Origin of the sequence: Pseudomonas sp. 18.1.10 (assembly GCF_024655625.1) — a bacterium.
GTDB lineage: Bacteria > Pseudomonadota > Gammaproteobacteria > Pseudomonadales > Pseudomonadaceae > Aquipseudomonas.
Window position 1 is genome coordinate 1 of record NZ_JANLGL010000011.1, and the last position, 56,864, is coordinate 56,864.

Annotated in this window: 53 protein-coding genes (1 of these 53 running past the window's edge); 39 read left to right on the forward strand and 14 right to left on the reverse strand. The window is 61.1% G+C overall.

Translation table 11 applies throughout. The annotated features are described in order from the left end of the window. The first annotated feature begins 251 nt into the window (after window positions 1-251). The 19 genes from iscR (at window position 252) to NUV89_RS03515 (ending at window position 17,222) form a co-directional block, all read left to right on the forward strand. A complete protein-coding gene (gene iscR / locus NUV89_RS03425) occupies window positions 252-743 on the forward strand; it encodes a Fe-S cluster assembly transcriptional regulator IscR (protein WP_122763850.1) in 492 nt (163 codons plus the stop codon). A gap of 50 nt (window positions 744-793) precedes the next feature. Then, window positions 794-2,008, forward strand: coding sequence for an IscS subfamily cysteine desulfurase (locus tag NUV89_RS03430; protein ID WP_257780297.1), 1,215 nt, complete (start codon window positions 794-796; stop codon window positions 2,006-2,008). A 99-nt stretch (window positions 2,009-2,107) separates the two neighbouring features. Then, a complete protein-coding gene (gene iscU, locus NUV89_RS03435; RefSeq protein WP_010565229.1) occupies window positions 2,108-2,494 on the forward strand; it encodes a Fe-S cluster assembly scaffold IscU in 387 nt (128 codons plus the stop codon). A gap of 28 nt (window positions 2,495-2,522) precedes the next feature. Continuing rightward, entirely contained in the window at window positions 2,523-2,846 is a 324-nt protein-coding gene (gene iscA / locus NUV89_RS03440) for an iron-sulfur cluster assembly protein IscA (RefSeq protein WP_003175963.1), read from the forward strand. A gap of 8 nt (window positions 2,847-2,854) precedes the next feature. Then, window positions 2,855-3,376, forward strand: a complete 522-nt coding sequence (hscB, locus tag NUV89_RS03445; protein WP_257780298.1) for a co-chaperone HscB — start codon at window positions 2,855-2,857, stop codon at window positions 3,374-3,376. A gap of 53 nt (window positions 3,377-3,429) precedes the next feature. Beyond that, a complete protein-coding gene (gene hscA / locus NUV89_RS03450) occupies window positions 3,430-5,292 on the forward strand; it encodes a Fe-S protein assembly chaperone HscA (RefSeq protein WP_257780299.1) in 1,863 nt (620 codons plus the stop codon). 3 nt (window positions 5,293-5,295) lie between these two features. Next, window positions 5,296-5,637 carry an ISC system 2Fe-2S type ferredoxin gene (gene fdx, locus NUV89_RS03455; RefSeq protein WP_017736823.1) on the forward strand — a complete coding sequence of 114 codons (342 nt, stop codon included), beginning with the start codon at window positions 5,296-5,298 and terminating at the stop codon, window positions 5,635-5,637. 14 nt (window positions 5,638-5,651) lie between these two features. Next, on the forward strand, window positions 5,652-5,852 hold the full coding sequence (iscX, locus tag NUV89_RS03460; protein ID WP_257780300.1) for a Fe-S cluster assembly protein IscX: 201 nt from the start codon (window positions 5,652-5,654) through the stop codon (window positions 5,850-5,852). A gap of 92 nt (window positions 5,853-5,944) precedes the next feature. Continuing rightward, window positions 5,945-6,370: a nucleoside-diphosphate kinase gene (ndk, locus tag NUV89_RS03465; protein ID WP_003175956.1), complete on the forward strand. Its 426-nt coding sequence runs from the start codon at window positions 5,945-5,947 to the stop codon at window positions 6,368-6,370. Window positions 6,371-6,399: 29 nt separating this feature from the next. Next, the gene (rlmN, locus tag NUV89_RS03470) at window positions 6,400-7,548 is read left to right on the forward strand and encodes a 23S rRNA (adenine(2503)-C(2))-methyltransferase RlmN (protein ID WP_017736821.1); all 1,149 of its coding nucleotides are present in this window, start codon (window positions 6,400-6,402) and stop codon (window positions 7,546-7,548) included. A 12-nt stretch (window positions 7,549-7,560) separates the two neighbouring features. Next, window positions 7,561-8,319 carry a type IV pilus biogenesis/stability protein PilW gene (gene pilW, locus NUV89_RS03475; RefSeq protein ID WP_257780301.1) on the forward strand — a complete coding sequence of 253 codons (759 nt, stop codon included), beginning with the start codon at window positions 7,561-7,563 and terminating at the stop codon, window positions 8,317-8,319. After that, entirely contained in the window at window positions 8,319-9,317 is a 999-nt protein-coding gene (locus NUV89_RS03480) for a RodZ family helix-turn-helix domain-containing protein (protein ID WP_257780302.1), read from the forward strand. Before pilW ends, NUV89_RS03480 begins: the two co-directional genes overlap by 1 nt. A 2-nt stretch (window positions 9,318-9,319) precedes the next feature. Continuing rightward, entirely contained in the window at window positions 9,320-10,429 is a 1,110-nt protein-coding gene (ispG, locus tag NUV89_RS03485) for a flavodoxin-dependent (E)-4-hydroxy-3-methylbut-2-enyl-diphosphate synthase (protein ID WP_017736818.1), read from the forward strand. Window positions 10,430-10,452: 23 nt separating this feature from the next. Next, on the forward strand, window positions 10,453-11,742 hold the full coding sequence (gene hisS / locus NUV89_RS03490; protein ID WP_257780303.1) for a histidine--tRNA ligase: 1,290 nt from the start codon (window positions 10,453-10,455) through the stop codon (window positions 11,740-11,742). Window positions 11,743-11,783: 41 nt separating this feature from the next. Next, window positions 11,784-12,425, forward strand: a complete 642-nt coding sequence (locus NUV89_RS03495; protein ID WP_257780304.1) for a tetratricopeptide repeat protein — start codon at window positions 11,784-11,786, stop codon at window positions 12,423-12,425. Beyond that, on the forward strand, window positions 12,418-13,569 hold the full coding sequence (bamB, locus tag NUV89_RS03500; RefSeq protein WP_257780305.1) for an outer membrane protein assembly factor BamB: 1,152 nt from the start codon (window positions 12,418-12,420) through the stop codon (window positions 13,567-13,569). The genes NUV89_RS03495 and bamB overlap by 8 nt, the downstream gene beginning before the upstream one ends. A 134-nt stretch (window positions 13,570-13,703) precedes the next feature. Then, window positions 13,704-15,173: a ribosome biogenesis GTPase Der gene (gene der / locus NUV89_RS03505; protein ID WP_124525057.1), complete on the forward strand. Its 1,470-nt coding sequence runs from the start codon at window positions 13,704-13,706 to the stop codon at window positions 15,171-15,173. Between the two features lie 121 nt (window positions 15,174-15,294). After that, window positions 15,295-16,443: a pyridoxal phosphate-dependent aminotransferase gene (locus tag NUV89_RS03510; RefSeq protein ID WP_257780306.1), complete on the forward strand. Its 1,149-nt coding sequence runs from the start codon at window positions 15,295-15,297 to the stop codon at window positions 16,441-16,443. Next, on the forward strand, window positions 16,431-17,222 hold the full coding sequence (locus NUV89_RS03515) for an amidohydrolase (protein ID WP_257780307.1): 792 nt from the start codon (window positions 16,431-16,433) through the stop codon (window positions 17,220-17,222). Before NUV89_RS03510 ends, NUV89_RS03515 begins: the two co-directional genes overlap by 13 nt. 169 nt (window positions 17,223-17,391) lie before the next feature. Here NUV89_RS03515 and leuA read toward each other — a convergent pair whose 3' ends face one another. The 4 genes from leuA to NUV89_RS03535 all read right to left on the reverse strand — a co-directional run bounded on the left by leuA (window position 17,392) and on the right by NUV89_RS03535 (window position 22,519). Then, on the reverse strand, window positions 17,392-19,071 hold the full coding sequence (gene leuA / locus NUV89_RS03520; protein ID WP_017736812.1) for a 2-isopropylmalate synthase: 1,680 nt from the start codon (window positions 19,069-19,071) through the stop codon (window positions 17,392-17,394). A gap of 322 nt (window positions 19,072-19,393) precedes the next feature. Then, on the reverse strand, window positions 19,394-20,215 hold the full coding sequence (locus tag NUV89_RS03525) for a M23 family metallopeptidase (protein WP_257780308.1): 822 nt from the start codon (window positions 20,213-20,215) through the stop codon (window positions 19,394-19,396). 3 nt (window positions 20,216-20,218) lie between these two features. Beyond that, complete coding sequence (gene xseA / locus NUV89_RS03530; protein WP_257780309.1) at window positions 20,219-21,598, reverse strand: exodeoxyribonuclease VII large subunit; 1,380 nt, start codon at window positions 21,596-21,598, stop codon at window positions 20,219-20,221. A 30-nt stretch (window positions 21,599-21,628) separates the two neighbouring features. Further along, the gene (locus NUV89_RS03535) at window positions 21,629-22,519 is read right to left on the reverse strand and encodes a LysR family transcriptional regulator (RefSeq protein WP_257780310.1); all 891 of its coding nucleotides are present in this window, start codon (window positions 22,517-22,519) and stop codon (window positions 21,629-21,631) included. 99 nt (window positions 22,520-22,618) lie between these two features. Here NUV89_RS03535 and NUV89_RS03540 point away from each other — a divergent pair, with 99 nt between their 5' ends. The 4 genes from NUV89_RS03540 (at window position 22,619) to guaA (ending at window position 27,328) form a co-directional block, all read left to right on the forward strand. Beyond that, the gene (locus NUV89_RS03540; RefSeq protein WP_257780311.1) at window positions 22,619-23,386 is read left to right on the forward strand and encodes a sulfite exporter TauE/SafE family protein; all 768 of its coding nucleotides are present in this window, start codon (window positions 22,619-22,621) and stop codon (window positions 23,384-23,386) included. A 161-nt stretch (window positions 23,387-23,547) separates the two neighbouring features. Continuing rightward, on the forward strand, window positions 23,548-24,096 hold the full coding sequence (locus tag NUV89_RS03545) for a hypothetical protein (protein ID WP_017736807.1): 549 nt from the start codon (window positions 23,548-23,550) through the stop codon (window positions 24,094-24,096). Between the two features lie 104 nt (window positions 24,097-24,200). Continuing rightward, window positions 24,201-25,670, forward strand: a complete 1,470-nt coding sequence (gene guaB, locus NUV89_RS03550; RefSeq protein WP_017478674.1) for an IMP dehydrogenase — start codon at window positions 24,201-24,203, stop codon at window positions 25,668-25,670. A gap of 80 nt (window positions 25,671-25,750) precedes the next feature. After that, window positions 25,751-27,328, forward strand: coding sequence for a glutamine-hydrolyzing GMP synthase (guaA, locus tag NUV89_RS03555; protein WP_124525050.1), 1,578 nt, complete (start codon window positions 25,751-25,753; stop codon window positions 27,326-27,328). A gap of 67 nt (window positions 27,329-27,395) precedes the next feature. Here guaA and NUV89_RS03560 read toward each other — a convergent pair whose 3' ends face one another. Then, complete coding sequence (locus NUV89_RS03560; protein ID WP_257780312.1) at window positions 27,396-28,166, reverse strand: APH(3')-II family aminoglycoside O-phosphotransferase; 771 nt, start codon at window positions 28,164-28,166, stop codon at window positions 27,396-27,398. Window positions 28,167-28,327: 161 nt separating this feature from the next. On the opposite strand from NUV89_RS03560, the gene NUV89_RS03565 reads away from it, so the two are divergent. Next, window positions 28,328-28,582: a helix-turn-helix domain-containing protein gene (locus NUV89_RS03565; RefSeq protein WP_257780313.1), complete on the forward strand. Its 255-nt coding sequence runs from the start codon at window positions 28,328-28,330 to the stop codon at window positions 28,580-28,582. Then, complete coding sequence (locus tag NUV89_RS03570; RefSeq protein ID WP_257780314.1) at window positions 28,566-29,801, forward strand: type II toxin-antitoxin system HipA family toxin; 1,236 nt, start codon at window positions 28,566-28,568, stop codon at window positions 29,799-29,801. Before NUV89_RS03565 ends, NUV89_RS03570 begins: the two co-directional genes overlap by 17 nt. 16 nt (window positions 29,802-29,817) lie before the next feature. On the opposite strand, the gene treR is transcribed toward NUV89_RS03570, so the two are convergent. Then, on the reverse strand, window positions 29,818-30,522 hold the full coding sequence (gene treR, locus NUV89_RS03575; protein ID WP_257780315.1) for a trehalose operon repressor: 705 nt from the start codon (window positions 30,520-30,522) through the stop codon (window positions 29,818-29,820). Window positions 30,523-30,738: 216 nt separating this feature from the next. Between treR and treP the strand changes: the two genes are divergently transcribed. The 5 genes from treP to NUV89_RS03600 all read left to right on the forward strand — a co-directional run bounded on the left by treP (window position 30,739) and on the right by NUV89_RS03600 (window position 38,226). After that, window positions 30,739-32,181, forward strand: a complete 1,443-nt coding sequence (treP, locus tag NUV89_RS03580) for a PTS system trehalose-specific EIIBC component (RefSeq protein ID WP_257780316.1) — start codon at window positions 30,739-30,741, stop codon at window positions 32,179-32,181. Between the two features lie 117 nt (window positions 32,182-32,298). Beyond that, entirely contained in the window at window positions 32,299-33,945 is a 1,647-nt protein-coding gene (gene treC, locus NUV89_RS03585; protein ID WP_257780317.1) for an alpha,alpha-phosphotrehalase, read from the forward strand. A 69-nt stretch (window positions 33,946-34,014) separates the two neighbouring features. Then, window positions 34,015-35,235, forward strand: coding sequence for a carbohydrate porin (locus NUV89_RS03590; protein ID WP_257780318.1), 1,221 nt, complete (start codon window positions 34,015-34,017; stop codon window positions 35,233-35,235). A gap of 202 nt (window positions 35,236-35,437) precedes the next feature. After that, window positions 35,438-37,951: a phosphoenolpyruvate--protein phosphotransferase gene (ptsP, locus tag NUV89_RS03595; protein WP_257780319.1), complete on the forward strand. Its 2,514-nt coding sequence runs from the start codon at window positions 35,438-35,440 to the stop codon at window positions 37,949-37,951. 2 nt (window positions 37,952-37,953) lie between these two features. Further along, window positions 37,954-38,226 carry a PTS transporter subunit EIIB gene (locus tag NUV89_RS03600; RefSeq protein WP_257780320.1) on the forward strand — a complete coding sequence of 91 codons (273 nt, stop codon included), beginning with the start codon at window positions 37,954-37,956 and terminating at the stop codon, window positions 38,224-38,226. A 140-nt stretch (window positions 38,227-38,366) separates the two neighbouring features. On the opposite strand, the gene mltF is transcribed toward NUV89_RS03600, so the two are convergent. Continuing rightward, entirely contained in the window at window positions 38,367-39,827 is a 1,461-nt protein-coding gene (gene mltF, locus NUV89_RS03605; protein WP_257780321.1) for a membrane-bound lytic murein transglycosylase MltF, read from the reverse strand. A gap of 286 nt (window positions 39,828-40,113) precedes the next feature. Here mltF and purL point away from each other — a divergent pair, with 286 nt between their 5' ends. From purL to NUV89_RS03625, 4 genes are all read left to right on the forward strand, one after another. Next, window positions 40,114-44,010, forward strand: a complete 3,897-nt coding sequence (gene purL / locus NUV89_RS03610; RefSeq protein WP_257780322.1) for a phosphoribosylformylglycinamidine synthase — start codon at window positions 40,114-40,116, stop codon at window positions 44,008-44,010. A 4-nt stretch (window positions 44,011-44,014) separates the two neighbouring features. Further along, on the forward strand, window positions 44,015-44,326 hold the full coding sequence (locus NUV89_RS03615; RefSeq protein WP_257780323.1) for an NGG1p interacting factor NIF3: 312 nt from the start codon (window positions 44,015-44,017) through the stop codon (window positions 44,324-44,326). Between the two features lie 303 nt (window positions 44,327-44,629). After that, a complete protein-coding gene (locus NUV89_RS03620) occupies window positions 44,630-45,241 on the forward strand; it encodes a DUF6036 family nucleotidyltransferase (RefSeq protein ID WP_257780324.1) in 612 nt (203 codons plus the stop codon). A gap of 13 nt (window positions 45,242-45,254) precedes the next feature. Then, a complete protein-coding gene (locus NUV89_RS03625) occupies window positions 45,255-45,731 on the forward strand; it encodes a hypothetical protein (protein WP_257780325.1) in 477 nt (158 codons plus the stop codon). 68 nt (window positions 45,732-45,799) lie between these two features. Here NUV89_RS03625 and nagE read toward each other — a convergent pair whose 3' ends face one another. The 7 genes from nagE to NUV89_RS03660 form a co-directional block, all read right to left on the reverse strand. Then, entirely contained in the window at window positions 45,800-47,506 is a 1,707-nt protein-coding gene (gene nagE / locus NUV89_RS03630; RefSeq protein ID WP_257780326.1) for an N-acetylglucosamine-specific PTS transporter subunit IIBC, read from the reverse strand. A 27-nt stretch (window positions 47,507-47,533) separates the two neighbouring features. After that, entirely contained in the window at window positions 47,534-50,044 is a 2,511-nt protein-coding gene (ptsP, locus tag NUV89_RS03635) for a phosphoenolpyruvate--protein phosphotransferase (protein WP_257780327.1), read from the reverse strand. Window positions 50,045-50,080: 36 nt separating this feature from the next. Beyond that, window positions 50,081-51,091 carry an SIS domain-containing protein gene (locus tag NUV89_RS03640; protein ID WP_257780334.1) on the reverse strand — a complete coding sequence of 337 codons (1,011 nt, stop codon included), beginning with the start codon at window positions 51,089-51,091 and terminating at the stop codon, window positions 50,081-50,083. Next, window positions 51,084-52,190 carry an N-acetylglucosamine-6-phosphate deacetylase gene (gene nagA, locus NUV89_RS03645; protein ID WP_257780328.1) on the reverse strand — a complete coding sequence of 369 codons (1,107 nt, stop codon included), beginning with the start codon at window positions 52,188-52,190 and terminating at the stop codon, window positions 51,084-51,086. Before nagA ends, NUV89_RS03640 begins: the two co-directional genes overlap by 8 nt. Window positions 52,191-52,200: 10 nt before the next feature. Continuing rightward, entirely contained in the window at window positions 52,201-52,959 is a 759-nt protein-coding gene (locus NUV89_RS03650; protein ID WP_257780329.1) for a GntR family transcriptional regulator, read from the reverse strand. A gap of 263 nt (window positions 52,960-53,222) precedes the next feature. Then, on the reverse strand, window positions 53,223-53,726 hold the full coding sequence (locus NUV89_RS03655; protein ID WP_257780330.1) for a murein L,D-transpeptidase family protein: 504 nt from the start codon (window positions 53,724-53,726) through the stop codon (window positions 53,223-53,225). Between the two features lie 39 nt (window positions 53,727-53,765). Further along, a complete protein-coding gene (locus NUV89_RS03660) occupies window positions 53,766-54,314 on the reverse strand; it encodes an NUDIX hydrolase (RefSeq protein ID WP_124525033.1) in 549 nt (182 codons plus the stop codon). Window positions 54,315-54,463: 149 nt separating this feature from the next. Between NUV89_RS03660 and NUV89_RS03665 the strand changes: the two genes are divergently transcribed. The 5 genes from NUV89_RS03665 to purT form a co-directional block, all read left to right on the forward strand. After that, window positions 54,464-55,066, forward strand: coding sequence for a CoA pyrophosphatase (locus tag NUV89_RS03665; RefSeq protein ID WP_017736785.1), 603 nt, complete (start codon window positions 54,464-54,466; stop codon window positions 55,064-55,066). Between the two features lie 35 nt (window positions 55,067-55,101). Further along, complete coding sequence (locus NUV89_RS03670) at window positions 55,102-55,626, forward strand: gamma carbonic anhydrase family protein (protein WP_257780331.1); 525 nt, start codon at window positions 55,102-55,104, stop codon at window positions 55,624-55,626. Continuing rightward, the gene (locus NUV89_RS03675; RefSeq protein ID WP_257780332.1) at window positions 55,623-55,838 is read left to right on the forward strand and encodes a DUF1289 domain-containing protein; all 216 of its coding nucleotides are present in this window, start codon (window positions 55,623-55,625) and stop codon (window positions 55,836-55,838) included. Before NUV89_RS03670 ends, NUV89_RS03675 begins: the two co-directional genes overlap by 4 nt. Window positions 55,839-56,003: 165 nt before the next feature. Beyond that, the gene (locus tag NUV89_RS03680; RefSeq protein ID WP_257780333.1) at window positions 56,004-56,471 is read left to right on the forward strand and encodes a VUT family protein; all 468 of its coding nucleotides are present in this window, start codon (window positions 56,004-56,006) and stop codon (window positions 56,469-56,471) included. A 69-nt stretch (window positions 56,472-56,540) separates the two neighbouring features. Beyond that, window positions 56,541-56,864 carry the 5' portion of a formate-dependent phosphoribosylglycinamide formyltransferase gene (purT, locus tag NUV89_RS03685; RefSeq protein ID WP_017139720.1) on the forward strand. Its footprint extends 858 nt past the window's final position, so 324 of the gene's 1,182 nt are visible here — the first part of the coding sequence; its start codon is at window positions 56,541-56,543; its stop codon lies beyond the right edge, outside the window.

The window sequence follows — 56,864 nt, forward strand, 5'->3', positions numbered from 1 at the left end:
GCGGTGGGTCAGTAATCCAAGAGGTGGCTGGCATACCGCTATCGCAGGCAAGCCAGCTCCCACATTTGATCTCCATTGGTCTTGAGATCGGGCGTTGGCCCTGATCCCGCTGTTCCTCCCCACCCCATCCTGCTATGATTCGCGCGCCCTTTTTACGGGTAATCCTGACTAAAGTACTAGGTCTTATAGTTGACTTAAATACTCGGGAATCGCATACTCGCTCCCATTCTGAAACACCTTGGTACTTGTCCATGAGACTGACTACAAAAGGCCGATACGCGGTGACTGCCATGCTCGACTTGGCTTTGCACGCGCAAACTGGGCCGGTGTCCCTGGCCGATATCTCCGAGCGTCAAGGCATTTCCCTGTCCTACCTTGAGCAACTGTTCGCCAAGCTGCGCCGCAGCAACCTGGTTTCCAGCGTGCGTGGGCCAGGGGGTGGCTATCAGCTTTCGCGCGATATGCAGGGCATCCAGGTCGCCCAGGTGATCGATGCGGTCAACGAATCCGTCGACGCCACCAAGTGCCAGGGCCTGGGTGATTGCCACGCCGGCGACACCTGCCTCACGCACCACCTGTGGTGTGACTTGAGCCTGCAGATCCATGAGTTTTTGAGTGGTATCAGCTTGGCTGATCTTGTGACTCGCCGTGAGGTGCAAGAAGTAGCCCAGCGTCAGGACCAGCGCCGTTGCAACACCAAGGTGCCGCGTCTGGACAAGATTGAAGCGTCCGCCGTCGAGTGACAGCCGAAGAGCTAACGGCACGCCAGCCAGCCTGATTTAGGAGAAAGTCCATGAAATTGCCGATTTACCTTGATTACTCTGCGACCACCCCGGTTGATCCGCGTGTCGCGCAAAAGATGAGCGAGTGCCTGCTGGTTGACGGAAACTTCGGCAACCCTGCCTCCCGTTCACACGTATTTGGCTGGAAAGCCGAGGAAGCGGTCGAGAACGCTCGTCGCCAGGTCGCTGACCTGGTCAACGCCGATCCGCGCGAAATCGTCTGGACCTCCGGTGCCACCGAATCCGACAACCTGGCAATCAAGGGCGCGGCGCATTTCTACGCGACCAAAGGCAAACACCTGATTACCACCAAGATTGAGCACAAGGCTGTCCTCGACACCATGCGCCAACTGGAGCGTGAAGGTTTCGAGGTCACCTACCTCGAGCCGACCACCGACGGTATCGTCACCCCGGCGATGATCGAAGCCGCGCTGCGTGAAGACACCATCCTGGTTTCCGTGATCCACGTGAACAACGAAATCGGCACCATCAACGACATCGCGGCCATCGGCGAGCTGACCCGTTCCAAGGGCATCCTGCTGCACGTCGACGCTGCTCAGTCCACCGGCAAGGTCGATATCGACCTGTCGAAACTGAAAGTCGACCTGATGTCGTTCTCCGCCCACAAGACCTACGGCCCTAAAGGCATCGGCGCCCTGTACGTGAGCCGCAAGCCGCGCGTGCGCATCGAAGCCACCATGCACGGCGGCGGTCACGAGCGCGGCATGCGTTCGGGCACCCTGGCGACCCACCAGATCGTGGGCATGGGCGAAGCCTTCCGCGTAGCCAAGGAAGACATGGCTGCCGAAAACATTCGTATCAAGGCGCTCAGCGACCGTTTCTACAAGCAGGTCGAGAACCTTGAAGAGCTGTACATCAACGGCAGCATGACCGCCCGTGTACCGCACAACCTGAATTTGAGCTTCAACTACGTCGAAGGCGAGTCGCTAATCATGGCGCTCAAGGACCTGGCGGTTTCGTCCGGTTCGGCCTGCACCTCGGCTTCCCTTGAGCCGTCCTACGTGCTGCGCGCCCTGGGCCGCAACGACGAACTGGCACACAGCTCGATCCGCTTTACGTTCGGCCGTTTCACCACCGAAGAGCAAGTTGACTACGCCGCGCAGAAAATCTGCGAAGCCGTGAACAAGCTGCGCGTCCTGTCGCCACTGTGGGACATGTACAAAGACGGTGTCGATATTTCCAAGATCGAGTGGGCGGCACACTAAATATAGAAGCCGCCACCCCAGCTCTGTAGGCACGTGGCGGAAAACGCAGGCGTGTCTACAGGGTTCCAGAGCGGCCCTGATGAGTGAGGATTCAGTACCATGGCTTACAGCGAAAAGGTCATCGACCACTACGAAAACCCGCGTAACGTCGGCAAGATGGACGCGGAAGACCCAGATGTCGGCACCGGCATGGTCGGCGCTCCGGCGTGCGGCGATGTGATGCGCCTGCAGATCAAGGTCAACGAAGCGGGCGTTATCGAAGACGCCAAGTTCAAGACCTACGGCTGCGGTTCGGCCATCGCCTCCAGCTCCCTGGCGACCGAATGGATGAAAGGCAAGACCCTGGATGAGGCTGTCACCATCAGCAACACCCAGCTGGCCGAAGAACTGGCCCTGCCGCCAGTGAAAATCCACTGCTCCGTACTCGCTGAAGACGCCATCAAGGCGGCCGTTCGCGACTACAAGCAGAAGAAAGGCTTGATCTAAGCATTTGGCGACGAGTAAGGAGTCAACGATGGCTATCAGCATGACAGAAGCGGCTGCGCAGCACATTCGCCGCTCCCTGAATGGGCGCGGTAAAGGTGAGGGGATTCGTCTGGGTGTACGCACCACGGGCTGTTCCGGCCTTGCCTATGTGCTGGAGTTCGTCGACGAGGTGGTTGCGGAAGACCAGGTGTTCGAAAGTCACGGCGAAAAAGTGATCATCGACCCTAAAAGCCTGACCTACCTGGACGGCACCGAACTCGATTTCGTCAAGGAAGGGTTGAACGAAGGCTTCAAGTTCAACAACCCCAACGTGCGCGGTGAATGTGGCTGCGGCGAAAGCTTCAACATCTGAGGCTATTCGTGGGTACTCCTTGTCATTTCGCTTTATTCGAGCTGCAGCCGAGCTTTCGGCTGGACCTTGAGCAGCTTGCCACGCGCTACCGAGAGTTGGCGCGTGGGGTGCATCCAGACCGCTTTGCTGACGCCTCCGAGCGCGAGCAACGTGTTGCTCTGGAGAAGTCGGCCAGCCTCAACGAGGCTTATCAGACCCTGAAAAATCCGCCGAAGCGCGCGCGTTACCTGCTCGCGATGAACGGTGGAGAGCTGCCTTTGGAAGTCACGGTGCATGATCCCGACTTCCTGATGCAGCAGATGCAGTGGCGCGAAGAGCTCGAAGACTTGCAGGACGAAGCCGATCTGGCGGGTGTCGCAGTCTTCAAGCGTCGTCTGAAAAAGGCCCAGGATGAGCTCAACGAAAGCTTCGCAGCCTGTTGGGATGATGCAGCGCAACGTGAACAGGCCGAACGCCTGATGCGGCGCATGCAGTTCCTCGACAAGCTCACCTACGAAGTGCGCCAGCTAGAAGAGCGCCTCGACGATTAACCCCGTGTGCTGCCCGTGATGCACGCCTGATAGACAGATAAGACCTGATTACCATGGCCCTACTGCAAATCGCCGAACCCGGCCAAAGCCCACAACCGCACCAGCGTCGCCTGGCGGTCGGGATTGACCTGGGCACCACCAATTCCCTGGTTGCTGCCTTGCGCAGCGGCTTGTCCGAACCGCTGCCCGACGCCGATGGCCAGGTGATCCTGCCGTCCGCCGTGCGTTATCACGCGGATCGCACCGAAGTCGGCGAGTCGGCCAAATTGGCCGCGTCCACCGATCCCCTGAATACCGTGCTGTCGGTCAAGCGCTTGATGGGTCGTGGATTGTCCGACGTCAAGCAATTGGGCGACCAGCTGCCGTACCGCTTTGTCGGCGGCGAATCCCATATGCCGTTCATCGACACCGTGCAGGGCCCGAAAAGCCCGGTGGAAGTGTCGGCCGATATCCTCAAGGTGCTGCGCCAGCGCGCGGAATCCACCTTGGGCGGCGAACTGGTGGGGGCGGTGATTACCGTTCCAGCCTATTTCGATGATGCCCAGCGCCAAGCCACCAAGGATGCGGCGAAACTTGCCGGCCTCAACGTGCTGCGCCTGCTCAACGAACCGACGGCTGCTGCAGTGGCCTACGGTCTGGACCAGCATGCCGAAGGCCTGGTCGCCATCTACGATTTGGGCGGCGGCACCTTTGATATTTCGATCCTGCGCCTGACCGGCGGTGTGTTTGAAGTGTTGGCCACCGGCGGCGACAGCGCCTTGGGTGGCGATGACTTCGACCACGCCATCGCTGGCTGGATCATCACCAGTGCCGGTCTGTCCGCCGACCTGGACCCGGGCGCGCAGCGCAACCTGCTGCAAACCGCCTGCGCCGCCAAAGAAGCGCTGACGGATGCTGCATCCGTTGAAGTTTCCTACGGCAACTGGTCGGCCCAGCTGACCCGCGAAGCCTTCGATGTGTTGATCGAGCCGATGGTCGCCCGCAGCCTGAAAGCCTGCCGCCGCGCCGTGCGTGATTCCGGTATCGAGCTGGAAGATGTCGGTGCCGTGGTCATGGTCGGCGGTTCCACCCGCGTGCCACGTGTTCGTGAAGCCGTCGCCGAGGCCTTTGGTCGTGAGCCATTGACCGAAATCGACCCGGATCAAGTGGTCGCCATCGGCGCCGCGATCCAGGCCGACACCCTGGCCGGCAACAAGCGCGATGGTGGCGAACTGCTGCTGCTCGACGTGATTCCGTTGTCCCTGGGCCTGGAAACCATGGGCGGCCTGATGGAGAAGGTGATTCCGCGCAACACCACCATCCCCGTTGCCCGTGCCCAGGACTTCACAACCTACAAAGATGGCCAGACGGCCATGATGATTCATGTGCTGCAAGGCGAGCGGGAGCTTATCAGCGACTGCCGCTCCCTGGCGCGCTTCGAATTGCGCGGCATCCCGGCGATGGTGGCCGGTGCGGCGAAGATTCGCGTGACCTTCCAGGTCGACGCCGATGGCCTGCTCAGCGTTGCGGCGCGTGAGCTGGGGTCGGGCGTTGAAGCGAGCATCCAGGTCAAGCCGTCCTACGGCCTCACCGACGGCGAAATCGCCAAGATGCTCAAGGACTCGTTCCAGTACGCCGGTGACGACAAGGTCGCCCGTGTATTGCGTGAGCAGCAAGTGGATGCCCAGCGCCTGCTCGAAGCCGTGCAGGGCGCCCTTGATGCCGATGGCGAGCGCCTGCTGGATGCTGAAGAGCGCATGGTCATCGACCTGCAGATGCAGGAACTGGCCGAATTGATGAAAGGTACCGATGGTTATGCCATCGAGCAGCAGACCAAGCGTCTGTCGCAAGTGACCGATGCCTTCGCTGCCCGCCGCATGGACCAGACGGTGAAAGCCGCCCTGGCGGGACGCAACCTGAATGAAATCGAGGAATAATTAATGCCGCAGGTCATTTTTCTGCCACACGCCGAGCATTGCCCGGACGGTATGGTCGTGGAGGCTGAGACCGGCAAGTCCATCCTCGAAGTTGCCCATGACAACCACATCGAGATCGAAAGTGCCTGCGGCGGCGTCTGCGCCTGCACTACTTGTCACTGCATCATCCGTGAGGGTTTCAATACCCTGGAAGAAGCCGACGAGCTGGAAGAGGACTTTCTTGATCGCGCATGGGGTTTGGAAGCGCATTCACGCCTAAGCTGTCAGGCCAAGGTCGGGACTGAAGACATCACTGTCGAAATTCCGAAATATTCGCTCAACCATGCCGCTGAAGCGCCGCATTGATTCAAGGAAGTGTCATGAGTCTTAAATGGGTTGATGTGCAAGAGATTGCTATCCTGTTGGCCGACGCCAATCCGGATCTGGATCCTTACTCCCTGAACTTTGTAGCTTTGCGTGACATGGTCATGGCGTTGCCAGGGTTCGAAGATGTGCGTGATCGCGGCGGTGAGAAGGTTCTGGAAGCTATCCAGACTGCCTGGAAAGAAGAACAGGACTGACGCCTCCCTTTACGCAGTTAGGCAATACCCAATAACCCGCGTATAATTCGCGGGTTTAATTTTTCGTAAATTACCGTTTCTGGAGTTACACCATGGCTGTTCAACGTACTTTCTCCATCATCAAGCCTGACGCTGTTGCAAAAAACGTCATCGGCGAGATCACCACTCGTTTCGAAAAAGCCGGCCTGAAGGTTGTAGCTTCGAAACTCAAGCAACTGTCCAAAGCTGAAGCTGAAGGCTTCTACGCTGAGCACAGCGCTCGTGGTTTCTTCGGCGACCTGGTTGCCTTCATGATCTCCGGTCCTGTTGTTGTTCAGGTTCTGGAAGGCGAAAACGCTATCGCTCTGAACCGTGAGCTGATGGGCGCTACCAACCCTAAAGAAGCCGCTGCTGGCACCATCCGTGCTGACTTCGCTGAATCCATCGACGCCAACGCTGTACACGGTTCGGACTCCGAAGCCGCCGCTGCTCGCGAAATCTCGTACTTTTTCGCTGCTACTGAAGTAACCGCTCGCTAAGCATTGGCTTAAAGAGTGAGGGTGAATCCATGACTACATCGACTGTTAAAACCAACCTGCTGGGTCTGACCCAGCCGGAAATGGAGAAATTCTTCGACTCAATCGGGGAGAAGCGTTTCCGTGCCGGTCAGGTAATGAAATGGATTCACCACTTTGGCGTCGACGATTTCGACGCCATGACGAACGTCAGCAAGGCCTTGCGCGACAAGCTCAAGGCTATTGCCGAGGTCCGTGGTCCCGAAGTGGTCAGCGAGGACATCTCCAGCGACGGCACCCGTAAGTGGGTGGTGCGCGTGGCGTCCGGCAGCTGCGTCGAGACCGTGTACATTCCCCAGGGCAAACGCGGCACCTTGTGCGTTTCGTCCCAGGCAGGCTGTGCCCTGGATTGCAGTTTCTGCTCCACCGGCAAGCAAGGCTTCAACAGCAACCTCACCGCCGCCGAAGTCATCGGCCAGGTGTGGATTGCCAACAAATCCTTTGGCAGCGTCCCGGCAACCGTCGACCGTGCCATCACCAACGTGGTGATGATGGGCATGGGTGAGCCGCTGCTGAACTTCGATAACGTCATCGCGGCCATGCACCTGATGATGGACGACCTGGGCTACGGCATCTCCAAGCGCCGCGTGACCCTGTCGACCTCCGGCGTGGTACCGATGATCGATGAGCTGGCCAAGCACATCGACGTCTCCCTGGCGTTGTCGCTGCACGCACCCAATGACGCATTGCGTAACCAATTGGTGCCAATCAACAAGAAGTATCCGCTTAAGATGCTGCTCGAATCTTGCCAGCGTTACATGGCGACCTTGGGCGAAAAACGCGTGTTGACCATTGAGTACACGATGCTCAAGGACATCAACGACAAGGTCGAGCACGCTGTCGAGATGATCGAGTTGCTCAAGAACACCCCGTGCAAGATCAACCTGATCCCGTTCAACCCGTTTCCCCATTCTGGCTACGAGCGGCCGAGCAACAACGCCATCCGCCGTTTCCAGGATCAACTGCACCAGGCCGGCTACAACGTCACCGTCCGCACCACCCGTGGCGAAGACATCGACGCCGCCTGTGGCCAATTGGTCGGGCAGGTGATGGACCGCACCCGCCGCAGTGAGCGTTACATCGCCGGGCGCGAAGCGAATGCCGCCGACGATTTGCCGCTGATTGCTGTGAATCGAATCTGAGAGAGGATCTCTATGCCCTTGCGCCTTGCGCTGCTCTTGCTTGTTACCGGCCTCGCGGCCGGTTGTGTTTCATCGGGCCATGACAGCCCTTTGCAAACCGGTAAAGGCCGTGATGAGGCGCGAGTTGCCTATGTGCAGTTGGGCTTGGGGTACCTGCAACAAGGCATGAGCGAGCAGGCCAAGGTGCCGCTGAAGAAAGCCCTTGAGCTGGACAGCGACGATGCCGACGCCAATGCCGCGCTGGCCCTGGTGTTCCAGGCCCAGGCGGAACCCGAACTGGCGGATCAATACTTCAACAAGGCCCTGGCCTCACGACCTGCGGACCCGCGGCTGCTGAACAATTACGGCAGCTTTCTGTTTGCGCAGAAACGTTATGACCAAGCCTCCTTATATTTCCAGCAAGCCAGCGCCGATACCCTTTATCCTGAGCGTTCCCGTGTCTTCGAGAACCTCGGGGTGACCTCGATGCGCCTCGGCCAGCGCGACAACGCTCGCCAACAGTTGGAAAAAGCCCTGCATTTGAATGGTCGTCAGCCGCGGGCATTGCTCGAAATGGCTGAGTTATCCTTTGATGACAGGCATTATGTGCCGGCACGTGACTATTACGAGCGTTTTAGCCTGCTCAGCGGGCAAAATGCACGTAGTCTATTGCTCGGCGTGCGCCTGGCGACGGTTCATGAAGAACACGACACGGCCGCACGTTTTGGCCAGCAACTCGAACGACTCTATCCCGGTACGCCGGAATATCAGCAATACCTGTCGGAGCAATGATGAAAGCGGCGCACCCGGAAGTTGTAGCAGCTAATCGCGTAAACCCAGGCGACACCTTGCGTCAGGCCCGCGAAAGCAATGGTTGGTCGCTGGCAGAAGTGGCCCTCAAGCTCAATTTGACCACCACGTCCCTGGGCAACCTGGAAGCCGGCGCGTTCGACAAGTTGCCTGGGCATACCTTCGCCCGTGGCTACATCCGCGCCTATGCCAAGTTGCTGGGCATCGACCAGGCCGTCCTGGTCCAGGAGTTCGACCAGTTCACCGGCACCGACTCCCAGGGCAGCAATGTCCACGGCCTGGGCCGTATTGAAGAGCCAGTGCGGGTTTCCCACACGATTTTGCGCATTGTCAGCCTGTTGCTGCTGATCGCCGTGATTGGCGGCGGTTTTGTCTGGTGGCAAGACCAGACCTCCCAGCGCACCAAGGACCTGACCAGCAACGCCATGGAGCACGTCGAAGTCGAAAGCGCCGACGGCACCACGCAGATTCATCCGTTGGACGAGCCGGAAGACCAGGCCGTCGCGCAAGGCCAGGCTGCACCTGAAGCACCGGTCACTGGCGAACAACCGGCACCTGAAGTGGCACCTGCCGCAACCGCTGCCGTGCCAGCGCCAGTCACGCCGGCCGCAGCCGCTCACACCCCGGCTGCCCCCGTTGCCCAGGCCCACACGCCAGCCGCACCGGTACAAGCGCCTGCTCCAGCTACCCCGGCCGCTCCAGCCATTTCCCCGCCGACCACCCCAGCGCTGATCGCCGGCGATGGTCGCGTGCAGATTACCTTCGTCGCTGACTGCTGGACGCAAGTCACCGATGGCAATGGCAAAGTGCTGTTTAGCGGTCTGAAGCGTAAGGGAGATACGCTCGACCAGGGCGGCAAGCCTCCTTTGACGCTGCGTCTGGGCTTTGCCCGTGGCGCGCAAGTGGCCTACAACGGCCAGCCTGTGGACGTGGCGCCGTTCACCAGTGGCGAGACCGCTCGCCTCAAGTTGGGACAATAGTCATGCACGGCGAATCTCCAATCAAACGTCGCGTATCGCGCAAAATCTGGGTCGGCTCCGTGCCGGTGGGTGGCGATGCCCCCATCGCCGTGCAGAGTATGACCAACAGCGACACCAATGACGTGGCCGCCACCGTTGCCCAGATCAACCGTCTGGAAGCGGCCGGCGTCGACATCGTGCGCGTCTCCGTACCGGACATGGACGCCGCCGAAGCCTTCGGCCGCATCAAGCAACTGGTCAAGGTGCCGTTGGTTGCCGACATCCACTTCGACTACAAGATCGCGTTGCGTGTAGCCGAGCTGGGCGTGGATTGCCTGCGGATCAACCCGGGCAACATCGGTCGCGAAGACCGTGTGCGCGCCGTGGTCGACGCTGCCCGTGATCGTGGCATTCCGATCCGCATCGGCGTCAACGCCGGTTCCCTGGAAAAAGACCTGCAAAAGAAATACGGCGAGCCCACCCCGGCGGCGCTGGTTGAGTCCGCGCTGCGCCACGTTGAACACCTTGAGCGCCTGAATTTCCAGGACTTCAAGGTCAGCGTAAAGGCCTCCGACGTATTCATGGCGGTGGAAGCCTACCGCCTGCTGGCCAAGGAAATCGTGCAACCGCTGCACCTGGGTATTACCGAAGCCGGCGGTTTACGCTCAGGCACAGTGAAATCTGCGGTGGGTCTCGGTATGCTGCTCGCCGAAGGGATTGGCGATACTATCCGCATCTCGCTGGCAGCTGACCCGGTAGAGGAAGTGAAAGTCGGCTACGACATTCTCAAATCCCTGCGTTTGCGTTCCCGTGGTATCAATTTCATTGCCTGCCCGAGCTGCTCGCGGCAGAACTTCGACGTGGTGAAAACCATGAACGACCTGGAATTGCGCCTTGAAGACCTGCTGGTGCCGCTGGATGTTGCGGTGATCGGCTGCGTGGTCAACGGGCCGGGCGAAGCCAAGGAAGCCCACGTGGGCTTGACCGGCGGTACGCCGAACCTGATCTACATCGACGGCAAGCCGGCGCAGAAGTTAACGAATGACAATCTGGTGGATGAGCTCGAAAGACTGATCCGCCAGAAAGCGGCCGAAAAGGTCGCGGCTGACGCAGCGCTGATCGCGCGCGGCTGATTGAACGAATTTAAGGATTTGATGTGAGCAAGTCTCTGCAAGCCATTCGCGGCATGAACGACATCCTGCCGGAGCAGACGCCGCTGTGGCGCTACTTCGAAAGCACCGTCGCGCGCCTGCTGGATAACTACGGTTACAAGCAGATCCGCATGCCGATCGTCGAGTTCACCGAGCTGTTCAAGCGCTCCATCGGTGAAGTGACCGACATCGTCGAAAAAGAAATGTACACCTTTGAAGACCGCAACGGCGACTCCCTGACCCTGCGTCCGGAAGGCACTGCCGCATGCGTGCGCGCCGTGCTGGAGCATGGTCTCACCGGTGCTGGCCAGCCGCAGAAGTTGTGGTACATCGGCCCGATGTTCCGCCACGAGCGTCCCCAGAAAGGCCGTTATCGCCAGTTCCACCAGATCGGCCTGGAAGTCTTCAACATCGACGGCCCGGACATCGACGCCGAGCTGATCGTGCTGACCTGGCGCCTGTGGGGCCTGCTGGGCATCCGCGACGCCGTCAAGCTTGAACTCAACAGCCTGGGCACCAGCGAATCCCGGGGCCGCTACAAAGTGGCCCTGGTCGAATACCTGTCGGCCCACCTGGACAAGCTGGACGAAGACAGCCAGCGCCGTCTGAAAACCAACCCGTTGCGCGTCCTCGACACCAAGAACGCCGATACCCAAGCCGTGCTGGTCGACGCGCCAAAAATGGCCGACTACCTGGACGACGAATCGCGCATTCACTTCGAGGGCCTCAAGGCTCGCCTGGAGGCTGCCGGTATCCCGTTCGTGATCAACACCAAGCTGGTGCGTGGCCTCGATTACTACAGCAAGACCGTGTTCGAGTGGGTCACCGACAAGCTCGGCGCCCAGGGCACCGTGTGTGCCGGTGGTCGTTACGACGGCCTGGTCGAGCAGATGGGCGGCAAGCCGACCACGGGCGTGGGCTTTGCCATGGGCATCGAGCGGCTGATCCTGCTGCTGGAAACCCTGGAAAAAGTCCCGGAAGAAATCTCCCGTCAGGTGGATGTGTACCTCTGCGCCTTTGGCGAGGCCGCCGAACTGGCTGCCCTGGCCTTGAGCGAAAAGGTCCGCGACCAACTGCCGAACCTGCGCCTGCAGGTCAATGCCGGCGCCGGCAGCTTCAAGAGCCAGTTCAAGAAGGCCGACAAGAGCGGTGCGCTGTATGCACTGATCCTCGGCGATGACGAACTGGCCCAGCAAGTGATAGGTTTCAAACCCCTGCGTGGCCAGGGCGAGCAACAGAACATTGCCTTTGATGCGCTCGCTGCGCACTTGGCCACCTGCGTCGTGCAGGGTTGAAGCTGTCGAACAGCCGAATTTAGCGATTAAGGAGTATTGGGGTGTCGAGTTCTGATGATGATCAACTGGCCGAGTTCAAGGACTGGTGGCAGCGTAACGGCAAGCCCCTGGTTACTGGCGGTCTGCTGGCTTTAGTGGTGGTGTTCGGCTGGCAAGCCTGGCACAAGTATCAGGCCAACCAGTCCCAGGGCGCCTCGATCCTCTATCAGCAATTGCTGGAAACCACCCTGACGCCGGACGGCAAGCCCGACCCTGCGCAGGTTGCGGACCTGGCCGGCAAGCTGAAAAACGAATTTGGCGGTAGCACCTACGCCCAATACGGCAGCCTGTTCGTCGCGAAAGTCGCGGTCGATACCGGCAAGCTGGATGACGCCGCTTTCGAGCTGAAGGCCATCGCCGACAAGCCGACCAACCCAACCCTGGGTGAAATCGCACGTCAGCGCCTGGCTCAGGTCCTGGCGGCACAGAACAAGGCCGACGAAGCACTCAAACTGCTCGAAGGCGATGCTGACAAGGCATTTGTAGCCACTCGCGAAGAGCTCAAGGGCGACCTCTTGGTCCAATTGGGTCGTACCGACGAAGCCAATGCTGCGTACCAAAAAGCCAAGGCGGCGCTGTCTGATGAAGCGGCGGTCGGTGGCTTACAAATCAAGCTGGACGACTTGGCCAAAGGGGATGCGTGACGTGATCCGTTGGAAACATGCAGCATTGCTGGCTCTGGCCGTTCTGGCCGCGGGTTGCAGCAGCAATAGTAAAAAAGAACTGCCGCCTGCGGAGCTGACCAGCTTCAAGGAAGAAGTGGTCCTGCAGAAGCAGTGGAGCCGCTCTATCGGTGACGGCCAGGGTGACACCTACAACATGTTGGTACCGGCAATCGACGGTGACAACATTGTGGCCGCTGACGTGACCGGCGTTGTGATCTCCATGGATCGCATGAACGGTGACGTGAAGTGGAAGAAAGACCTTGAACTGCCCGTCTCCGGCGCCGTTGGCGTAGGTTATGGCCTGGTGATGCTCGGCACGCTGAAAGGCGAAGTCGTGGCCCTGGATTCCAGCACCGGTGAAGAGAAATGGCGCGCTCGCGTGACCAGTGAAGTCCTCGCACCGCCTGCCACCAACGGCGATATCGTCGTGGTGCAAACCCAGGACGACCGTGTGATCGGCCTCGACGCCAGCACCGGCCAGCAGCGCTGGTTGTACGACAGCACCCCTGCGGTGCTGACGCTGCGCGGTACCAGTGGTCCGGTTGTGACCAACAATCTGGCCGTTGCAGGCTTGTCCACCGGTAAAGTAGTCGCCCTTGATACCCAGAACGGCGTGCCGGCCTGGGAAACCCGTGTGGCTATCCCGCAAGGTCGTTCCGAACTGGATCGCGTAGTGGACATCGACGGTGGCTTGCTGCTGTCGGGTGAAACCCTCTACGTCGCCACTTACCAGGGCCGTGTCGCGGCGCTGGACCTGCAGAGCGGTCGTGTGAACTGGCAGCGTGATGCTTCCAGCTACGCCGGTGTCGCCCAAGGGTTTGGCAGCGTCTACGTAAGCCTGGCGTCCGGCACCGTTGAAAGTGTCGACGAGCGTTCCACCACTGCACTGTGGAGCAACGACTCCCTGGCCCGCCGTCAATTGTCGGCACCGGAAGTCTTCTCCAGCTACGTCGCGGTTGGCGACTTCGAAGGCTACCTGCACCTGCTGAGCCAGGTGGACGGTCGCTTTGTCGGTCGCGAGCGTATCGACAGCGACGGCCTGCGTGCTCGTCCGCTGGTCGTGGGTAACATGCTTTATGTGTTTGGCAACAGCGGCAAGCTGGAAGCCCTGACCATCAAGTAAGAACTATGCTTGGGGTAACACCCAGGCGGCCCCGCTTCGGCGGGGCATGCGGCATCTGACGATGCTGCCCCGAGCACCAGCCGCTGCCTTGCAGCGGCTTTTGTATTTTCTGAAATAACGAAGTGGAGAGCCGCATGGTTCCCGTAATCGCCCTGGTGGGCCGACCTAACGTCGGCAAGTCCACCTTGTTCAACCGCCTGACCAGGACTCGTGACGCCATCGTCGGCGACTTGTCCGGTCTGACCCGTGATCGCCAATACGGTGAGGCAAAGTGGCAAGGGCGCTCCTACATTATTGTCGACACCGGTGGTATCTCCGGTGACGAACATGGCATGGACGAAAAAATGGCCGAGCAGTCGCTGCTCGCCATTGAAGAAGCCGATGTCGTGTTGTTCCTGGTGGACGCCCGTGCGGGCTACACCGCTGCTGACCAAATGATTGGCGAGCATCTGCGCAAGCGCAACAAGCGTTCCTATCTGGTCGCGAACAAGATCGACAACATCGATCCTGAAGCAGCCCGTGCCGAATTCAGCCCGATGGGCCTGGGCGATGCGATTCCGGTCGCCGGCGCCCACGGTCGCGGTATCACCCAGATGCTGGAAATCGCCCTGCGCGATTTCCCCAAGGATGACGCCGAGGAAGAAGAGGGCGAAGAAGAGATCGTCGCCGAAGGTGAGGAAGCCAAGCGCATTCCTGGCCCGAGCGAAAAAGACGGTATCAAGATCGCCATCATCGGCCGTCCCAACGTGGGCAAGTCGACCCTGGTCAACCGCATGCTCGGTGAAGACCGCGTAATCGTCTATGACCAACCTGGCACCACGCGCGACAGTATCTACATCCCGTTTGAGCGTAACGACGAGAAGTACACGCTGATCGACACCGCCGGTGTGCGCAAGCGCGGCAAGATCCACGAGGAAGTTGAAAAGTTCTCGGTGGTGAAAACCCTGCAAGCGATCAAAGACGCCAACGTGGTGATCTTTGTGATGGACGCCCGCGAAGGCGTGGTGGACCACGACCTGAACTTGCTGGGCTTTGCCCTGGAAGCCGGTCGCGCCCTGGTGATCGCGATCAACAAGTGGGACGGCATGACGCCGAGCGAGCGCGATTTCGTGAAGATCGAGCTGCAACGTCGCCTGTTCTTCGTCGAATTCGCCGATATCCACTTTATCTCGGCACTGCACGGTACTGGCGTGGGCAACCTCTACGCATCCGTACAGAACTCGTTCAAGTCTGCGGTCACCCGCTGGCCGACCAACCGTCTCACCCAGATCCTGGAAGACGCAGTGGGCGAGCACGCGCCGCCGATGGTCAACAACCGCCGGATCAAACTGCGTTACGCCCACTTGGGTGGTGCCAACCCGCCGATTATCGTGATCCACGGTAACCAGATCGAGAAGGTGCCGAAATCCTACGTGCGTTACCTGGAAAACACCTACCGTCGTGTCTTGAAGCTGGTCGGTACGCCGATCCGCATCGAGTTCAAAGGTGGTGATAACCCGTACGAAGGCAACAAGAACACCTTGACCGACCGTCAGGTGAACAAGAAGCGTCGTTTGATGACTCACCACAAGAAGGCCGACAAGAAGCGCCGTGACAAGAAATAACGGCAGCTTCACGTTGTGAGAGAGGGCTCCTTTGGAGCCCTTTTTTGTGCGCGGTGGTTTGTGCCTTGACCCGGTGCAGTTGGCAGCTTAAAACTTGGGGCTCACCTGCAGGGGCCTTTCGATGATCACCAGCAAGCTGCCGAACGTCGGCACGACCATTTTCACCACCATGTCGCAACTCGCTGCCGAGACGGGCGCGCTCAACCTGTCCCAGGGCTTCCCCGACTTCAACGGCCCCCAAGGCTTGCTCGATGCAGTGGGCAAGCACGTTGCCAGCGGGCACAACCAATATTCGCCGATGACTGGCCTGCCGGCCCTACGCCAGCAAGTGGCGGCCAAGATCGCCCGCAGCTACGGCGCTACCGTCAATGCCGACAGTGAAGTGACCATCACGCCGGGCGCCACCGCCGCAATCTTCTGCGCCATCCAGGCGGTGATCCGTAGCGGCGATGAAGTCATCGTGTTCGACCCTTGCTACGACAGCTATGAGCCCTCGGTCGAGCTGGCCGGTGGTCGCTGTGTGCATGTGCAGTTGAGCCTGCAAGGCTTTGCGCTGGATTTTGCGCGGATCAAGGCCGCGCTGTCGCCGCGTACACGCATGATAATCCTCAACACCCCACACAACCCCACAGGCGCCCTGGTCAGCCGCGCCGAGCTGGACCAGTTGGCCGAATTGATCCGCGACCGCGATATCTACCTGGTCAGCGATGAGGTCTACGAACACCTGGTGTTCGACGGCGTGCCTCACGTCAGCGTGCTGGCCCACGAAGAGCTGTATCAGCGTGCTTTCGTGGTCAGCTCCTTCGGCAAGACCTACCACGTCACCGGCTGGAAAACCGGCTACGTGGTCGCGCCACCGGCGCTGACTGCCGAACTGCGCAAGGTGCACCAGTACGTCAACTTTTGCGGCGTGACGCCGTTGCAGTTCGCCCTGGCTGACTTCATGGCCGAGCACCCGGAACATGTCGAGGAACTGCCGGCGTTCTACCAGGCCAAGCGCGACCTGTTCTGCGACTTGCTGGCGCCGTCGCGTTTCAGCTTTAGCCGAGTGGCCGGCACCTACTTCCAGCTGGTGGATTACTCACAGATCCGCCCGGATCTGGATGACGTCGCCATGTCCCTGTGGATGACCCGCGAACACGGCGTAGCGACCATCCCGGTCTCGGTGTTCTACCAGAACCCACCCCAAGGCCAGCGCCTGGTGCGCCTGTGCTTTGCCAAACGCGAGGAGACGCTGCGCCAAGCAGCTGAAAAACTATGCGTGATCTAAGTGCACTGCCAGACCTGAACATCGTCCTGATCCAGACCACCCTGGCCTGGCATGACCGCCAGGCCAACCTGGAACACTTCGAGCTGCTGCTGGAGCAGGCCAAGGGCGCCGACCTGATTGTGTTGCCGGAGATGTTCACCACCGGTTTCTCCATGGAATCGGCCACCCTGGCCGAACCGGAACACGGTCCGACCCATCACTGGCTCCAGGCCCAGGCGAAAAAGCACAACGCCGTGATTACCGGCAGTGTGATTATCGAGGCCGCCGATGGCAGCCACCGCAACCGCTTGCTGTGGGCGCGCCCGGACGGCGAGGTGTGGCACTACGACAAGCGCCACCTGTTCCGCATGGCCGGCGAGCACAATCACTACACCCCCGGCGAACGCCAGGTGCAGTTCGAATTGAAGGGCTGGCGCATTCGCCCGCTGATTTGCTACGACCTGCGCTTCCCGGTGTGGAGTCGCGATGCCCAGGATACGGACCTGCTGCTGTACACCGCCAACTGGCCCGGTGCGCGGCGATTACATTGGAACCGCTTGTTGCCGGCGCGGGCCATCGAGAACCTGTGCTACGTGGCGGCGGTGAATCGGGTGGGCACGGATGGCAAGGGGTTTGCCTACACCGGGGACAGCCAGGTGCTGGATTTCCAGGGTGAGACCCTGCTCAGTGCGGGGGAGGCGGACGGGGTGTTCCAGGTGTGCCTGAATGCGGCGGAGTTGGCGGCGTATCGTGCGCGATTCCCGGCGAATCTGGATGCCGATACTTTTCAGTTTGTCTGATACACCGCAATCGCGGGCAAGCCCGCTCCCACACTGGATTGGGTTTGCACATTTCAACTTGTGAACACCGTCAAATGTGGGAGCGGGCTTGCCCGCGATGAGGCCCTCACAGCCAACAAAAAAGGCCCCTGGATTCACACCCAGGGGCCTTTCCCATTCAAGCAGCCAATTACGCCGCTTTCGCTTCCAACTGGCTCAACGAGCGGTTCAGCGCACTGAACACCGCCTTGAAGCTGGCGGTGGTGATGTTTTCATCAATACCCACGCCATGCACCGGACGCTCACCATTCACCCGCAGTTCAATGTAGGCCGCGGCCTTGGCATTGGTGCCTGCGCCGATTGCGTGTTCGTTGTAGTCCATGATCTCGACCTTGATCGGCAGCGCGGCGACCAGCGCTTCGAGGGTGCCGTAGCCCTTGCCCTGCCAGCGCAGGTTGGTTTCGCCCTGACCCTTGCCCGACACTTCCACTTCCACGCTGCTGTTGCCGTTTTCTTCCTGCAGGCGATGGCTGACCAACGCGTACGGGGTGTTGGCTTGCAGGTATTCACGCTGCAGCAAGGCGTAGATCTGGGGTGCCGTCATCTCCAGGCCCACGCGGTCGGTTTCGGCCTGTACCACCTGGCTGAACTCGATCTGCATGCGGCGTGGCAAGCTGATGTCATATTCCTGCTCCAGCAGGTAGGCGATGCCGCCTTTGCCCGACTGGCTGTTCACACGGATCACCGCTTCGTAGCTGCGGCCGATGTCGGCCGGGTCGATTGGCAAGTACGGCACTTCCCACAGGGCGTCGTCTTTCTGCTGGGCGAAGCCCTTGCGGATCGCGTCTTGGTGGGAGCCGGAGAAGGCGGTGTGCACCAGGTCGCCCACGTACGGGTGGCGTGGGTGCACCTGGATCTGGTTGCACTCCTCGACCACTTTGCGCACGCCGTCGATGTCGGAGAAGTCCAGCTGCGGGTCGAGGCCCTGGGTGTACATGTTCAGTGCCACGGTGACCAGGTCGACGTTGCCGGTACGCTCGCCGTTGCCGAACAGGCAGCCTTCGACACGGTCGGCGCCGGCCATCAGGCCCAGCTCGGTGGCGGCGACGCCGGTGCCACGGTCGTTGTGGGTGTGCAGGCTGATGATTACGCTGTCACGACGATTGATATGGCGACCGAACCACTCGATCTGGTCGGCATAGATGTTCGGCGTGGCGCATTCAACCGTGGCTGGCAGGTTGAGGATCATCTTGTGCTCGGGCGTCGGGTTCCACACCTCGATCACCGCATCACACACTTCCTTGGCGAACTCCAGCTCAGTGGCGCTGAAGGTCTCCGGCGAGTATTCGAAGGTCCACTGGGTCTCTGGCTGCTGGGCGGCATATTTGACGAACAGCTTGGCCGCGTTGACCGCGATGGCCTTGATGCCGTCCTTGTCCTGGTTGAACACGATGCGGCGGAACGACGGCGAAGTGGCGTTGTACAAGTGCACGATGGCCTTTTTGGCGCCGCGCAGGGATTCAAAGGTGCGTGCGATCAAGTCTTCACGGCCCTGGGTCAGCACCTGGATGGTGGTGTCCGCGGGGATGTGGTTGTCTTCGATCAGGGTGCGTACGAAGTCAAAGTCGGTTTGCGACGCGGCCGGGAACGACGCTTCGATTTCCTTCACGCCTACCGACACCAGGGTCTTCCAGAAACGTAGCTTCTTTGCGGCGTCCATCGGCTCGATCAGCGACTGGTTGCCATCACGCAGGTCGGAGCTGCACCAGATCGGCGCGGTGGTGATGGTTTTCGAAGGCCAGGTGCGATCCGGGATGTCGATGGTCGGGAACGCGCGGTACTTCGAAGACGGGTCTTTGAGCATGCTCATCGGGAAATCCTTTGTTTAGGGGCCGAAAAGAGGCGGCCTGCCGTGGAACTGTTATTGAGGATAAAGCGCGGGACGAGGCAGATCGATTCAGCCTGGCAGTCGTGCGCTGACAAGGCACAGGCTGCGGTGCTGACGAAGCTGAATGAGGGTGTGAGAGGTTTTCATAAGCTCAACCCTAACCGCCGGGGTGAAAGATGGCAAGCAGTCGGGAAAAATTGAGATAAGTTCTGCTATTGGTGCGGAAAACAAGATTTTATGGTTGGGAGTTGTCGAATGTCTCTTTTTTATTGCGCGCCATTTGGCAGGCGCGCAATCGAATTCATCAGGGCTGGAAGGCGCCGATAAAGATCGCCGGGTCGACCCGCGCATCGTTGAGGCTGACGTTCCAGTGCATATGCGGCCCGGTCGCACGGCCGGTCGCGCCGACTTTGCCCACTACGGCGCCGCGGGTCAGTTGGTCGCCCACTTTCACATCGATCTTCGACATATGGCAAAACATGCTGATAAAGCCCTGGCCGTGATCGACGAACACGGTGTTGCCGTTGAAAAAGTAGTTGCCGACCAGGATCACCTTGCCATTCGCCGGGGTCTTGATCGGCGTACCCGCTGGCACCGCGAAGTCCAGGCCGGAGTGGGGATTGCGCTCTTCACCGTTGAAGAACCGGCGCACGCCGAACTTGCTCGACAGTGGCCCGTTCACCGGTTTGTCCAGCACCAGGTTGCTGGGCAGGTTCGGGCTGAAGCTGCGGTAGGCCTTGATCTGCACCGCCAGCTCCGCCTCGATGCGCTTGAGCTGCGCCGGCTCGGGATTGACCTGGCTTTTGTTTTTCAAGGTGATGCGCTGTTCCGGGTACTTCTTGTAGCCGACGATAAACGGCAGGTTGCGCCCGCCACTGCTGATGCGCTCGTTGCCCGGCTTGACCGTCAGCGGGATGCCGACAATCGCCAGCCAGTTGTCCTGTTCCTTCACCACCAGCACCGGCTTGCCTTGGTAGCTGGCCTTCGGCGCGGCCGCCGCCGGGCCCAGATCGACGACGGCCACGCCACCCGGCACCGGCTTGTTCAAGGTGCGGGTGATGTAGCTGTCGGCGTGGGCGTTAAAGGCAAGGCACAACAACATCAACAGGCTGAATAAACGTGGCATCAATCAATCCAATAACGAAAGGGTGACGGGGGTGAGGTGGTTGTCTTCCACCCGCACTTGCAGCTGGCCTTCACCGAGGCGTGCGGTCAGGCGCTGGCCGGTGTGGGTTTGTGCGGCGTTGCGAATGGCCTGGCCGCGTTCGTCCAGCAGGATGCTGTAGCCACGGCCCAAGGTCGCCAGCGGGCTGACCACGTGCAGCGTCTGCACCTGGCTTTGCAGTTGCAGGCGACGTGCCTTGAGGCCTTCGCGCATGGCGCGGGGCAGGCGTTCGGCAAGGCTGTCGAGGCGCTGGCGCAGCAGGGCCAGTTGGCGGCCGGGGTGTTGGCCGGCGAGACGGGTTTCCAGGCGGATCAGGCGCTCGCGACGGGTATTGAGGCTGCGCTCGAAGGCGCGGCGCAGGCGCATGTCCAGGTCGTCCAGGCGCTGGGCCTGCTGGCGCAGGCGTTCGCCGGGATGGCGCAGGCGCCGGGCCATGCCTTCCAGGCGCAGGCGATCGTGGCTCAGGCGGTTGCGCATCAGCATCACCAGGCGGCGATGCAGGTTTTCAACCTGGCGCACCAGATGGCTGGCGTCTGGCGCAAGCAGTTCGGCGGCGGCAGATGGGGTAGGGGCGCGCACGTCGGCGACAAAGTCGCTGATGGACACATCAGTTTCATGGCCGATGGCGCTGACGATGGGCGTAACGCACGCATCCACGGCACGGGCGACGGCTTCTTCGTTGAAGCACCAGAGGTCTTCCAGCGATCCGCCGCCACGGGCCAGGATCAAGGCGTCGAAACCCCGCGCGTCGGCCAGTTTCAGCGCCCGCACAATCTGCGCGATTGCCTCGCGGCCTTGCACGGCAGTGGGGATCAGTGTCAGTTCAACGTTTGGCGCCCGGCGGCGGAACACGCTGATGATGTCGCGGATTACCGCGCCCGTCGGCGAGCTGATAATGCCGATGCGCCGAGGATGGGCCGGCAGCGGCACCTTGCGCTCGGTGCTGAACAGGCCTTCGGCGCTGAGCTTTTCCTTCAACGCATCGAAGGCCAGGCGCAGCGCGCCGTCACCGGCCGGTTCCACTGTGTCGAGGATCAACTGGTAGTCGCCACGGCCCTCGAACAGCGAGACCTTGCCGCGCACCTTCACCGCCAGGCCGTCTTTCAAGGCCTGGCGCACCCGCGCGGCGTTGTTGCGAAACAGCGCGCAACGCACTTGGGCGCCGCTGTCCTTGAGGGTGAAATACACATGGCCGGAGGCCGGTCGGGCGAGGTTGGAGATCTCGCCTTCGACCCAGATATTGGTGAATACGTCTTCCAGCAACACCCGCGCGCGGCCGTTGAGCTGGCTGACAGTGAGGACTTCGCGGTCCAGGCCCAGGCGGGCGAACGGGTCTTTAATCATGAGCAGAGATCTTTAATCATGGGCGGCAGTTTATAGGCATTCCTGCAAGGTTTGGCAGAATTGCTCCACCAGCGCGCTGGGCGCCTGCGCGCAGGCCAGGGCCACGGTGCTCAGGCAGTCCGGGTCGGCCAGCGGCAAAAAGCACAGGTTGGCGGGGGCGATGTCCTGCATGGATTTTGGTAACAAGGCAATACCAAAGCCGGCCTGGATCAGCTGCAACTGGGTGGTCTTGCGCGACATCACCCGTGCGGCCTTGGGGAAAAATCCCGCACGCATGCACAACTCGGCTGACAGATAGCTCAAGCCGCCGCGCTGAGGGTGGGGAATCGAGATAAACGCTTCGTCCTTGAGCTGTTCCAGTTCAATCGGCGCACTGCTGCTTGCCAGCGCATGGCTCGGCGGCACGGCCAGCAACACTTGCTCGCTATATAAAGGCGTTACACGCACGCCTTCACGCTGGCGCAGCACCGGCAGGCGCAACAAGCCTACGTCCAGGCGGCCGTCGGCGATTTCCTCCAGCTGCGCTTCCGAGGACAGTTTGACGATGTCCATCGATACGCCAGGGCAGCGTTCCAGCCAGGTACTGATCCCGTGCAGCAAGGCGCCACTCATCGGCACGGTGCTCGAATGACTCAAGCGCAGTGTGCCGAGTTGGCCGTTGCCTATCTGAGTCGTCATCTCACTGGCTTTGAGCAGCTCACTCAACAGGTTGCGCGCCCGCGGGTAGAAGGCTTCGCCCGCCGCCGTCAGCCGGGGCTGGCGCGCGGTGCGTTCGAACAGTGGGGTTTGCAGTTGGGTTTCCAGTTCCTTGATCTGCCGGCTCAACGCCGATTGGGCGACAAACAAACGCTCGGCGGCGGCGCTGAAGCTGCCACTGTCGGCGATTTCGACGAAGTAGCGCAGTTGGCGGGTGGAGATCACGCGTCATGCCTTTTCGAGATAGGTGGAGGGCGTTGAAGATATTAGTCGCAACCCTCGCCGATGGCTAAAGTGAAGGTCATCTCTTTCAAGGAGTCACCCATGGGCGCGGTTGAGCTGTTGAGCCAGTGGTCGTTTGGCGGTGTGGATTGGCTGGTGATTGCCGTGGGCGTGGTGGTGGCGTACATCGTGTTTGGCATTGCGGGCTTTGGTACGGCGCTGGTGGCGGGGCCGATCCTGATTCTGTTTATGCCGCTGTCAAAAATCATCCCGTTGCTGGTGCTGCTGGATTTTGTCGCGGCCTTTGGCAACCTGCTGCAATCGCGGCGCGACGTGAACAAGCCCGAGCTGCTGAGACTGCTGCCGTGCATGGCCATCGGTTGCACATTGGGCGTGGTGTTTTTGCTCAATCTGCATTCGGATGTGTTGCTGCTGCTGATGGGGCTGTTTATCAGTGCCTACGCGCTCTATAGCCTGCTGGTAAAGGCACGGCCGGCGCAGCTGGCGGCGGGTTGGTCGATGCCCATGGGCACCGTGGGTGGGCTGTTTGGCGCACTGTTTGGCAGCGGCGGCTTTTTATATGCGATCTACCTGAACAGCCGTTTGCCCAAGGACGCGGCGCGCGCCACCCAAAGTGCGTTGATTAGTTGCAGCACGGTGGTGCGTTTGAGCCTGTTCCTGATGGCCGGGGTGTATGCGGATTTGCCGTTGTTGATGTTGGCACTGTGCCTGTTGCCAGCGATGGCTTTGGGGTTGTGGTTTGGGCGCAGGCTGACGATGCGTCTATCACGGGAGGCGTTTGTGCGGTTGGTGACGTGGTTGGTGCTGGCCAGTGGGCTTGCGTTGATTGGACGGTATTTGAGTACTTGACCTGTGTGGGGCAGGGATTAAGCTGCCAGCCTTTAGGGCCTCTTCGCGGGCAAGCCCGCTCCCACATTCGACCGCATTCTCTCTGTAGGAATACGGTCACCTGTGGGAGCGGGCTTGCCCGCGAAGGCGTCAGACGGCACACCGCAGGACTCTCAGGCTCCATGAATTCCCAAAGCATCCTTGTCCCGAAAATTTCCACCTTGCCCGTCCACGAACCCCGCGCCCGGGCGATCGTGCGCTGGCTGGTGCGCAAGAACATCATCAAGGAAGAACTCACCACGTGCGGCCGCACCGGCAACCGCATGGGCTATGCCCTGGCCGACGGCGCCCGCGCCGTGGTGCTGCACCCGCAGGCCCTGCCATTCAATGAGCCGATCAACGGCCTGGAGATCATCTACAAGCGCTGCATCTACACGCCGGCCAAGGGCTTTCTCGAAGAAGCCGGCTGCCCGGAATGCCGCAAGGAAGTCGGCGAAGCGCTGTTCGACAGCCTGGAAGACTGGATGCCCGGCCACACCGACAACTTCACCTGCCCGCTGTGTGGGCATGAAGATGACATCAACGGCTTTCTGTTCCTGCAGGAATGCGGCTTTTCCAACCTGGGCTTCATCTTCAACAACTGGGCGGAGGCGGGGTTCAAGCAGAGCTTTATCGACGAATTTGCCGATTGGCTGGACCAGAAGATGAGTTGGGTCAAAGTCGAGTTGTAATCCTTCTATCAGTATTACCAAGTTTGTCAGAGTTTTACATTGAGCCCGGCAGGGCGCATGTATATAATGGCGCGCTTCCATTTTCCCGCTCGGGAGCCCCCGCGATGCTGCGTATCAGCCAAGAAGCTCTGACATTCGACGACATTCTCCTAGTGCCCGGTTATTCCGAGGTGCTTCCTAACGAAGTCAGTCTCAAGACCCGCCTAACCCGTGGCATCGAGCTGAATATTCCTCTGGTTTCCGCTGCCATGGACACCGTCACTGAAGCCCGTTTGGCAATCGCCATGGCTCAGGAAGGCGGCATTGGCATCATCCACAAGAACATGACCATCGAGCAGCAAGCTGCCGAAGTGCGCAAGGTCAAGCGTTACGAAGCCGGTGTGGTCAAAGACCCCATCACTATCGAAGCCGACGCCACCGTGCGTGACCTGTTCGACCTGACCCGCCTGCACAACATCTCCGGTGTTCCGGTGCTGCATGATGGCGACCTGGTCGGCATCGTCACTTCCCGTGACGTGCGTTTCGAAAACCGTCTTGAAGTCACCGTCCGTGAAGTGATGACGCCCAAAGAGCGTCTGGTCACTGTCAAGGAAGGCGCCGACAAGAACGACGTGCGCGAACTGCTGCACAAGCACCGCATCGAGCGCGTGCTGATCGTCGATGACAAATTCGCCCTTAAAGGCATGATGACCGTCAACGACATCGAAAAAGCCAAGGCCTACCCGCTGGCCAGCAAGGATGACCAAGGTCGTCTGCGCGTTGGCGCTGCAGTCGGCACCGGTAAAGACACCGGCGACCGCGTTGCCGCGCTGGTTGCTGCCGGCGTTGACGTGGTGGTGGTCGACACTGCCCACGGTCACTCCAAAGGCGTGATCGACCGCGTGCGTTGGGTCAAGCAGAACTTCCCTGAAGTGCAAGTGATCGGCGGCAACATTGCCACCGGCGCTGCCGCCAAGGCCCTGGCCGAAGCGGGCGCGGATGCGGTCAAGGTCGGTATCGGCCCTGGCTCGATCTGCACCACCCGTATCGTTGCCGGTGTGGGCGTGCCGCAAATCAGCGCCATCGCCAACGTCGCCGCTGCCCTTGAAGGCACCGGCGTACCGTTGATCGCCGACGGCGGCATCCGTTTCTCCGGTGACCTGTCCAAGGCCATCGTTGCCGGTGCTTCCTGCGTGATGATGGGCTCGATGTTCGCCGGTACTGAAGAAGCGCCAGGCGAGATCGAACTGTTCCAGGGCCGTTCGTACAAGGCTTACCGTGGCATGGGTTCGCTGGGCGCCATGTCCCAGGCGCAAGGTTCTTCCGACCGTTACTTCCAGGACTCCTCGGCAGGCGCCGAGAAACTCGTCCCGGAAGGCATCGAAGGCCGTGTGCCGTACAAAGGCACCCTGAGCGCGATCATCCACCAACTGATGGGCGGCCTGCGTTCCTCGATGGGTTACACCGGCAGCGCCGACATCGAAGAAATGCGCACCAAGCCAGAGTTCGTACGGATCACCGGCGCCGGCATGGCTGAATCCCATGTCCACGACGTGCAGATCACCAAGGAAGCGCCAAACTACCGCGTAGGTTGATGCTTCCAGCAAAATGTTAAGTAACCGGGGCTGTTCTTCAGCCCCGAGTTGTTTCTGATTCATTAGACGAGACTGACTTCATGGCCCTCGACATTCACGCCCACCGTATCCTGATCCTCGATTTCGGTTCCCAGTACACCCAACTGATCGCCCGCCGCGTGCGTGAAATCGGCGTGTACTGCGAACTGCATCCGTTCGACATGGACGACGAAGCGATCCGCGAATTCGCACCGAAAGGCGTCATCCTCGCCGGTGGCCCCGAGTCCGTGCACGAAGCCAACAGCCCGCGTTGCCCGCAAGCCGTATTCGACCTGGGCGTGCCCGTCTTCGGTATCTGCTATGGCATGCAGACCATGGCCGAGCAACTGGGCGGCAAGGTTGAAGGTTCCGAGCTGCGTGAATTCGGTTATGCCCGTGTCGACGTGGTCGGCAAGAGCCGCCTGCTGGACGGCATCGAAGACCACGTTGACGCCGACGGCCTGTTCGGCCTCGACGTGTGGATGAGCCACGGTGACAAGGTCACCAAGATGCCGGAAGACTTCCACATCCTGGCCAGCACCCCGAGCTGCCCGATCGCCGGCATGTTCAGCGACGAGCGTCGCTACTACGGCGTGCAGTTCCACCCGGAAGTGACCCACACCAAGCAAGGCGGCCGCATCCTGTCGCGCTTCATCCTCGACATCTGCGAGTGTGAAGCCCTGTGGACCCCGTCGAAAATCGCTGAAGACGCCATCGCCCAGGTGCGCGCCCAGGTCGGCACCGACAACGTATTGCTGGGCCTGTCCGGCGGCGTTGACTCCTCGGTAGTGGCTGCCCTGCTGCACAAAGCCATCGGCGACCAACTGACCTGCGTCTTCGTCGACAACGGCCTGCTGCGCCTGCACGAAGGCGAGCAAGTGATGGCCATGTTCGCCGAGAACATGGGCGTCAAGGTGATCCGCGCCAACGCTGAAGATCAGTTCTTGAACAACCTGGCCGGCGAGTCCGACCCAGAGAAGAAGCGCAAGATCATCGGTCGCACCTTCATCGACGTCTTCGATGCCCAGTCCAACAACCTGGACAACATCAAGTACCTCGCCCAGGGCACCATCTACCCTGACGTGATCGAGTCGGCTGGCGCCAAGAGCGGCAAGGCCCACGTGATCAAGTCCCACCACAACGTGGGTGGCCTGCCTGAGGAAATGAACCTCAAGCTGGTAGAGCCGCTGCGCGAACTGTTCAAGGACGAAGTCCGCCGTCTGGGCCTGGAACTGGGCCTGCCGTACGACATGGTCTACCGCCACCCATTCCCGGGCCCGGGCCTGGGCGTGCGCATCCTGGGTGAAGTGAAGAAGGAATACGCCGACCTGCTGCGTCGCGCCGACCACATCTTCATCGAAGAACTGCGCAAGGCCGACTGGTACCACAAGGTCAGCCAGGCATTCGTGGTGTTCCAGCCAGTGAAATCCGTCGGCGTTGTAGGCGATGGCCGTCGTTACGCGTGGGTCGTGGCCCTGCGTGCCGTAGAAACCATCGACTTCATGACCGCTCGTTGGGCGCACCTGCCGTACGAACTGCTGGAAACGGTCAGCGGCCGTATCATCAATGAGATCGAAGGCATTTCGCGCGTGACGTATGACGTGTCGAGCAAGCCGCCGGCGACGATTGAGTGGGAATGATCCTGCGCTAGCAGGTGAATGCTGAATAACAAAACCCCGGCCTGGTGCCGGGGTTTTGTATTTGGGGCTAGAAGAACTCGTCCAGCAGGCAGTAGAACTTCATGCGTTGCTCGTCGGGCTCGACACCGTAGCGCTCAAAGAAGGGCTTCACCCACGCCTGGCCAAGCTCGCGTTCGATGCTTTGGGCGGCCAGGGCCAAGTCTTGATGGCGGTCACTGACGCCCAGGCGTGCACAGTCGATGAAACCGCTGAAGCGCCCGTCTGCCGCCATGAAGTTCGGCAAGTAGGCATCGCCGTGGGTTACCACCCGATCATGGGTGGTGGGCTGAGTCGCCAGCAGTTCTGCAAACACATCCTCCGCGCTTTGCCCCAATCGCTCGTCGTCGAAGTCGCTGCCGTCCACCAGCCCTGCACGTATATTCTCCTGGGCACGTGGGATACGTACTTCAAGGGAATGATCGAAGGGGCAAAGCGCAACGGGCAATTGGTGCAAGGTACGCAGGGCCGTTGCCAGGATGTCGATGATCTGCGCGGCAGAAAGCTCGCTGGCGCTGGCCAGGTCCTGTCCGGGCACGGCGGTCATCAGCAGCCAATGGCGCTGGTCTTCTGTCACTTCATCGATAACCACGGGCGCCGGCAGATTCATTTGCCGCAGCCAGCGAAGGCGCTCGATTTCGTCTGCCAGTTCACCGAACTCGTCAACGGGCTCGGACTTCAGGAACAGGTCCGTGCCGTCGTCTAGGCGCAGGCGGAAGACATCGGCGCGTGACTCGCCGATGGTTTGCTGCTCGATGAGTGAATGGGGGTATTGGTCACGCCATTTTTTTGGAATGTTCACGATGCTTTCTTTCCTGGTGATACCCGTACAAGCTCAAGGTCAAGCCGGAAACCCTCAGCCTGAAGCCAAATGCAGATAAAGGACTATTCAAGCTGTAATGCATTGTATATGGTTCATGTATGAGTTTTTGTATTTTTTGAATTGTATAGGATGCATTTTCTATGGGCGACTTGGGAACATTGATCAAGGGCCTGCGCAAGGCTGCCGGTCTTACTCAGAGCCAGCTCGCGCAACGGCATGGCATGAGCCGAGCGACCATCTCGGGGATTGAAAACAATACCATTGCAGAAGTGGGTATTCGAAAAGTCGCGGCGATTCTTGAGGGCTTGGGGTATGAGTTGACTGCCATTCCCATGCGTCGGCGCAAGACCCTAGATGAGCTGAAATCGGAAAACATCCATGACGAGTCAAAGTGAGCGACTGTATATCGGTGCAGGCGGTGTTCCGGCTGGAATACTCGGGCGGAGTGAGGAAGACCGGCGCAACTCGGTTTTCTCTTACAACGACACGGTCGGCGAAGAGAATGCCGTATCCCTGACCATGCCGGTACGCCTGGAGAGTTACAACTGGGAGTATGGGGTTCATCCTCTGTTCGAGATGCACATCCCTGAGGGGCATCTCAAGGACGAACTAGTGCGGCGCTTCAGCAAGTCTGTGCGCGGCTTTGACGACTTCGCGCTGCTGGGCATTGTGGGTCCGCATCAACTGGGTCGTATCAGTGTTGCCCATGACGCGGGGGGCGAGTCACTGCCTGAGGTCAAGCTCTCCGAGTTGTTGGTGTATGACGGCGCCAAAGACCTGTTCGATGACCTTCTGAAAACCTACGCAGCCTACTCGGGGGTGTCGGGTGTTCAACCCAAGGTGTTGGTCCGCGACCTTGACGACATGGGCGCCGGCATTGAACGTCTTACCCATCGAGGCGCGACGCACTTGGTGAAGGCGTTCAACGAGTCTGACTTTCCACAATTGGCGGCCAATGAATTTTTCTGCATGCGGGCTGCATTCCATTGTGGCCTTGAGGTGCCTGAATTCCAGCTCAGCCAGCAGGGGAAATTCCTGGTGGTGAAGCGGTTCGATATCGGGGAAAACGCCTACCTCGGATTTGAGGATATGTGCGTTTTATCTGGATGGGGAACCGCGAAGAAATACGACGGCAGCTACCAGGGATGCGCGAAGCTGATCAGGTCATTTGTCACGCCCAGCCGTATCGCCAGAACGCTGGAAGACTTCTTCCTGATGGTGGCGCTGTCTGCGGGCATCCAGAACGGTGACGCCCACCTGAAAAACTACGGCCTGTTGTACGAGAGTTGCGCCGAGGACGCGGACGTTTGGCTAGCACCGGCTTACGATCTGGTGACCACCACCGTGTACAGCAGCAACGACATCATGGGCTTGCTGCTCGGCGGTTCGAAGGCTTGGCCCAAGCGCAAGATGCTGGTCCAGTTCGGGCGCAGTTCGTGCAGCTTGTCTGAGGCGCGCTGCAACGAGCTGCTGGCCAGAGTGCAAGAGGGCATGACTCGTGCGATGGCAGAGCTTTCGGCGTATCAAAGCACTCACCCAGAGTTCGCCGTAGTCGGGGAAAAGATGACTGCTGCGTGGGCGGCAGGGCTGGCCAAGAGTATCGCAGGGCAATGATCTTCCCGATTGATGCTTACCGCCGCGCAATATCCGAAAAGTAAAACTTATCCAACGTATGCCGCGACTCGGTGTATTCGAACTGCCGCCCATCCTGCAAAAACGTCTGGTTACTCACCACGATCACATGGCTTTGCCCTTCGAGGTCGAGGTGCGCCTGGTCGTCCTTGCTGCGGGGCAGGGCTTCGATGGTGCGTTGGGCGTAGGCAATTTGCAGTTGCAGGGTCTGTTCGATAAACGCGTAGATCGACTGCTCGGCAATCGCGCGGTCCAACCCCGGAATCAGTTCGGCGACGAAGTGGTTGATGTCGAGGATCACCCGTTTGCCGCCAATGCGCCGCACCCGTTTGATGCGGGTAATCAGGGTGCCCGGCTCGGCTTCGATATGTTGCTGCAGTGAGCCTTCCAGTGGGAACTGGGTAAATTCCACCACGTCTGTGCGGACGTCATCGCCCAGGTCGGCGTGGGTTTCGTAGAAGCTGACGATGCCGCCCAGTTGGAACTCAATCGGGTTGGGCGACAGCACGAAGGTGCCTTTGCCGTGGATCTTTTGCGCGAACCCACGCTCCTGCAACTGCTCGATGGCCCGGCGCACGGTGCCACGGCTGGCCTGGTAGCTGTGCATCAGTTCGGTTTCGGAGGGAAGGCGCGTGCCGCGTTGCAGGCGTTCAGTGGTGATGCTGGCAAGCAGATCCGTGTAGATCTGGTTGTATTTGCTCATGGGGATGGCTCTGTGCCTTTGCGTTCAGGCAGGAACCTTAGTGGCATGGGTGGGGTTTGTCCATTCGACCTACAGTCAGCCAGGTCCTACGCGGAATAAACTTTTTCAAACTCGTCTGTACGAGTTGTTGCTTTAACTCGTACAGACGAGTACTTTTGCCCACGGCGTGCTGCCAATGACTGCCCCCAAATAAAAAAATCAAAGTGGAAACCAAGCATGAGCCACGACTATCCGAATATTGCCCGCGAGATCCTCGAACACCTCGGGGGCAGCGACAACCTTGAGCAAGCCGCCCACTGCGTAACGCGCCTGCGCCTGGCGCTCAAGGACCCACACCTGGTCAACAGCGGCGCGCTGAACCAGGTCGATCTGGTCAAGGGCTCGTTCTTTACCGGCGGCCTGTTCCAGGTGGTCATCGGCCCCGGCGAAGTGGAAAAGGTCTACGCCGCCCTGCGCGAACAGACCGGCCTCGCCGCCGCGACCATCGCCGATGTGAAGAAGAAAGGCGCCGACAAAACCAACGCCATGCAGCGCCTGGTGCGGGTGTTCTCCGATGTGTTCATGCCGATCCTGCCCGCGCTTATCATCGCCGGCCTGTTGATGGGCGTGAACAACCTGATGGGCGCCAAGGGCATGTTCATCGAGGGCAAGACGCTGCTGGAGGCGTACCCGAACCTGGACGGCCTGTGGAGCCTTATCAACCTGATGGCCAACACCTCGTTTGTGTTCCTGCCGGCGCTGGTGGGCTGGTCGGCGGCCAAGCGGTTTGGCGGCAGTGAAATCCTCGGCATCGTGCTCGGCCTGATGCTGGTACACCCGGACCTGCTCAACGCCTGGAACTACGGCAAGGCGGTCGCCGGCCTCGACGGCCAGAGCCTGCCGTACTTCGATATCTTCGGCTGGTTCAAGATCGAAAAAGTCGGCTACCAGGGGCAGATCCTGCCGATCCTGATGGCCGCCTATGTGATGAGCGTCATCGAGAAATGGCTGCGGGCGCGAGTGCCCAATGCGATCCAGCTGCTGGTCGTGCCCATCACCACCATCGTGGTCACCGGTGTGCTGGCCCTGGCGATCATCGGCCCGGTGACCCGTCACCTCGGCATCCTTATCACCGACGGCGTGGTCACCTTGTTCGACCTGGCGCCGATGGTCGGCGGCGCGATTTTCGGCCTGCTGTATGCGCCGCTGGTAATCACTGGCATGCACCACATGTTCCTCGCCGTGGACCTGCAACTCATCTCCACCCAGGGCGGCACGTTTATCTGGCCGATGATCGTCATGTCCAACCTGGCCCAGGGCAGCGCCGCGCTCGGGGTGTTCTACATGACCCGCAATGCGCGGGACAAAAGCATGGCGTCCACCTCGGCGATTTCCGCGTACTTCGGCATTACTGAACCGGCGATGTTCGGCGTGAACCTGCGCTTCAAGTTTCCGTTCTATGCCGCGCTGTTGGGCTCGGCGCTGGGCAGTATTTTCCTGTCGCTGAACAAGGTGCAGGCGTCGGCCATCGGGGTCGGTGGCTTGCCAGGGTTTATCTCGATCATTCCGCAGTACATCCCGAGTTTTGTGATCGGGATGGTGATTGCGATCGTGGTGCCGTTTGTTTTGACCTGTGGGTTGAGCATGAAGATTGTTCGGCCTGGGTATCGGGTTGCCTGATCTATCGCTATCGCGAGCAAGCCCGCTCCCACATTTGAAATGCATTCCCATGTGGGAGCGGGCTTGCTCGCGAAGAGGCCCTCAAGGCCAGCACACAACTCTACTGAAGGAATCCCCATGCAAAACTGGCAACACTCGGTGATCTACCAGATCTACCCGAAAAGCTTCCACAGCCACGCGGGTAACGCCACCGGTGACTTGCTGGGCATCGTGGACAAACTCGACTACCTGCAATGGCTGGGCGTGGATTGCCTGTGGATCACCCCGTTCCTGCGCTCGCCGCAGCGCGACAACGGCTACGACATCAGCGACTACTACGCCATCGACCCCAGCTACGGCACCATGGCCGACTGCGATTTGCTGATCGGCGAAGCTGCCAAGCGTGGCATCAAGCTGATGCTCGACATCGTGGTCAACCACACCTCCATCGAACACGAATGGTTCCAGCAGGCGCGCAGCAGCCTCGACAACCCGTACCGCGACTTCTACATCTGGCGCGACCAGCCGAACAACTGGGAATCCAAGTTCGGCGGCTCGGCCTGGGAATACGAGGCGCAAACCGGCCAGTACTTCCTGCACCTGTTCGACCACACCCAGGCCGACCTCAATTGGGACAACCCCAAGGTCCGCGCCGAAGTGTTCAAGCTGATGCGCTTCTGGCGTGACAAGGGCGTCGGCGGTTTCCGCCTGGACGTAATCAACCTGATTTCCAAGCCCGCCGATTTCCCCGAAGACAACAGCGACGGCCGGCGCTTCTACACCGACGGCCCCAACGTGCATGAATACTTGCAGGAAATGCACCGCGAAGTCTTCGAAGGCCACGACCTGATTAACGTCGGCGAGATGTCGTCCACCAGCCTGGAGCACTGCATTCGTTATTCGAATCCAGCGTCGAAAGAGCTGTCGATGACCTTCAACTTTCATCACCTGAAAGTCGATTACCCGAACCTGCAAAAGTGGGTGAAAGCCGACTTCGATTTCCTGCAGCTCAAGCAGATCTTTTCCGACTGGCAACTGGGCATGCAGGCCGGCGGTGGCTGGAACGCGTTGTTCTGGTGCAACCACGACCAGCCCCGCGTGGTTTCGCGCTTTGGCGACGACGGCGAGTACCGTGTGGTCTCGGCCAAGATGCTCGCCACTGCGCTGCACTTCCTCCAGGGCACGCCGTATGTGTATCAGGGCGAAGAATTGGGCATGACCAATCCGGGCTTCGACAGCATCGAGCAGTACCGCGATGTGGAGACCCTGAATATCTTCCGCCTCAAGCGCGATGCCGGTGAGTCCGAGGCGTCGAGCATGGCCGCGATCATGCAGAAGTCGCGGGATAACGGGCGTACGCCGATGCAGTGGAATGCCGGGGCCAATGCGGGTTTCAGCAGGGGCGAGCCGTGGATTGGTATCCCGGCCAACGCGGCGCAGATCAACGTCGAAAACCAGCTGGATGAGCCGGATTCAGTGCTGCATCACTACCGCGCACTGATCGCCTTGCGTCGCCATGAACCGCTGATCCAGCACGGTGTTTACCGCCAACTCCTGGCGGACCATCTCCAGGTCTGGGCCTACCTGCGCGAAGGCGACGGTGAGCGCCTGCTGGTGTTGAACAATTTCTACGGCACGCCGTGCGAAATCCAACTGCCCGATGGCGTGATTAACGCGACGAGCGAGCAACGCCTGCTGATTAGCAACTACCCCGACCGCCCGCAGCAAACCGCGACAGTGGTGCTGCGCCCGTACGAATCGTTTGTGCTGCACCTCAAGGATTGAGACCCGTTGTACCCCCGTGTGGGAGCACGGGGCGCTGCAAAAACCATAATAAAAATATCGGAGTGCTTCATGAAAACCACGATAAAGCTGGGCCTCGTTGCATCCTGCCTGAGCCTGCCCTTTGGCGCTCAGGCCCTGGAATTTGCCGGCTATTTGCGCAGTGGCGCGGGGACGTCAACGGGCAGCGGCCCGCAGCAATGTTTCCAGTTACCGGGGGCGCAATCCAAATACCGCCTGGGCAACGAATGTGAGCAATACGCCGAGCTGGAACTGCGCCAGGACCTGCTGACCCTCGACGACGGCTCGGTGCTCAGCGTCGATGCGATGGCGTCGCTGTACAACAAGTACGACCGCGAGCTGAAGTTCCAGGGCGAGAACAACGGCTCGGCGCGTATGCCGCAGATGTATGCGCAGTGGTCCAACCTGCCCAGCCTCAACGGCGGCTCGATCTGGGCCGGGCGGCGTTACTACAAGCGTAACGACATCCATATCTCCGACTTCTACTACTGGAACCAGAGCGCCACGGGCGGCGGTATCGAGGACGTGCTGATCGGCGACCTCAAGTACAGCTACGCGATCTCGCGCAAGGACAACCTGTACCAGAAGGAATACGCCACCCGTCACGACTTCAACGTCGCCGGCTTCAAGACCAACCCCGGCGGCGAGCTGGAGCTGGGCTTGAGCTATATCGAAAAAGCCGGTGGGCGCGACACCAACAGTGGTTGGGCGATCACCGCGCAGCACGTGCAAAAACCTTTCCTGGGTGGCAAGAACAAGTTCGCCTTGCAGTACGGCGAAGGCCCCGGCACCGGGCTCGGTTACACCGGCAATACCTTCCTGGACAACAGCAGCAAAAGTTACCGCGCCGTGGAGTTTTTCGACTGGCAGGTGACCCCGCGTTTTGGCGGGCAGATCGAGGCGGTGTACCAGAAGGATATTCGCCCCGGCAGCGGGGACCAGACCTGGATGTCGGTCGGCGTGCGCCCGGCGTATGCCATCAGCGAGCAGTTCAAGCTGGTGACCGAGCTTGGGCACGATCAAGTTGATGCCAGCGGCGGCACGCGCAAGCTGAGCAAATTTACCTTTGCCCCGACCTGGTCGCCCAAAGGCCCGGATTTCTGGGCGCGCCCGGAAGTGCGTTTGTACTACACCTATGCAACCTGGAACGAAGCGGCCAAGCGCGCGGCGAATGAACTGGCGGCGGGGTCGGCGTTGTCCGACACGGGTTCGTACGGTACGGCGCGGCATGGGTCGAACTTTGGTGTGCAAGTCGAGTATTGGTGGAAGTAAGTATGTGGGTGTACGCGGACTAATAATGTGGGAGCGGGCTTGCTCGCGAATGCGGTGTATCAGCTATGTATTCGGTGACTGACACACCGCATTCGCGAGCAAGTCGAATCGTCGCACCGCCGCTCCCACATGTTGATCTCCGCCGCCCGAGGGATTTGTATCCAATCGATGATGTTTACAGAACAAAACAACAGGTGAAGTCATGACCACAACTCAACCCCTGGAACTGCTGGCACCGCTGTCCGGTGTACTGCTGGCGCTGGACTCGGTGCCCGATCCGGTATTCTCCAGCCGCCTGATCGGCGACGGCCTGTGTATCGACCCGACCTCGCAGACCCTCTGCGCGCCGTTGGCCGGGGTGATAAGCAATATCCAGGACAGTGGGCATGCCGTCAGCATCACCAATGAGCACGGCGTGCAGGTGCTGCTGCACATCGGCCTGGACACCGTGAGCCTCGCCGGCAAAGGCTTTACCCGCTTGGTGCAGGAAGGCCAGCAGGTGGAAGCCGGGCAAGCGTTGATCGAATTCGATGCCGACTACGTGGCGCTCAATGCGCGCAGTTTGCTGACGCTGATGCTGGTGGTCAGTGGCGAGCCGTTCACCTTGCTGGCGAACGGTCTGGTCGAGATGGGCCAGCCGCTGTTGCAGTTATCCCCAGCCTCGGCGGTCGAGGCAGTGGATGAGGAGGAGGGCGATGCGCTGTTCTCCAAGCCGCTGACCCTGCCCAACGCCAACGGCCTGCACGCACGTCCGGCGGCGGTGTTGGCCCAGGCGGCCAAGGGGTTCAACGCGAGCATCTACCTGCACAAGCAAACCCAGAGTGCCAATGCCAAGTCGCTGGTGGCGATCATGGCGCTGCAAACCGTGCACGGCGACACGTTGCAAGTGAGCGCGGCGGGAGCGGATGCCGAGGCCGCGATCAAGGCATTGGTGGCGTTGTTGGCTGACGGTTGCGGCGAGACGGTCGCGGCACCGGCTGAAGTGATTGAACCGGCGTCGTCGACGTTGTTGCGCGGCGTGTGCGCATCGCCGGGCTCGGCGTTTGGCCAGGTGGTGCAAGTGACCGAGCCCGCGTTGAACATCACGGAGCTGGGCAGCGGTGAAGCGGCCGAGCGTGGCGCTTTGCAGCGCGGCCTGCTGGCGGCAAGCGAAGCGCTGCAAGCCTTGCAAGACAAGGCCAGCGGCAGCGCCCAGGCGCAGATTTTCCGCGCCCACCAGGAGTTGCTCGAAGATCCGACCCTGCTGGAACACGCCCACGACCTGCTGGCGCAAGGCAAGAGCGCCGCCTTTGCCTGGAACGGCGCCACGCTCGCCACCGTCAAACTGTTCCAGGGCCTGGGCAATGCGTTGATCGCCGAACGTGCGGCAGACTTGGCTGATGTCGGCCAGCGCGTGCTCAAGCTGATCCTGGGCATTCAAGACAGCGCCTGGGACTTGCCGGAGCGGGCGGTCCTGATCGCTGAACAACTCACGCCGTCGCAAACCGCCAGCCTCGATACGCGCAAGGTCCTGGGGTTTGTCACTGTTGGTGGCGGTGCTACCAGCCATGTCGCGATCCTCGCCCGCGCCCTGGGCTTGCCGGCGATTTGTGGCGTGCCGTTGCAGGTGCTGTCGCTGGCCAATGGCAAGCAGGTGCTGCTGGATGCCGACAAAGGCGAACTGCACCTGGACCCGGACCTGGCTGAAATCGAACAGCTGGAAACGGCGCGTCAACAGCACATCCTGCGACGTCAACGCGAGGTGGCGCAGGCGGCCTTGCCGGCGACGACCCGCGATGGTCATCACGTCGACGTCAGCGCCAACGTCGCCTCGCTGCAAGAGGTGGAGCAGTCATTGACGTTGGGCGGTGAGGGCGTCGGCCTGCTGCGCTCCGAATTCCTCTACCTGGACCGCAACCGCGCGCCAAGCCCCGAAGAACAAGCGGCGACCTACACCGAGATCGCCCGTGCCCTGGGCAGCGAGCGCAACCTGGTGGTGCGCACCCTGGACGTTGGCGGCGACAAGCCGCTGGCCTATGTGCCGATGGCCGCCGAGACCAACCCCTTCCTTGGCCTGCGCGGCATTCGCCTGTGCCTGGAACGCCCGCAGCTGCTGCGCGAACAGTTCCGCGCAATCCTCGCCAGTGCCGGGTTTGCGCGCCTGCACATCATGTTGCCGATGGTCAGCCTGCTGTCCGAGCTGCACCAGGCGCGCACGATTCTTCAGGAGGAAGCGCTGGCGCTCGGGCTCACCGAGCTGCCCAAGCTGGGCATCATGATCGAAGTCCCGTCCGCTGCCCTGATGGCGGATGTGTTCGCGCCCCATGTGGATTTCTTCTCCATCGGCACCAATGACCTGACCCAATACACCCTGGCGATGGACCGCGACCACCCGCGCCTGGCCAGCCAGGCCGACAGTTTTCACCCGGCGGTGCTGCGCCTGATCGCCACCACGGTCAAGGCCGCCCATGCCCACGGCAAGTGGGTCGGTGTGTGTGGCGCATTGGCCTCCGAAGCGCTGGCGGTGCCGGTGTTGCTTGGGCTGGGGGTGGATGAGTTGTCGGTCAGCGTGCCGTTGATCCCCACCATCAAGGCCACCGTGCGCGATCTGGACCTGGCGGACTGCCAGATCATCGCCCGCCAGGTGCTGGGCCTGGAAGAAGCCGCGCAAGTGCGTGAGGCCCTGCGCCAGTACCACGCGGCCACCGTTGAAACCTCACCTGTCGTGGAGCTTTGAGCATGTTCGAGAAATTACAGCGGGCGTTCTGGAAGGCCCTGACGCCGGACCTGGTGGCCGAGACGCTGGCAACGCCGGGGTTGTTGTCGGCCGAGGTGGTGAAGGCGTTGGGTGGCGCGGATAACCTCAAGTCGCAGCAGCGTGTGGCGCTGACGCGGGTGAGGGTGCAGTTGCAGGATGCGGGGCGGGTGGATGCCGCAGCGCTTAAGGCGGCTGGCGTGCCGGGGGTGATGGTGTTGACGGGCGGCGTGGTTCACCTGCTCACCGGCCTCTAAACCAAATGAAGATTCACATGTGGGAGCGGGCTTGCTCGCGAACGCGGTGTATCAGAAACAGATGAGCTGGCTGACCCACCGCTTTCGCGAGCAAGCCCGCTCCCACACAAGCCCGCTCCCACAGGGGTTTTGTGGTGTGCTTACAATTTCGGGTTGTCTTCTGGCGGCTTGGTCTTGTCCACACCCGGCACATGCAAGTTGCCTTCGACCACCTGGTTGCCTTCCAGCTGGGGCTGGGTCACCCAGGTCAAAATGTCGTAGTAGCGCCGGATGTTCGCCACAAAGTGCACCGGCTCGCCACCACGGGCATAGCCGTAGCGGGTCTTGCTGTACCACTGCTTCTGCGACAGGCGTGGCAGCATCTTCTTCACATCCAGCCACTTGTTCGGGTTCAGGCCTTCACGCTTGGCCAGGGTGCGCGCATCTTCCAGATGGCCGCCGCCGACGTTGTAGGCGGCGAGGGCGAACCAGGTGCGATCCGGCTCGGCGATGCTGTCGTCCAGTTCACTTTTGATCCGGGCCAGGTACTTGGCGCCCCCCATGATGCTTTGCTTGGGGTCCAGGCGGTTGGACACGCCCATGGCCTGGGCGGTGTTCTGGGTCAGCATCATCAGGCCACGCACGCCGGTCTTGGAGGTGACGGCCGGTTGCCACAGCGATTCCTGATAGCCGATGGCGGCCAATAGGCGCCAATCGACCTTTTCTTCCTTGGCATAGGCGCGGAAGTGCTTCTCGTACTTGGGCAGGCGCTGCTGCAAATGCTGGGCGAAGGTGTAGGCACCTACGTAGCCGAGTACATCGACGTGCCCGTAATAGCGATCTTTCAGACGCTGCAAGGTGCCGTTCTTCTCGACCTTGTCCAGGTAGCTGTTGATTTCGTTGAGCAGGCTGTTGTCTTCACCGGCGGCCACGGCCCAGCTCTGGTTGCTCGCGTTGCCGAGGTCGAACGCTACGCGCACGTTGGGGAAGTACACCTGGTTCATCGCCACTTCGTTGGAGTCCACCAGGGTCAGGTCGATTTGCCCTTCGTCCACCATGCGCAGCAGGTCGACCACCTCAACGGCGTCGGATTCTTCGTATTCAATCGCAGGATTCTGCTGTTTAAGCGCCGCCAGTTGTTCGGCGTGGGTGCTGCCCTTGAGCACCATGATCTTCTTGCCCACCAGGTCCGCCGCGTTCGTCGGGCGGGACTGGCCATTGCGGTAGATGATCTGCGGGGTTACTTCCAGGTAAGGATGGGAGAAACGCACTTGCTGCTGGCGCTGCTCGCTGCTGACCAAGCCAGCGGCAGCCAGCACCGGGCCGTTGGTCTTGCCCAACTGGCCGAACAGGTCATCGAGGTTGTCGGCGGTCTCGATCTCCAGCTTGACGCCCAGGTCATCGGCAAAGCGCTTGACCAGTTCGTATTCGAAACCGGTTTCACCGTTGCGGTCCTGGAAATACGTCGCCGGGCTGTTCCGGGTAATCACCCGCAATACGCCATCCTCCTTGATTCGCTCGAGCGTGCTGGGTTTATCAACACAGGCGCTGAGCAGCAGGAAGAGTCCGGTTGCGAAGAGCCATTTGGCACATCGCGGGCGCAAAGCAGTTGGGGAGAACATCTGCGCAGTATACGCAAACGGCCCACGGCGCCATATCTCGACAGCGTTGGCGTTGTCTGCTAGACGCCGGCAAAGCGTGCTGCAGCCCGCAGAAATGGGGCTTGGCGAGGGATTGTGACGGTTAAAATAACTGCGCGACATCGCGCGGATTTTGCCCCGATAGCGTGCAAACCCGGCCAACTGACGTTCGGCAGCGGCCAGCGGTGCCGTTTCGGGTGCCGTTGGCGACGGTTTACGCTAGAATGCACGGCCTCAAAGCACACCCCTTCCCGAGGCTGTCCCGAAGATGTTGATCCTGCGCGGCGCTCCTGCCCTTTCTGCCTTTCGCCACAGCAAACTCCTTGAACAACTGAGCCAGAAGGTTCCAGCGGTTACAGGCCTGTATGCTGAATTTGCTCACTTCGCCGAAGCCACCGGCGTCTTGACCGCCGACGAACAGCAAGTGCTGGCACGCCTTCTGAAGTACGGCCCAAGCGTTCCCGTTCAAGAGCCGACCGGCCGCTTGTTCCTGGTTCTGCCACGGTTCGGCACCATCTCGCCCTGGTCGAGCAAGGCCAGCGATATCGCCCGCAACTGCGGCCTGGAAAAAATCCAGCGCCTGGAACGCGGTATCGCCTTCTATGTCGCTGGCCAGTTCAGCGATGCCGAAGCCGAGCTGATCGCCAGCAGCCTGCACGACCGCATGACCCAGATCATCGTCAGCCAGCTGGAACAGGCTGCCGGCCTGTTCAGCCACGCCGAACCCAAGCCGCTGACCGCGATTGACGTGCTCGGTGGCGGCCGCGCCGCCCTCGAGAAGGCCAACACCGAACTCGGCCTGGCCCTGGCCGACGACGAGATCGACTACCTGGTCAATGCCTTCAACGGCTTGCAGCGCAACCCGCACGACATCGAACTGATGATGTTCGCCCAGGCCAACTCCGAGCACTGCCGTCACAAGATCTTCAACGCCAGTTGGGACATCGACGGCGAAAGCCAGGAAAAAAGCCTGTTCGGCATGATTAAGAACACCTACGTGATGCACAGCGAAGGCGTTCTGTCGGCTTATAAGGACAACGCCTCGGTCATCGTCGGCTCCGTCGCCGGCCGTTTCTTCCCGGACCCTGAAACCCGCCAGTACGGCGCGGTGCAGGAGCCGGTGCACATCCTGATGAAGGTCGAGACCCACAACCACCCGACCGCGATTGCCCCGTTCCCGGGCGCAGCCACCGGTTCCGGCGGCGAGATCCGCGACGAAGGTGCCACCGGCCGTGGCGCCAAGCCAAAGGCAGGCCTGACCGGTTTCACCGTGTCCAACCTGCAGATCCCGGGCTTCGAACAGCCGTGGGAAGTGCCGTACGGCAAGCCTGAGCGCATCGTTACTGCGCTGGACATCATGATCGAAGGCCCGCTGGGCGGCGCCGCGTTCAACAACGAGTTCGGTCGTCCGGCGCTGACCGGCTACTTCCGTACCTTTGAACAGTCCATCACCACCCCGCGTGGCGATGAAGTGCGCGGCTACCACAAGCCAATCATGTTGGCTGGCGGCATGGGCAACATCCGTGAAGAACACGTCAAGAAAGGCGAGATCCTGGTCGGCTCCAAGCTGATCGTGCTCGGCGGCCCGGCGATGTTGATCGGCCTGGGCGGCGGCGCCGCTTCTTCCATGGCCACCGGCACCAGCTCGGCAGACCTGGACTTCGCTTCCGTACAGCGCGAAAACCCAGAGATGGAACGTCGCTGCCAGGAAGTCATCGACCGTTGCTGGCAGTTGGGTGACAAGAACCCGATCAGCTTCATCCACGACGTCGGCGCGGGCGGTTTGTCCAACGCCTTCCCGGAACTGGTCAACGATGGCGAGCGTGGTGGCCGTTTCGAACTGCGCAACATTCCAAACGACGAGCCGGGCATGGCCCCGCACGAAATCTGGAGCAACGAATCCCAGGAGCGTTATGTTCTGGCAGTCGGCGCTGAAGACTTCGCACGCTTCCAGGCCATCTGCGAACGCGAGCGTTGCCCGTTTGCCGTGGTCGGCGAAGCCACTGCCGAACCACAGCTGACCGTCACCGACAGCCACTTCGGCAACAGCCCGGTGGACATGCCGCTGGAAGTGCTGCTGGGCAAAGCCCCGCGCATGCACCGTTCGGCCGTGCGTGAAGCCGAGCTGGGCGATGATTTCGACCCAAGCACGCTGGAACTGGCCGACAGCATCGAACGCGTGCTGCACCACCCGGCCGTGGCGAGCAAAAGCTTCCTTATTACCATCGGCGACCGCACCATCACCGGCCTGGTTGCCCGTGACCAAATGGTCGGCCCGTGGCAGGTGCCGGTGGCCGACGTTGCCGTCACCGCCACCAGCTTCGACGTCTACACCGGTGAAGCCATGGCCATGGGCGAGCGTACGCCGCTGGCCTTGCTGGACGCCCCGGCGTCGGGCCGCATGGCGATTGGTGAAACCCTCACCAACATCGCGGCGTCGCGCATCGGTAAATTGTCTGACATCAAACTGTCGGCCAACTGGATGTCCGCTGCCGGTCACCCGGGTGAAGATGCGCGCCTGTACGACACCGTCAAAGCGGTCGGCATGGAACTGTGCCCGGAGCTGGGTATCACCATTCCGGTGGGCAAGGACTCCATGTCCATGGCCACCCGTTGGAACGAAGACGGCACCGACAAGAGCGTCACTTCGCCGCTGTCGCTGATCGTTACCGGTTTCGCGCCGGTCACCGACATCCGCCAGACCCTGACCCCGCAACTGCGCATGGACAAGGGCACCACCGACCTGATCCTGATCGACCTGGGCCGTGGCCAGAACCGCATGGGCGCGTCCATTCTGGCGCAAACCCATGGCAAGCTCGGCAGCCAGGCCCCGGACGTCGATGACGCTGAAGACCTCAAGGCCTTCTTCGCCGTGATCCAGGGCCTCAACGCCGACGGCCACCTGCTGGCTTACCACGACCGTTCCGACGGTGGCTTGCTGACCAGCGTGGTCGAGATGGCCTTCGCCGGTCACTGCGGCCTGAACATCGTGCTCGACAGCGTTGCCGAGGATGCATCCGAGATCAACGGCATCCTGTTCAACGAAGAGTTGGGCGCGGTGATCCAGGTTCGCCAGGACGCTACTCCAGACGTACTCGCACAGTTCAGCGCTGCTGGCCTGGACGATTGCGTGGCGGTGATTGGCCAGCCGATCAACAACGGCGAGATCAATATCTCGTTCAATGGCGATACCGTGTTTGCCGGCCAGCGCCGCCTGCTGCAACGCCAGTGGGCCGAGACCAGCTACCAGATCCAGCGTCTGCGCGACAACGTGGAGTGCGCCGAGCAGGAATTCGACGTGATCCTGGAAGAAGACAACCCGGGCCTGAGCACCAAGCTCAGCTTCGACGTCAACCAGGACATCGCCGCGCCTTACATCAAGAAAGGCATCCGCCCACAGGTTGCCGTACTGCGTGAGCAGGGCGTCAATGGCCAGGTGGAAATGGCGGCTGCGTTCGACCGTGCGGGCTTCAATGCGATCGACGTGCACATGAGCGACATCCTCGCCGGTCGCGTTGACCTCAACGAGTACAAAGGCCTGGTGGCCTGCGGTGGTTTCTCCTACGGCGACGTGCTGGGTGCCGGTGAAGGCTGGGCCAAGTCGGCCCTGTTCAACAGCCGTGCCCGCGACGCGTTCCAAGGCTTCTTCGAGCGCAACGACAGCTTCACCCTGGGTGTGTGCAACGGTTGCCAGATGATGTCCAACCTTAGCGAACTGATCCCGGGCAGCGAGTTCTGGCCGCACTTTGTGCGCAACCGTTCCGAGCAGTTCGAAGCCCGTGTCGCCATGGTGCAGGTGCAGGAATCCAACTCGATCTTCCTGCAAGGCATGGCCGGTTCGCGCATGCCAATCGCCATCGCCCACGGTGAAGGCCATGCCGAGTTCGAAAGCGAAGAAGCGTTGCTCGAAGCCGACCTGTCCGGTTGCGTGGCCATGCGTTTCGTCGACAACCACGGCAAGGTCACCGAGACCTACCCGGCCAACCCGAACGGCTCGCCGCGCGGGATCACCGGCCTCACCAGCCGCGACGGTCGCGTCACCATCATGATGCCGCACCCGGAGCGTGTCTTCCGCGCCGTGCAGAACTCGTGGCGCCCGGAAGAGTGGAACGAAGACGGCGCGTGGATGCGCATGTTCCGTAACGCTCGCGTGTGGGTGAACTAAGACGGTGTACAAGCTCGCCTTCTTTGTGCCCGCAAGCCATGTGGAGACGGTGAAAACCGCCGTCTTTGCAGCGGGTGGCGGGCGCATCGGCAGCTACGACAACTGCGCCTGGCAAGTGCTGGGCCAGGGCCAATTCCGCGCGATGGACGGCAGCCAGCCGTTTATCGGGCAAGTGGGCCAGGTTGAAGTGGTTGAAGAATGGAAGGTGGAGTTGGTGGTGGCGGATGAATTGATCGTGGCTGTTGTGGCCGCTTTGAAACTCAGCCACCCCTATGAGACACCGGCTTATGAAGTGTGGCAGTTGGCGGATTTCTGATTCGTACGCTGCAAAAACAAGAAACCCGCTGGGCCAGTTTGGCCAGCGGGTTTTTTGTTGGCTGTGAGGGCCGCATCGCAGGCAAGCCAGCTCCCACAGTTTTGAATGTATTCACCGATCAAAAATGTGGGAGCGGGCTTGCCCGCGATGGCGTCCGTACAGGCGCTTCAGACCTTTCCGACAAGCCTTTCAGGTTGTCCCTCGGAACCTGCCTCAATAGCCTTTATCGGTCGCTGTCGGTTCAGTGATCGGGATCTGAATTCAAGGCCCGTCCAGCAACATGGCTTACGGGTTTGACATTCAATGATGGCATTACCAGGTACCGTCGTTCCGCGCATCAAGACAAGTACTTCACTAGGGCGAGCTTTGGTTGCGATGTTCAAGTCCATCGAAGAGGAGTTGATACTTGAGGGCGCCAAGCCGGGGGCTGTCAAGGTGATTGTCTTCGGCGGCTGCGCTGTTCACTTATATACGCACCATCGTATTTCCACGGATGTGGATGCGGAGATTTATTCCTCGGATTGTCGAAATACACTGCGCCTTCAAACCCTACTGGCAGAGTTTCCCGAACAGTTTTTCGATGAGCACTCTGGCCGTGTCATGGAGCTGAACTATGACCTTCAATACAACACCGGTTTTGGTCCGCTTCACGTAGACTATTGGGAGCGAAGCATCCCACTGGAAGACTTTCCGCTTGAATCCGTGCTGCATCTGCATATCGCGGCACCTATCGATATTGCTATCTCAAAGTTGAGTAGAGCTACAGAGCAGGACGTGAGTGACATCATGGCGTTGCTCAGGGCGGGCTTCATAGTGACCACTGAGCTCCGTCGGCTGGCATCGCAGGCGATTGATATGTATGTTGGCAACAAAGAGCCGCCTAAAACTATTCTGACCAATATCTTGCACGAATAACTGGAGACTGCAGATGGCGAAGCCTATTAACGGTCCCGTCCTCTCGTCCGCCTTGGACACACTGGTTAAAAATCCGCTGAATCAGGCTGACGACGACGCTCTCGTGAGTGCCGCGAAGGCTGTGTGGTACTCGGATGTGAACCTTGTGGGCGAAGTGAGAAACCTTCTGGATGGCCACTCCAGTGAGTTGGAGGTGCGTCGCGCAGGGTATCTGCTTGAGCGTTTTACGCGCTTTTCGTGTGTTACGGATAGCCGGGTTCTCGAGGCGCTGGAAGCGCTTGAGCTGTTTTCGGCATCGGCTTCCAAACCGTATGTGAAACCGCTGGGCACTGTTGCGTTGCGCAGTCGACGTGATGAGTTGGCCGTGTCTTGGGGACTTAGTGAGGGGTTGGGTTTGAAGGCGCAGGCGTTGATGCCATTTCAGACGCGCCATTACGAAGCGCAACAGCGTAGGGCCTCATCGCAGGCAAGCCAGCTCCCACAGTTTTGAATGTATTCACAGATCAAAAATGTGGGAGCGGGCTTGCCCGCGAAGGGGCCGGCCCAGGCACTGACGCGTTAAGCCCCAGCCCCAACCTGCCGACCACTGACCAACCGCTCCAACGCCTCACCCAACCCCGAAGCCTTGTCGCCAATCAGCAAGTGCCAAACGCCGCTGTCCAGTTGGCTCACACCTTGGCAACCCAGTGCAGTCAGGTCAGCTTCGGACAACACCGAATCATCCCCCAGCTCCACCCGCAACCGCGTCATCGCCACGGCTTCCAGCTGGCGCACATTTGCCCGTCCACCCAAGGCGTTCAGCCACTTCTCGGCTTCCTGCACATTCACCGTCACCGGCTTATCCACAGGCGCCACCATCACCGGCGCACTGGCGACAAATGAAGGCATCGCCAAGCGAATCTCATCGGCAATGCTATCGGCCATCGGCCCGACCACCACCTGCAAACTCCCGCCATTCCCCGGCCTTACAACAGCCATGGCGCCCAACGCTTTCAAGTCCGCATCGACTGCTTTATTGCGATCCACCATGTCCAGGCGCAGACGTGTCGTACAGGCGCCCACACTCAGCAAGTTCGCGGCCCCCCCCAGCGCCTGGATATAGGCCGTGGCCCGCTGGTTATCCGTCATCACCTCGGCCTGCACCACCTGGATATCCTCACGCCCCGGCGTCTTCAGATTGAACCGGCGAATGCAGTAGCTGAACACGCTGTAATAAATCAGCGCATACGCCAACCCCACCGGGAACACCAGCCAGCCATTGGTGGACTTGCCCCAACCCAGCACCATGTCGATAAACCCACCGGAGAAGGTAAACCCGAGGTGGATATTCAACAGGTTGGTGACAGCCATCGACAGCCCGGTAAGCAGCGCATGGATCAAGTACAGGAACGGCGCGAGGAACATGAACGCAAACTCAATCGGCTCGGTCACCCCAGTCAAGAACGAGGTCAGCGCCATCGACAGGAAAATCCCGCCCATCACCTTGCGCCGCTCCGGCAGCGCATTGCGGTACATCGCCAAACACGCTGCAGGCAGGCCGAACAACATCACCGGGAACATGCCGGTCATGAACTGGCCGCCTTTCGGATCGCCGGCAAAGTAACGGGTGAGGTCGCCGGTCACCACCGCGCCAGTCAGTGGATCGGTAAAGCTGCCAAACACAAACCACGCCATATTGTTGAGGATATGGTGCAGCCCGGTGACGATCAGCAGGCGGTTGAACACACCAAACACGAATGCACCGAGGCTGCCGCTCTCCATCAGCAGCACGCCGAAACTGTTGATGCCGTGCTGGATCGGCGGCCAGATCAAGCCAAAGATCACCCCCAGCCCGACCGCGCTGAAGCCGGTGACAATCGGCACAAAGCGTCGCCCACCAAAAAACGCCAGGTACTCCGGCAGCTTGATGTCCTTGAAGCGGTTATACAGCCCGCCCGCCATCAGGCCGCTGGCGATACCGGCGAGCATGCCCATGTTGATGGTGGTGTCCATCACCTTGAGCGTAGAGATCATCACCAGGTAACCAATCGCCCCGGCCAGACCCGCCGTGCCGTTGTTGTCGCGGGCAAACCCTACGGCAATGCCGATTGCAAAGATCAGCGCCAGGTTGGCGAAGATCGCCTGACCGGCGTCGTGCATCACCGCAATGTTCAGCAGATCGGTATCGCCCAGGCGCAGCAGCAGGCCGGCGATGGGCAGGATCGCAATCGGCAGCATCAGCGCGCGGCCGAGGCGTTGCAGGCCTTCGATGAAATGTTGGTACATGGCGTGTCTCCTTTTTTCTTGTTGTTGTCAGCTCAGCGGCCAGTGGTGTTGACAGGCTTGGCGCACGGCCTTGGCGCTGCTCAGGTCGAGCAGGCCCTGGCTCAGTTGCCGGCATTGCGCCGCGTCCAGGTGGCGGACGCGGTCCTTGATTTCACCGATCTGCGGCGGGCTCACCGACAGCTCGCTGACGCCCAGGCCGATCAGCACCGGCGTGGCCAGCGGGTCGGAGGCGAGGGCGCCGCACACGCCGACCCAACGCCCATGCTTGGCCGCGCCCGCGCAGGTCTGCGCGATCAGCCGCAGCAGCGCCGGGTGCAAGGCATCGACGCGAGCGGCGAGGCCGGCGTGGTCGCGGTCCATGGCCAGGGTGTACTGGGACAGGTCGTTGGTGCCGATGGAGAGGAAGTCCGCATGCTTGGCCAACTGCTCGGCCAGCAGCGCGGCGGCGGGTACTTCAATCATCACCCCAAGTTCCGGGCGCTGGGTCAGTTCCAGCTCGATGCAGAGTTCGTCCAGGCGCTGGCGGATCTGCAGCAGCTCATCCACTTCGCTGACCATCGGCAGCAGGATGCGGCAACGCGCCAGCGGCGAGACTTGCAGCAGCGCGCGCAGTTGCTGATCGAGCAGTTCTGGCCGCACCTGGGCCATGCGAATCCCGCGCAAACCCAGCACCGGATTGGCTTCGATCGGCAGCGGCAGATAGTCGAGCTGTTTGTCGCCACCCACGTCGATGGTGCGGATGATTACGGTCTTGTCGCCCATGGCATCCAGCACGGCTTGATAGGCCTGGCGTTGCTCCTGTTCATCCGGCGCGGTGCGGCGGTCGACGAAGAGGAATTCGGTGCGCAGCAGGCCGACGCCGTCAGCGCCGTTTTCGTACGCCACTTCGGCTTCGGCGCTGGAGGCGACGTTGGCGGCCACTTCAATACTCACACCATCGGTGGTGCGCGCCGGTTGGCGGGCTTGGGCGTGTTGCTGCTGACGACGCAGTTGTTGCGCGTCACGAATCTGGTGCACCTCGGCGTGGCGCGCCGCGCTGGGGGCCAGCTCCAGGCGGCCATTGGCGGCGTCCAGTACCACGCGTTGGCCCTGGGGCACATCGAGCACTTCGCTGCCCAGCGCCACCACACAGGGCAGACCCTTGCCGCGAGCCAGGATCGCCACGTGGGACGTCGCGCCGCCTTCGGCCATGCAGATGCCAGCGGCCTGTTGCGCGCTTAACTGCAACAAATCCGATGGGGTCAGTTCATGGGCGCTGACAATCGCCCCGGCCGGCAACTCGAAGTGCCAGGCTTCGCCCAGCAAGGCGCGCAGCACCCGCTGTTGCAGGTCGCGCAGGTCATTGGCGCGCTCGGCAAACAGCGGTTTGCCCAGGCCCAGCAAGACCTCGCACTGGGCCTGGAGCGTATCGCGCCAGGCGTGGGTGGCGGCGCTGCCCAGTTCGACGGCGCGGGTGGCTGCGTCCAACAGTGCCGGGTCTTCCAGCAGGGCGAGGTGGGCGGCGAAGATCTCTTCTTCTTCGACGTGCTTGCGCTGGCGGGCATGGGCGAGGGTGCTGCGGATTTCGCTGCGCACCTGTTCCAGTGCAACGTCCAACTGTTGCAGTTGTTCGTCGGCCGAATGCTGGCCGGTGTCTTGTGGCAGGTCGATGCCGGTCAGGCGCACCAGGGGCCCGCACACCAGGCCGGGCGCCGCGCAGACACCCTGCAATACACCGGCTTCGCTATTCGCGCGGCGAGGTGCGACCACCATCGGCGCGTGCGGTTCTTCGCCAGCGGCCACTGAAAGCGCAGCGACCAAGGCGTGCAGCGCCGCCTCGCAATCCTTGCCACGGCAGGTGACACGCACCTCGTCACCTTCGCCAATGCCCAATCCGAGCAAGCCGATCAGGCTGTCACACGCGGCCGACTTGCCGGCGAAGTGCAGTTGTGCCTGGCTGCTGAAACCCTGGGCGGTCTTGCGAATCAACGCCGCCGGGCGCGCATGCAGGCCACCGCGATGAGTGATGCGCACGCGGGCGCTGGCTTCGGCCGTGGAGTTATCCACAGACGCCTGAAGGGCAGCCGCCGAGCGTGCAACGATCTGCAGTAACGGCTCACCGACCTTGACGGTATTTCCCGCCACCGACCGAAGCTCAAAGTGCTCGCCGTTCGTGAGAATGAAAAGGCTGACCAGGCTTTTGCACTGCCGCGCAATCCGGTCCAGATCGAACTGCACCAGCGCCTGCCCCTCACGCACCCGCGCGCCGTCCTTGACCAACAACGCAAACCCTTCGCCGTTCAACTCCACCGTGTCGATGCCCACATGCATCAGCACTTCGGCACCGTTGTCGGCACGAATCGTCAGCGCGTGCCCGGTGCGGGCGACGTGGATGATTACGCCGTCACAGGGGGCGTGCAGGCAGTCGTTCAGCGGGTCGATGGCAATGCCGTCGCCCATGGCGCCACTGGCGAACACTTCGTCGGGCACGTTGCCCAGGGCCAGCACCGGCCCGCTTAACGGGGCGCTGAGGGTCAATTCATTATTGTTGTAGGACATCGGCACGGTACTCATCAGGAAAACACGGCAACCGACTCAGTGAGTGCGGGTGACTTTGCTCAGGTGGCGCGGTTGGTCCGGGTTCATGCCCCGGGCGACCGCCAGACCTGCAGCCATGACGTAAAAGCTTTGGATCGCCAGGATCGGGTCCAGGCTCGGGTGTTCGGCGCGGCTCAGGGTCAAGTCGCGCTCGGCGATATCGTCCGGCGCGGCCAGCAATACGCGGGCGCCGCGTTGGCGCATGTCGGCGGCGAGGCTCAACAGGCCGGCCTGCTCGGCGCCGCGTGGGGCGAAGACCAGCAGCGGGTAGTCGGCGCCAATCAACGCCATCGGCCCGTGGCGCACTTCGGCGCTGCTGAAGGCTTCGGCCTGGATCGCCGAGGTTTCCTTGAGCTTGAGCGCGGCTTCCTGGGCGATGGCAAACCCGGCGCCACGGCCGATCACCATCAGTTGCTGGCAGCCGCGCAGGGCGTCGATGGCGGCGCTCCAGTCCTGCTTGGCCGCTTCGCGCAGGCCGTCGGGCAGCGCCTGGCAGGCTTGCAGCAAGTTGGCTTCGGCGTTCCAGTGGCCGACCAACAACGCGCTGGCGCTGAGGGTGGCGATAAAGCTTTTGGTCGCCGCCACGCTCTGTTCCGGGCCGGCGCACAGCGGCAGGTGGAACTCGCAGGCGGCTTCCAGCGGTGAGTCTTCGGCATTCACCAACGAGATGCTCAACGCGCCGCGTTTGCGCAGCAGGCGCAGGCTGTTGACCAGGTCCGGGCTTTGGCCTGACTGGGAGAAACCGAACGCGACCTGCCCGCTGACTTTCATCGGCGCCTGCAACAAGGTCACCACCGACATCGGCAACGACGCCACCGGGATGCCCACGTGCTGCATCGCCAGGTAGGCAAAGTAGCTGGCGGCGTGGTCCGAACTGCCGCGCGCGATGGTCATCGCCACTTGCGGCGGTTGGCGGCGCAGCCGGCCGGCGATTTCTGCCAGCTGTGGTTCCAGGCGTTGCAGTTGGGCCGCGACGGCGTCGCAGGAGGCCAAGGCCTCTTCAAGCATTTTTGAAGTCAATGGTTTCTCCTTCGACCATTACGTCGGTGAGTTGCAGGGAGCGGTCCAGGCGCACGCAGTCGGCAAAGCTGCCGGGTTGCAGGCGGCCGCGTTCTTCCAGGCCCAGGTAGTCCGCAGGAAATTGCGACAGGCGTTGTGAGGCTTCGCTGATCGGCAGGCCGATTTTCACCAGGTTGCGCAGCGCCTGATCCATGGTCAGGGTGCTGCCGGCCAGGGTGCCGTCGGCCAGGCGTACGCCGCCCAGGCATTTGGTCACGGTGTGGCTGCCCAACTTGTATTCACCGTCGGGCATGCCGGCGGCGGCGGTGGAATCGGTGACGCAGTACAAACATGGGATCGCGCGCAAGGCCACGCGCATGGCGCCGGGGTGCACGTGCAGCAAGTCGGGGATCAACTCGGCGTACTTGGCGTGGGCCAACGCGGCGCCGACGATGCCCGGCTCGCGGTGATGCAGCGGGCTCATGGCGTTGTACAAGTGGGTGAAGCTGGTGGCGCCGGCGGCGAGGGCGGCGACGCCTTCTTCATAGCTGCCCAGGGTGTGGCCGATCTGCATGCGCACGCCGCGTTGGCTGAGGGTGCGGATCAACGCGTCATGGCCGGCGATTTCCGGCGCGATGGTGATGACGCGGATCGGCGCAAGGCGCAGGTAGGCGTCCACTTCATCCATCAGCGCGGTGTGGGCGAAGTTGGGTTGGGCACCGAGTTTTCCTGGATTGATGTAGGGCCCTTCCAGGTGCACGCCGAGTACGCGGGCGCAGCCTGTAGGGCGTTGCTCGCAAAAGGTGCCGAGTTGGCCGAGCACGTGGGAGATTTCCTCCACCGGCGCAGTCATGGTGGTGGCCAGCAACGACGTGGTGCCAAAGCGCACATGGGTGCGGGTAATGGTCTCGAAGGCGGCGAAGCCTTCCATGATGTCCTTGCCGCCCCCGCCGTGTACGTGCAGGTCGATAAAGCCCGGCAGCAGGTAGGGCAAATCGTTGTCGGCCGGGTCGCAAGGTGTGCCGTCGATGGCGATTACCTTGCCGTGTTCGTGCACCAGGCGGCCGCGAATCCAGCCGCTGGGCGTGAGGATGTTGTCTTCGGACATGGGCAGTTCTCTAAATTCGCAGTTCGGCGGAATAGTCGTGGCGGCGCAGTTCTGCGACGAAGTCGTAGTAGTCGTTGCGGCAGTAGGTGTCGGTGATTTCGATCGGCGTGTTGTCGGCGGTGTAGCCGACCCGGGTCATCAGCAGCATGGCGGTGCCGGGGGCGATGCCCACCAGCTTGGCGAACTCGTCCGAGGCATTGATCGCCTGGATGTGCTGCAGGGCGCGCACCACCGGTTTGCCGATGCCTTCCAGGTACTCGTACAGCGAGTGGCCGATGGCTTGTGGCTGTGGCAACACCGAGGCGGGCATGGTGGTCATTTCAATGGCCATTACCGTGTCATCGGCCTTACGCAAGCGCTTGAGGCGAGCCACTTTGTCGGCGGGCGACAGCCCCAGGCGGATCATCTCTTCGTGGGTCGGCTGGGTCAGTTCTCGTTCCAGCCATTGGGAGCTGGGTACAAAGCCCTTGAGCCGCAGCATTTCGCTGAAGCCCGACAGGCGCGACAGCGGCTGTTCCAACCGTGGCGAAATATAGGTGCCGGAGCCTTGATTGCGGCGGATCAGGCCTTGGGCAAACAGCACTTCCAATGCCTTGCGCGCGGTCACGCGCGAGATGCTCAATTGCTCGCTGAGTACGCGTTCTGACGGCAGTGCCTGCTCGGACGTCCACTGGCCGGCATGGATTGCCGCTTCCAGTTTGCGCGCCAATTGCAGGTACAGCGGCGTGGATTGGGTGTCGTCGGGGCGCAGGGCCAGGATAGGGTTCATCTGTTGGGTTTCCGATGCGGTTATTGGAGTGTTGTCGCCCGGTAATGGCCGGAAATTAATACCACTTAAATACCATGTCAATGCAGCCAAAACGGTGCGGGCCAAGGTTTTAGAGCCCTGTAATGGGGCCTGGTATCAAGTGGTATTAGATAGGTCTTTATTGCGCGCAGAACCGTGCAGCCCGGCGCGGTGAACTGGTATTCACCGGCAGGCGTGTTCGGGCAGGAGAATTTTTTTTGAATTATTTTACGAACGGTAGGCGATTACGGGCGGATCTCGATCAGCGTGCCGTCCTTGACCAGGTTCCAGACCTCACGCATATCCACGTTGCGCATGCCGATGCAGCCGTCGGTCCAGTCCAGGGTGTGGAACCACTGTTCAGGGTATTCCTCGGTGTCGGGCGTGCCGTGGATCATTATCATGCTGCCGGGCTTCACGCCTTCGCGGCGGGCGCGGGCGGCGTCGCTGATATTGGGGTAGGAAATGTGCATGGCCAGGTTGAAGCGGTCGCTGGTCTTGCGCCAGTCGAGCCAGTACAGGCCTTCTGGCGTGCGGCGGTCGCCTTCGATCAGCTTGTGGCCCTTGGGGTTCTTGCCGAGGGAAATGCGGTAGGTCTTGAGGGGCTTGCCGTCGTTTATCAGTTGCAACTGGTGGGCAGACTTGAGGACCAGGACTTTTTCGACGGTTTTGCCGCCGAGGGTGTCCACCGTGGAGGCTGATGACAAGGTAGCGAACGACAGGCAGATAAGGGCGAGCAACAGACGCATTGAAACGACTTCCCTGAAAAAAAGGTGCAGCCTGGAGTGTTATTTGGGCGATGGCATCATCGGCGGCACCGCTTCGCTGCGTACCGGAAACTGCTGTTGCCGACGGTCAGCGAAAAAGCATTCTAAGGTACGCCCGACCGTGCGGAAAGCCAGCTCGGACCAAGGGATGTCGGCTTCGTCGAATAGCTGCACTTCAAGGCTTTCGGGGCCGGCGGCGAAGTCCAGGTCCACCAGTTCGGCGCGGTAGAAGATGTGCACCTGGTTGATGTGCGGTACGTCGATCAGGGTGTAGATGCTCAGGTTGCGCACGCGCGCGCAGGCTTCTTCCAGGGTTTCGCGGGCGGCGGCCTGTTCGACGGTCTCGCCGTTTTCCATGAAGCCGGCGGGCAGGGTCCAGTAACCCAGGCGCGGTTCGATGGCGCGGCGGCACAGCAGCACTTTGTCGCCCCATACCGGCACGGTGCCAGCGACGATATTGGGGTTCTGGTAGTGAATGGTCGAGCAGTGATCGCACACAAAACGCAGGCGGCCGTCGCCTTCGGGGATGCGTTGGGTAACCGGTTTACCGCACTGGCTGCAGAAATTCATGCTGGGGTTCCTGGAAAGTGCGCCTATCTTGGCTTGGCGGGCAGGGCGCTGCAACAAGTTGTCGTTTAGCGACAGCCCCCGGGTTTTGGGGTTGGGCGCCCGCACGCTTTGGTGCATGATGCAAGGTAGCCAACAGACCGAGATGACTCATGCTGGACGAGCTACTTCGCCGGGTAAGCAATCACACTCCCCACACCCTGGAGACCGACGGGCGTTTCCCCGAGGCCGCGGTGCTGGTGCCGATTACCCGTAGTGACGAACCTGAGCTGATCCTGACCCTGCGCGCCAGCGGCCTGTCGACCCATGGCGGCGAAGTGGCCTTCCCCGGCGGGCGCCGCGATCCCGAAGACCCGGACCTGATTTTCACCGCGCTGCGTGAGGCCGAAGAAGAAATCGGCTTGCCGCCCGGCCTGGTGGAAGTCATTGGCCCGTTGAGCCCGTTGATTTCCCTGCATGGCATCCGGGTGACGCCCTACGTCGGGGTGATCCCCGATTACGTCGAATACCTGGCCAACGATGCCGAGATTGCCGCCGTGTTCAGCGTGCCCTTGGAGTTTTTCCGACAGGACCCGCGCGAACATACCCACCGGATCGATTACCAGGGCCGCAGTTGGTACGTGCCCAGCTATCGGTTTGGTGAATACAAGATCTGGGGCCTGACGGCGATCATGATCGTCGAGTTGATTAACCTGCTCTATGACGACGCCAAGATCAGCCTGCACCAGCCACCGAAAAGCTTCATCAATATCTAAGCCATCGTTTGAATGGCGAGCCGTGAGGAAAAACCATGAAATACCGCCTGGGCGACGCCCGCGTCGAGACGCACCCCAACAGCTGGGTGGCCCCCAATGCCACGCTGGTGGGCAAGGTCAAGCTGGAGGAGGGCGCCAACGTCTGGTTCAACGCGGTGTTGCGTGGCGACAACGAACTGATCCTGATCGGCAAGAACAGCAACGTGCAGGACGGCAGCGTGATGCACACCGACATGGGCTACCCGCTGACCCTGGGCACCGGCGTGACCATCGGCCATAACGCGATGCTGCATGGCTGCACGGTGGACGACTACAGCCTGATCGGTATCAATGCCGTCATCCTCAACGGCGCCAAGATCGGCAAGCATTGCATCATCGGCGCCAACTCGCTGATCGGCGAAGGCAAGGAGATTCCTGACGGTTCGCTGGTGATGGGCTCGCCGGGCAAGGTGGTGCGTGAGTTGACCGAAGCGCAGAAGAAGATGCTCGAAGCCAGCGCTGCGCACTATGTGCACAATGCCCAGCGTTATGGGCGTGACTTGGTTGAGCAGGAAGAATGAACCCGATCGAACGCCCCGTTGCCTCGCCGTGCGTGAGTATTTGCGCGCTGGATGACGACGATATCTGTACTGGTTGCCAGCGTACGGTGGATGAGATCACGCGCTGGGGGCGCATGGACAATGCCGAGCGCCGGGTGGTGTTGGGGTTGTGTCATGAGCGGGCGGTGGCGGGGGGGATGGTGTTTATGGTTTCTGGGAAATCTAGCGCCTGATAGATCGCTTTCGCGAGCAAGCCCGCTCCCACAGTTGACCGCGTTTTTCCTGTAGGAACTCGCTCCAAATGTGGGAGCGGGCTTGCTCGCGAAGGGGCCCTCGCAGACGACATATTTCCAATTGTGAAGTACCCTGTGCGGCATAACCCACAGGTCCACTTTCCCATGCTCTTCCTGATCGCCTACATCAGCAGCGTCGTGCTGATCAACTTCGCCTTCTCCACCGCCCCGCACCTGGATGTCATCTGGTCCGCCTGGGGTGGCCTGGTGTTTATCCTGCGCGACATGGTGCAAACCCGCTTCGGCCACGGCGCAATCGTCGCCATGCTGGCGGCGCTGGTGCTGTCGTATGTGACGTCCGACCCAGCCATTGCCTTGGCCAGCGCCACGGCGTTCGCGGTGTCCGAGTGCATCGACTGGCTGGTGTTCAGCATCACCAAGCGCCCGCTCCACGACCGGTTGTGGATCAGTTCGGCGCTGAGCATTCCCCTCGATACCTTTATCTTCTTCGGCCTGATCGGTGCGCTCACCCCAGCCGTGGCCGGCACGGCGCTGGTGTCGAAGTTCGCCGGGGTCACGGTGGTGTGGCTGGTCATGGCCTGGCGCGTGCGCAAGCGCGCCGTCGTCAACTGAGGCCAATTTTTACAGTTCATGTAAAATGCCGGCCTTTCTCCCCATGATCCGCTCCCCTGAGGACCTGAGATGACCCGAATCGGAACTCCATTGTCGCCAACCGCGACCCGCGTTTTGCTGTGTGGCTGCGGTGAGCTGGGCAAGGAAGTGGTAATCGAACTGCAACGCCTGGGCGTTGAAGTGATTGCCGTGGATCGCTACGCCAACGCTCCTGCCATGCAGGTTGCGCACCGTAGCCACGTGATCAACATGCTTGATGGTGCCGCCCTGCGTGCCGTGATCGAGGCCGAGAAGCCGCACTTCATCGTGCCGGAAATCGAGGCCATCGCCACTGCCACGCTGGTGGAACTGGAGGCCGAAGGCTTCACCGTGATCCCGACGGCGCGTGCCACT

What these genes read in the sequence shown, in the direction of transcription:
- treP (WP_257780316.1), top strand. Translation starts at nt 30,739, where the DNA reads ATGAGCCACGACTATCCGAATATTGCCCGCGAGATCCTCGAACACCTC.
- NUV89_RS03510 (WP_257780306.1), top strand. Translation starts at nt 15,295, where the DNA reads ATGATCACCAGCAAGCTGCCGAACGTCGGCACGACCATTTTCACCACC.
- NUV89_RS03620 (WP_257780324.1), top strand. Translation starts at nt 44,630, where the DNA reads ATGATGGCATTACCAGGTACCGTCGTTCCGCGCATCAAGACAAGTACT.
- ispG (WP_017736818.1), top strand. Translation starts at nt 9,320, where the DNA reads ATGCACGGCGAATCTCCAATCAAACGTCGCGTATCGCGCAAAATCTGG.
- NUV89_RS03640 (WP_257780334.1), bottom strand. Translation starts at nt 51,091, where the DNA reads ATGCTTGAAGAGGCCTTGGCCTCCTGCGACGCCGTCGCGGCCCAACTG.
- purL (WP_257780322.1), top strand. Translation starts at nt 40,114, where the DNA reads ATGTTGATCCTGCGCGGCGCTCCTGCCCTTTCTGCCTTTCGCCACAGC.
- nagA (WP_257780328.1), bottom strand. Translation starts at nt 52,190, where the DNA reads ATGTCCGAAGACAACATCCTCACGCCCAGCGGCTGGATTCGCGGCCGC.
- NUV89_RS03625 (WP_257780325.1), top strand. Translation starts at nt 45,255, where the DNA reads ATGGCGAAGCCTATTAACGGTCCCGTCCTCTCGTCCGCCTTGGACACA.
- NUV89_RS03570 (WP_257780314.1), top strand. Translation starts at nt 28,566, where the DNA reads ATGACGAGTCAAAGTGAGCGACTGTATATCGGTGCAGGCGGTGTTCCG.
- NUV89_RS03660 (WP_124525033.1), bottom strand. Translation starts at nt 54,314, where the DNA reads ATGAATTTCTGCAGCCAGTGCGGTAAACCGGTTACCCAACGCATCCCC.
- ndk (WP_003175956.1), top strand. Translation starts at nt 5,945, where the DNA reads ATGGCTGTTCAACGTACTTTCTCCATCATCAAGCCTGACGCTGTTGCA.
- iscA (WP_003175963.1), top strand. Translation starts at nt 2,523, where the DNA reads ATGGCTATCAGCATGACAGAAGCGGCTGCGCAGCACATTCGCCGCTCC.
- der (WP_124525057.1), top strand. Translation starts at nt 13,704, where the DNA reads ATGGTTCCCGTAATCGCCCTGGTGGGCCGACCTAACGTCGGCAAGTCC.
- NUV89_RS03565 (WP_257780313.1), top strand. Translation starts at nt 28,328, where the DNA reads ATGGGCGACTTGGGAACATTGATCAAGGGCCTGCGCAAGGCTGCCGGT.
- NUV89_RS03545 (WP_017736807.1), top strand. Translation starts at nt 23,548, where the DNA reads ATGAATTCCCAAAGCATCCTTGTCCCGAAAATTTCCACCTTGCCCGTC.
- NUV89_RS03515 (WP_257780307.1), top strand. Translation starts at nt 16,431, where the DNA reads ATGCGTGATCTAAGTGCACTGCCAGACCTGAACATCGTCCTGATCCAG.
- fdx (WP_017736823.1), top strand. Translation starts at nt 5,296, where the DNA reads ATGCCGCAGGTCATTTTTCTGCCACACGCCGAGCATTGCCCGGACGGT.
- treC (WP_257780317.1), top strand. Translation starts at nt 32,299, where the DNA reads ATGCAAAACTGGCAACACTCGGTGATCTACCAGATCTACCCGAAAAGC.
- iscU (WP_010565229.1), top strand. Translation starts at nt 2,108, where the DNA reads ATGGCTTACAGCGAAAAGGTCATCGACCACTACGAAAACCCGCGTAAC.
- bamB (WP_257780305.1), top strand. Translation starts at nt 12,418, where the DNA reads ATGCGTGACGTGATCCGTTGGAAACATGCAGCATTGCTGGCTCTGGCC.
- iscR (WP_122763850.1), top strand. Translation starts at nt 252, where the DNA reads ATGAGACTGACTACAAAAGGCCGATACGCGGTGACTGCCATGCTCGAC.
- pilW (WP_257780301.1), top strand. Translation starts at nt 7,561, where the DNA reads ATGCCCTTGCGCCTTGCGCTGCTCTTGCTTGTTACCGGCCTCGCGGCC.
- NUV89_RS03600 (WP_257780320.1), top strand. Translation starts at nt 37,954, where the DNA reads ATGTTCGAGAAATTACAGCGGGCGTTCTGGAAGGCCCTGACGCCGGAC.
- iscX (WP_257780300.1), top strand. Translation starts at nt 5,652, where the DNA reads ATGAGTCTTAAATGGGTTGATGTGCAAGAGATTGCTATCCTGTTGGCC.
- xseA (WP_257780309.1), bottom strand. Translation starts at nt 21,598, where the DNA reads ATGATTAAAGACCCGTTCGCCCGCCTGGGCCTGGACCGCGAAGTCCTC.
- NUV89_RS03525 (WP_257780308.1), bottom strand. Translation starts at nt 20,215, where the DNA reads ATGCCACGTTTATTCAGCCTGTTGATGTTGTTGTGCCTTGCCTTTAAC.
- ptsP (WP_257780319.1), top strand. Translation starts at nt 35,438, where the DNA reads ATGACCACAACTCAACCCCTGGAACTGCTGGCACCGCTGTCCGGTGTA.
- guaB (WP_017478674.1), top strand. Translation starts at nt 24,201, where the DNA reads ATGCTGCGTATCAGCCAAGAAGCTCTGACATTCGACGACATTCTCCTA.
- mltF (WP_257780321.1), bottom strand. Translation starts at nt 39,827, where the DNA reads ATGTTCTCCCCAACTGCTTTGCGCCCGCGATGTGCCAAATGGCTCTTC.
- NUV89_RS03675 (WP_257780332.1), top strand. Translation starts at nt 55,623, where the DNA reads ATGAACCCGATCGAACGCCCCGTTGCCTCGCCGTGCGTGAGTATTTGC.
- treR (WP_257780315.1), bottom strand. Translation starts at nt 30,522, where the DNA reads ATGAGCAAATACAACCAGATCTACACGGATCTGCTTGCCAGCATCACC.
- guaA (WP_124525050.1), top strand. Translation starts at nt 25,751, where the DNA reads ATGGCCCTCGACATTCACGCCCACCGTATCCTGATCCTCGATTTCGGT.
- NUV89_RS03680 (WP_257780333.1), top strand. Translation starts at nt 56,004, where the DNA reads ATGCTCTTCCTGATCGCCTACATCAGCAGCGTCGTGCTGATCAACTTC.
- NUV89_RS03655 (WP_257780330.1), bottom strand. Translation starts at nt 53,726, where the DNA reads ATGCGTCTGTTGCTCGCCCTTATCTGCCTGTCGTTCGCTACCTTGTCA.
- nagE (WP_257780326.1), bottom strand. Translation starts at nt 47,506, where the DNA reads ATGTACCAACATTTCATCGAAGGCCTGCAACGCCTCGGCCGCGCGCTG.
- NUV89_RS03540 (WP_257780311.1), top strand. Translation starts at nt 22,619, where the DNA reads ATGGGCGCGGTTGAGCTGTTGAGCCAGTGGTCGTTTGGCGGTGTGGAT.
- NUV89_RS03665 (WP_017736785.1), top strand. Translation starts at nt 54,464, where the DNA reads ATGCTGGACGAGCTACTTCGCCGGGTAAGCAATCACACTCCCCACACC.
- leuA (WP_017736812.1), bottom strand. Translation starts at nt 19,071, where the DNA reads ATGAGCATGCTCAAAGACCCGTCTTCGAAGTACCGCGCGTTCCCGACC.
- ptsP (WP_257780327.1), bottom strand. Translation starts at nt 50,044, where the DNA reads ATGTCCTACAACAATAATGAATTGACCCTCAGCGCCCCGTTAAGCGGG.
- NUV89_RS03480 (WP_257780302.1), top strand. Translation starts at nt 8,319, where the DNA reads ATGAAAGCGGCGCACCCGGAAGTTGTAGCAGCTAATCGCGTAAACCCA.
- rlmN (WP_017736821.1), top strand. Translation starts at nt 6,400, where the DNA reads ATGACTACATCGACTGTTAAAACCAACCTGCTGGGTCTGACCCAGCCG.
- hscA (WP_257780299.1), top strand. Translation starts at nt 3,430, where the DNA reads ATGGCCCTACTGCAAATCGCCGAACCCGGCCAAAGCCCACAACCGCAC.
- NUV89_RS03430 (WP_257780297.1), top strand. Translation starts at nt 794, where the DNA reads ATGAAATTGCCGATTTACCTTGATTACTCTGCGACCACCCCGGTTGAT.
- NUV89_RS03670 (WP_257780331.1), top strand. Translation starts at nt 55,102, where the DNA reads ATGAAATACCGCCTGGGCGACGCCCGCGTCGAGACGCACCCCAACAGC.
- NUV89_RS03650 (WP_257780329.1), bottom strand. Translation starts at nt 52,959, where the DNA reads ATGAACCCTATCCTGGCCCTGCGCCCCGACGACACCCAATCCACGCCG.
- NUV89_RS03590 (WP_257780318.1), top strand. Translation starts at nt 34,015, where the DNA reads ATGAAAACCACGATAAAGCTGGGCCTCGTTGCATCCTGCCTGAGCCTG.